39 protein-coding genes and 1 pseudogene are annotated in these 48171 nt (G+C 54.1%); 33 read left to right on the top strand and 7 right to left on the bottom strand.

What is annotated here, in order from left to right; all coding sequences use genetic code 11:
* A partial coding sequence (locus tag ACESLM_RS17010) for a COG1361 family protein (RefSeq protein ID WP_372632778.1) occupies positions 1-1768 on the bottom strand: 1768 nt, incomplete at its 3' end.
* 311 nt (positions 1769-2079) lie between these two features.
* Here ACESLM_RS17010 and ACESLM_RS17005 point away from each other — a divergent pair.
* Together ACESLM_RS17005 and ACESLM_RS17000 are read left to right on the top strand one after the other, a co-directional pair.
* A complete protein-coding gene (locus tag ACESLM_RS17005) occupies positions 2080-2709 on the top strand; it encodes a flavin reductase family protein (protein WP_372632777.1) in 630 nt (209 codons plus the stop codon).
* A 131-nt stretch (positions 2710-2840) separates the two neighbouring features.
* The gene (locus ACESLM_RS17000; protein WP_372632776.1) at positions 2841-3632 is read left to right on the top strand and encodes a sugar phosphate isomerase/epimerase family protein; all 792 of its coding nucleotides are present in this window, start codon (positions 2841-2843) and stop codon (positions 3630-3632) included.
* A 48-nt stretch (positions 3633-3680) separates the two neighbouring features.
* On the opposite strand, the pseudogene ACESLM_RS16995 reads toward ACESLM_RS17000, so the two are convergent.
* Positions 3681-4865 (bottom strand): annotated as a pseudogene (locus ACESLM_RS16995) (preprotein translocase subunit SecA); the annotation flags it as partial.
* Between the two features lie 389 nt (positions 4866-5254).
* On the opposite strand from ACESLM_RS16995, the gene ACESLM_RS16990 reads away from it, so the two are divergent.
* Together ACESLM_RS16990 and ACESLM_RS16985 are read left to right on the top strand one after the other, a co-directional pair.
* Positions 5255-5731: a GNAT family N-acetyltransferase gene (locus tag ACESLM_RS16990; RefSeq protein ID WP_372632775.1), complete on the top strand. Its 477-nt coding sequence runs from the start codon at positions 5255-5257 to the stop codon at positions 5729-5731.
* A gap of 17 nt (positions 5732-5748) precedes the next feature.
* On the top strand, positions 5749-6825 hold the full coding sequence (locus ACESLM_RS16985) for a CHAP domain-containing protein (RefSeq protein ID WP_372632774.1): 1077 nt from the start codon (positions 5749-5751) through the stop codon (positions 6823-6825).
* 328 nt (positions 6826-7153) lie between these two features.
* Here the strand turns inward: ACESLM_RS16985 and ACESLM_RS16980 are convergent, their stop codons facing one another.
* Positions 7154-7222, bottom strand: coding sequence for a putative holin-like toxin (locus ACESLM_RS16980; RefSeq protein ID WP_246061932.1), 69 nt, complete (start codon positions 7220-7222; stop codon positions 7154-7156).
* Positions 7223-7769: 547 nt separating this feature from the next.
* On the opposite strand from ACESLM_RS16980, the gene mle reads away from it, so the two are divergent.
* Positions 7770-8615, top strand: coding sequence for an alpha/beta fold macrolide esterase (mle, locus tag ACESLM_RS16975; RefSeq protein WP_372632773.1), 846 nt, complete (start codon positions 7770-7772; stop codon positions 8613-8615).
* A 171-nt stretch (positions 8616-8786) separates the two neighbouring features.
* Here the strand turns inward: mle and ACESLM_RS16970 are convergent, their stop codons facing one another.
* A complete protein-coding gene (locus ACESLM_RS16970) occupies positions 8787-10868 on the bottom strand; it encodes a serine hydrolase domain-containing protein (protein ID WP_372632772.1) in 2082 nt (693 codons plus the stop codon).
* A gap of 270 nt (positions 10869-11138) precedes the next feature.
* Between ACESLM_RS16970 and ACESLM_RS16965 the strand changes: the two genes are divergently transcribed.
* The 24 genes from ACESLM_RS16965 (at position 11139) to erm (ending at position 39805) form a co-directional block, all read left to right on the top strand.
* Positions 11139-11975 (top strand): amino acid ABC transporter substrate-binding protein, encoded by an 837-nt coding sequence (locus ACESLM_RS16965; protein ID WP_372632771.1) that lies wholly within the window; start codon positions 11139-11141, stop codon positions 11973-11975.
* A gap of 29 nt (positions 11976-12004) precedes the next feature.
* Entirely contained in the window at positions 12005-12673 is a 669-nt protein-coding gene (locus ACESLM_RS16960; protein ID WP_372632770.1) for an amino acid ABC transporter permease, read from the top strand.
* 13 nt (positions 12674-12686) lie between these two features.
* Positions 12687-13442: an amino acid ABC transporter ATP-binding protein gene (locus ACESLM_RS16955; RefSeq protein ID WP_372632769.1), complete on the top strand. Its 756-nt coding sequence runs from the start codon at positions 12687-12689 to the stop codon at positions 13440-13442.
* A 452-nt stretch (positions 13443-13894) separates the two neighbouring features.
* Positions 13895-15520 (top strand): sensor histidine kinase, encoded by a 1626-nt coding sequence (locus ACESLM_RS16950; protein ID WP_372632768.1) that lies wholly within the window; start codon positions 13895-13897, stop codon positions 15518-15520.
* 13 nt (positions 15521-15533) lie between these two features.
* Positions 15534-17156 (top strand): response regulator, encoded by a 1623-nt coding sequence (locus ACESLM_RS16945; RefSeq protein ID WP_372632767.1) that lies wholly within the window; start codon positions 15534-15536, stop codon positions 17154-17156.
* Positions 17157-17367: 211 nt separating this feature from the next.
* Positions 17368-18276: an ABC transporter permease gene (locus ACESLM_RS16940; protein ID WP_372632766.1), complete on the top strand. Its 909-nt coding sequence runs from the start codon at positions 17368-17370 to the stop codon at positions 18274-18276.
* A 16-nt stretch (positions 18277-18292) separates the two neighbouring features.
* The gene (locus tag ACESLM_RS16935; protein ID WP_372632765.1) at positions 18293-19198 is read left to right on the top strand and encodes a carbohydrate ABC transporter permease; all 906 of its coding nucleotides are present in this window, start codon (positions 18293-18295) and stop codon (positions 19196-19198) included.
* Positions 19199-19266: 68 nt separating this feature from the next.
* The gene (locus ACESLM_RS16930) at positions 19267-21048 is read left to right on the top strand and encodes a type 2 periplasmic-binding domain-containing protein (RefSeq protein WP_372632764.1); all 1782 of its coding nucleotides are present in this window, start codon (positions 19267-19269) and stop codon (positions 21046-21048) included.
* Between the two features lie 20 nt (positions 21049-21068).
* A complete protein-coding gene (locus tag ACESLM_RS16925) occupies positions 21069-22667 on the top strand; it encodes a hypothetical protein (protein ID WP_372632763.1) in 1599 nt (532 codons plus the stop codon).
* Between the two features lie 1430 nt (positions 22668-24097).
* The gene (locus ACESLM_RS16920) at positions 24098-25858 is read left to right on the top strand and encodes a type 1 glutamine amidotransferase family protein (RefSeq protein ID WP_372632762.1); all 1761 of its coding nucleotides are present in this window, start codon (positions 24098-24100) and stop codon (positions 25856-25858) included.
* Between the two features lie 120 nt (positions 25859-25978).
* Complete coding sequence (locus ACESLM_RS16915) at positions 25979-26503, top strand: ribonuclease domain-containing protein (protein ID WP_372632761.1); 525 nt, start codon at positions 25979-25981, stop codon at positions 26501-26503.
* Positions 26500-26763, top strand: coding sequence for a barstar family protein (locus tag ACESLM_RS16910; protein WP_372632760.1), 264 nt, complete (start codon positions 26500-26502; stop codon positions 26761-26763). Before ACESLM_RS16915 ends, ACESLM_RS16910 begins: the two co-directional genes overlap by 4 nt.
* Positions 26764-27050: 287 nt before the next feature.
* Positions 27051-27203, top strand: coding sequence for a DUF1540 domain-containing protein (locus ACESLM_RS16905; RefSeq protein ID WP_094050876.1), 153 nt, complete (start codon positions 27051-27053; stop codon positions 27201-27203).
* 224 nt (positions 27204-27427) lie between these two features.
* On the top strand, positions 27428-27931 hold the full coding sequence (locus ACESLM_RS16900) for a CYTH domain-containing protein (protein WP_372632759.1): 504 nt from the start codon (positions 27428-27430) through the stop codon (positions 27929-27931).
* A gap of 206 nt (positions 27932-28137) precedes the next feature.
* Entirely contained in the window at positions 28138-29844 is a 1707-nt protein-coding gene (locus tag ACESLM_RS16895) for a sensor histidine kinase (protein WP_372632758.1), read from the top strand.
* The gene (locus tag ACESLM_RS16890) at positions 29841-31499 is read left to right on the top strand and encodes a response regulator transcription factor (protein WP_372632757.1); all 1659 of its coding nucleotides are present in this window, start codon (positions 29841-29843) and stop codon (positions 31497-31499) included. Before ACESLM_RS16895 ends, ACESLM_RS16890 begins: the two co-directional genes overlap by 4 nt.
* Positions 31500-31772: 273 nt before the next feature.
* Positions 31773-33107, top strand: coding sequence for an ABC transporter substrate-binding protein (locus ACESLM_RS16885; protein WP_372632756.1), 1335 nt, complete (start codon positions 31773-31775; stop codon positions 33105-33107).
* Between the two features lie 71 nt (positions 33108-33178).
* A complete protein-coding gene (locus ACESLM_RS16880; protein WP_372632755.1) occupies positions 33179-34051 on the top strand; it encodes a carbohydrate ABC transporter permease in 873 nt (290 codons plus the stop codon).
* Between the two features lie 10 nt (positions 34052-34061).
* Positions 34062-34889: a carbohydrate ABC transporter permease gene (locus ACESLM_RS16875; RefSeq protein WP_372632754.1), complete on the top strand. Its 828-nt coding sequence runs from the start codon at positions 34062-34064 to the stop codon at positions 34887-34889.
* The gene (locus ACESLM_RS16870) at positions 34890-35849 is read left to right on the top strand and encodes a phosphoglycerate dehydrogenase (protein ID WP_372632753.1); all 960 of its coding nucleotides are present in this window, start codon (positions 34890-34892) and stop codon (positions 35847-35849) included.
* A gap of 13 nt (positions 35850-35862) precedes the next feature.
* Positions 35863-36774 carry a ribokinase gene (rbsK, locus tag ACESLM_RS16865; protein ID WP_372632752.1) on the top strand — a complete coding sequence of 304 codons (912 nt, stop codon included), beginning with the start codon at positions 35863-35865 and terminating at the stop codon, positions 36772-36774.
* A 21-nt stretch (positions 36775-36795) separates the two neighbouring features.
* Positions 36796-37689, top strand: coding sequence for a dihydrodipicolinate synthase family protein (locus tag ACESLM_RS16860; protein WP_372632751.1), 894 nt, complete (start codon positions 36796-36798; stop codon positions 37687-37689).
* Between the two features lie 159 nt (positions 37690-37848).
* On the top strand, positions 37849-38508 hold the full coding sequence (locus ACESLM_RS16855) for a DUF4386 domain-containing protein (protein WP_372632750.1): 660 nt from the start codon (positions 37849-37851) through the stop codon (positions 38506-38508).
* Between the two features lie 460 nt (positions 38509-38968).
* Positions 38969-39805, top strand: a complete 837-nt coding sequence (erm, locus tag ACESLM_RS16850) for a 23S ribosomal RNA methyltransferase Erm (RefSeq protein ID WP_372632749.1) — start codon at positions 38969-38971, stop codon at positions 39803-39805.
* A gap of 83 nt (positions 39806-39888) precedes the next feature.
* Here erm and ACESLM_RS16845 read toward each other — a convergent pair whose 3' ends face one another.
* A complete protein-coding gene (locus ACESLM_RS16845) occupies positions 39889-41109 on the bottom strand; it encodes an MFS transporter (RefSeq protein WP_372632748.1) in 1221 nt (406 codons plus the stop codon).
* Positions 41110-41692: 583 nt separating this feature from the next.
* Between ACESLM_RS16845 and ACESLM_RS16840 the strand changes: the two genes are divergently transcribed.
* The 4 genes from ACESLM_RS16840 (at position 41693) to ACESLM_RS16825 (ending at position 46900) form a co-directional block, all read left to right on the top strand.
* A complete protein-coding gene (locus ACESLM_RS16840; protein WP_372632747.1) occupies positions 41693-42865 on the top strand; it encodes a winged helix-turn-helix domain-containing protein in 1173 nt (390 codons plus the stop codon).
* A 20-nt stretch (positions 42866-42885) separates the two neighbouring features.
* Positions 42886-43728 carry an ROK family protein gene (locus tag ACESLM_RS16835; protein ID WP_372632746.1) on the top strand — a complete coding sequence of 281 codons (843 nt, stop codon included), beginning with the start codon at positions 42886-42888 and terminating at the stop codon, positions 43726-43728.
* Between the two features lie 324 nt (positions 43729-44052).
* A complete protein-coding gene (locus ACESLM_RS16830) occupies positions 44053-46644 on the top strand; it encodes an S-layer homology domain-containing protein (RefSeq protein ID WP_372632745.1) in 2592 nt (863 codons plus the stop codon).
* Positions 46645-46684: 40 nt separating this feature from the next.
* Positions 46685-46900, top strand: coding sequence for a hypothetical protein (locus ACESLM_RS16825; protein ID WP_372632744.1), 216 nt, complete (start codon positions 46685-46687; stop codon positions 46898-46900).
* Between the two features lie 46 nt (positions 46901-46946).
* Here the strand turns inward: ACESLM_RS16825 and ACESLM_RS16820 are convergent, their stop codons facing one another.
* Complete coding sequence (locus tag ACESLM_RS16820; RefSeq protein ID WP_094050900.1) at positions 46947-47729, bottom strand: TerC family protein; 783 nt, start codon at positions 47727-47729, stop codon at positions 46947-46949.
* Between the two features lie 155 nt (positions 47730-47884).
* Positions 47885-48171 (bottom strand): hypothetical protein (locus ACESLM_RS16815; protein WP_372632743.1); only part of this gene is annotated, 287 nt, incomplete at its 5' end.

Here is a 48171-nt window from a genome sequence, read left to right as displayed (position 1 = left end):
TCTTGCGAACGACGAAGTTCGGAGCCGCAAGCACTGTCAGGATGGCCTCGGCGGACACGGGGCCAGTTTGATCCGATACCGCGATTGCAGTGTTCAGAAGCTGCGTATTCGCGGTTGTTCCGGGAGGAACGACGAAAATGACCGAGAATGTTCGCGATTCGTCGGATGGCAGGAAGGGAATGACCTGATCGAACTGCAGTGCGGAATCCGTCACCCGGACGTTTGTTAGCGGCGCGTTGGAGAGGTTGGTTACCGTGAGGGTGTAGACCACGGTCTCGCCCGGCGCGGCGATCGCGGGGGCGACGGTCTTATCGATCGCGATTTCGTAGTCGGGAGGCCTAACAGGCGTCACGACGACGTTGGACGGGATGTCGCCGACATTAATCTCCCCGCCCGGTATGCTTTGGTATTCGAAGACGACCTCGGCTTGGTTCGAGATGAGCCCATTCTCCGGGAGCGATACGACGAGCGCCTGATAGGTCACGACGATCGACTCGTCCGGAGCCAGCGTTCCAAGGGAGATTCCGGCGACCGGATCTCCCGGCACGCTCTCTCCGTTCACTGTAATGCTGCCCGGAACGAATACCGTGTCGTTGGGCAGTCCGTCGAGAAGGAACATGGCGTTCGCTGACGTCGTGCCGCTATTCGAGATGACGACCGTATACGTCAGGATCTGCCCGATCTCAGCGACCTCGGCGTCGACGCTTTTCGTAACATCGATCAGCGGAGCGTTGATGTCGATGTATATCCCCACCACGAGTACCGCGTAGCCATCGTTGGTCGTACGGAGCTGGAATGCGGCCGAAGTCTGGTTGTTCGTCAGTGTATGGGAGATATCCACGTTCGTGATGTCCCAGCTCTGCCGTCCTCCCACGATCTGCGTGCCGGGATCGCCGTTGATCTGATTGCGGTCGCCGAACGTGCCGGTCGTGTCCAGGTTCCCGCTGTCGTCGTTAATCTGCGAAGCGAAGAAGTTGTTCAGGAAGTTGTTCGGTCCGGAGAGATTGACCAGGCTGGCTTCCGAAGGGCCGAACAGCACTTGATCGCCGACCTTGTTGGCGTCCCCGTCCTGGGCGCACAGCGCCATCCGGCCGCTGACCGGACCTTCGATCGGCGTCGCAAAGCCGGACAACATCGTCGTCACCGAAGGATCGCTGCCGAAGGCGATTTCGACAATGCCCACGTTGAGGCTCAGATTCCTGAACGGCAGGCTCGGATTTTCATAGACGACGCACAGCGTCCAGCCCGCATTGTTCGCCGTGCTGTTGCCGTTGTCGATATTACCGACTACGCCCCCTACCTTATAGGCGCCCGCGCCAGCCGCCCGTACCAGCGCGGTGACGTCGGCGGATCTTAAGTAGTTATCGGTCGCATTGCGATGGGAAATCTGGGCGGTGGCGGGATCAGGCGCGATGCTGAAGGTCGTCCCTGCCGGCGTTGTCATCCACACCGATTTATCGATGAAGGCGAAATAATTGTTCGTCCCGCCGGTAACGTTATATGTTCCCGCCCAAACGAGCTCCGCGTACAGCACCCTGCTGCCAGCAGGCAACCTCAGGAACGCGGTGGCGCTATCCAGGTTGAAGTCAGACGTTGTTCCGGGGGGGTAGCTGCCGAACTGCATGGACGTGTCCACCGTCGTGAACGCTCCGATATAATCGCGTGTTCCGGGTACGCCGTCCGTGCTTGAACGGCTCAAGCCCAAGGTATTTCCGGTAAACGTGATCGCTCCGGTGTCATTGCCGGTAAATCGCAGGATGAATGGCATCCCGTCTCCTCCGTTCCGCGTCGGGTCATCCATCCAGTATATGATCCGAAGAAGAGGGGGTTCCCGGAAAGGAGAACGCGCGGAGAAGATTTAATGGGCTGTGTCGCTCTGAGGGCTGTGACAGGTTGCCAAGGGGGCAGGCTGTTGCGGCCCTCTTTAGGCTAAACAGATTGCAAACAAGACGGTTTACTGAAACTGTCCGTTCGGTCTTTCGATTTCTTGCTGTCTCATTCCAAATCCGCATAGTCGCCTGCCGACTAGTGGTATAGTAGGTGCACATTGACCCCACGGAAGGAGTTGTAAGCGAGAAAATGCATGTCGAAATCGAACCAAAAATCTTGTACTTTGGCACTTCGGTTGTGCTTATCAGCACTATGAACGAGGACGGCACCCCGAATTTGGCTCCGATGTCTTCGGCCTGGTGGCTGAATCGTTCTTGCATGCTTGGGCTAAGCAGCAAATCGCAGACCGTCTTGAACCTGATCAGAGAGGGCGAATGCGTGCTGAACTTGCCGTCCGTCGACTTGATTCCAGCAATCGAAAGTCTCACTTTATTGACAGGCCGCAATCCGGTCCCGGAATCCAAGGCAGCCAGAGGCTATCGATTCGAAGCGGATAAGTTCGGCATCTCCCAATTGACCCCGTTGCCGTCGCGGGATGTCAGGGCGCCTCGCGTGCAGCAATGTCCGGTTCACTTAGAGGCAAAGCTCGTAAAGGTACACTCATTCGAAGAGCCGAGTTCCTTAGTCGCGTTGGAGGTCCATATTGAGAAAATTCACGTGGATCAGGCTTTAACGATGGGCGATCATCCTAATTATATTGACCCGTCCAAATGGAATCCGATGATCATGAATTTCTGTGAATATTTTGGTTTAAGCGATCAGCTTTCCGAGTCGCGATTGGCTCCGGTATTTGGCAACAGCTTGTTAAAATCGCAATAGAAAGACCGAAGCCCACCCTCGGCCGCGAAACCTTGGGGTGGGTTTTTACCCGTGCTGTACAGGACCGGATCGCATGGTGGCCATGCAGAATTTAAAGCTATAATGGAAAAAAACAAGAAAGGCAGATGCCTATGATTACGATTTATGATTGGTTCGGCTATGAATTGCAGAATCAGGAGCGGTATCGGTTAATAAAAGAGGCTGGATTTGATGGCGTCTTGTTGTGGTGGAGCGATGGCTTTGGTCGTGACTGCTTTGGCCGGGGCGATTACCGTAACGGGCCGCAAATTGCGCGGGAGGCGGGTCTTTTTATAGAAAATATCCACGCGCCAATCGAAAACGAAAACAGCCTCTGGCTTGACAATCTGGACGGAGAAGCCGTAACCGATTGCTACCTGCAATGTGTGGCAGATTGCGCCGAATTTGAGATTCCGGCAATGGTCGTGCATCTGCCCAACGAAAACCATCCATGTAACGCATTAGGTCTGGATAGAATGAAGACAATCGCTGAAAAAGCGGAACAACTTGGCGTCAATGTCGCGTTGGAGAATTTGTGGAACTTTTCCAACTTGACTTATGTGCTGGAGCAAGTGGACTCCCTGCGCATCGGATTCTGCTATGACAGCGGGCATCACTACCGCCATTATCCGGACACTGACTTATTATCCATGTATGGTTCTCGGCTGATGGCCCTGCATTTGCATGATAATAACGGCAGCTATGCCCAACACGGGTTACCTCTTGACGGTACGATCGACTGGTCTACAACCATGAAGCAAATTGCGGCAACGGACTATTCAGGCGCGATTGCTATAGAGGCCATGAATTGGGATTATAGGGATTTATCGGCTAAAGACTTTCTACATAAAGCGTTTGAACAAGCACAGAGGCTGGAAACATTAAAACTTCGTCGCGTAACCTAGAATCAACTTCCGAAGAAAGCTGGTACTCGCGTTCCACATACACCGCACCTACCGCCAACGATGCGTTCTAAAAAGCCAGTCGAGGACAGGCTTGGCGACAGGCTTGAGGACAAGCGTGATAGCGCCGATAAAGTCGGGACCCATGGCGCCGGGTGCTAGAAGGGACTTTTGCGAATATTGATCGTTTATGATATACGTCCACGTCGAGGAAGGACTTTTCAAGCCTAACCGTTCCCACTCGGAAGGATCGTTCGAATGACCGAGCCTTGCCAGCATGATCGAGGTTTCTTTTTCTATTTTCGCTGGAATTTCTTCGAACGCCTGGATAATTCGCGTATGAAACTCGTCGATCGGGTTGAGGTTCGCAAGGCCTTCCAAATGGATGCCTTCGCGAATATACGAAACATAAGCGAGATGCTCGGACCAAAACTTGTCCATATAAAACAATCTGACGCGCTGTTCCGAGGGACTCATTGGCGTTTCGCCGGTCAAAATAGCGAGGCGATCTTGATACAGGATACGCCTTTGCTCCTCCACCATATCCGAATAAAGGTTCAACTCCTGACGGATGTGAAAGTTCTGGCCCATGATCACGTGTTGAATGTGGCCGATTTTGTTGCGCAGCAGCGCTTCGTCGAGCGGCTCGTCCTGTTTGAGTTTCTTGTAGGAGGAGGGGATCGCTTTGTCGATGCCGAACCGCAAAATCAAATCGTCCTCCAAGCTTACGAAAAATACGGAAGCTCCCGGATCGCCTTGACGACCAGAACGCCCACGCAGTTGGTTGTCGATTCGAATGCTTTCGTTCGCGAGCGTGCCTATGACATACAGGCCGCCAAGCTTCACGACAACTTCCGCCTGCTTCGCGTCTCCGCCGCCAAGCCGTATATCCACGCCGCGCCCGGCCATGTTCGTGGACACGGTTACGGCGCCGATCTCTCCTGCTTTGGCAATGATTTCGGCTTCTTCCGAATCGTTTTTCGCGTTAAGCACATGACAATTGACGCCGATTAGACGAAGGCGCTCCGCCAAAATGCCCGACTCTTCGACGCTCGACGTGCCGATCAAAATCGGCCTTCCAGTCGCATGGACGGACGCGATTTCGGCGACCAGGGCATTCAGCTTCGCTTCCTTGTGGGTATAAATTCTGTGAGAGTGATCGATTCGGATACAAGGACGATTGGGCGGGATTTGAACCACCTGCAGCGAATAAATAGCCTCGAATTCAATCGCCGAAGTTTGACAGCAACGTTCATGGGCACCCGATCCTCTCTTCGCTACCGATAAATATGGATAGGTATACGCTTGTTGCTTATGGAAGTTTCAGGATCTTTTTGAGATGCTGAAGTCCGCGCTCTCTTTCAAGAATTTGCGCGGGCTTTTTTGTTAGGGCATTCGGTATCCTGCCAGGGGCGATTTTCTCGCTTTGCAGGCTTGCCGCAAAAATAAAACCGACACAATGATGTGCCGGTTAGTCAGTCATATCCAAAAGGAGAACCCTAAAAAAGTCATGGATACATACTAGCTTATAAAAAAAATCAACATAAGTCTATTTCTTTTTGGGCGTAGGCTATATGTTATATAAGCGACCGCGGCGCAAACGATCCATGAAGGGAGAATCCTGAATGATTACGCTCAGAAAAATCACTCTGGAAAACCGACGCGCTATATTTAACCTGGAGGTTTCCGAGGATCAACGGCGTTTTGTTGCGTCCAATCTGTCAAGCGTAGCTTCGTGTTATGTTCTGGCTGCCAATGGGGGACATCCGTTTCCGTTTGCTATCTATGCGGATGAGCTGCCGGTTGGTTTTGTTATGTTGGCTTATGGAATTACCGGATACGATGAACCGTCAATGGCGGTTGACAATTACTGCATCATGCGACTGATGCTCGATAAGCAACACCAGAACCGGGGCTACGGCCGGAAAGCCATGCACAAGATTCTTGAATTTATCCGTACCTTTCCCGCAGGGCCGGCTCAGTATTGCTGGATCCCTTATAAACCCGATAACGTTGCCGCCAAAAAGCTCTACGAAGGCTTCGGCTTCCGTGACAACGGCGAAATCTTCAATGACGAGTCTATAATCGTGTTAAGGCTCTGAGCGAGGGGGAGAAAAGGGTGAATGGTGAGAGAATGAGTACGAGACTTGATAGCGTTCGTTTCGTTGTTCAGGATATGATAATGTCCATTCCTAGCGAGATTCGAAAACAAGAGTCATGCGTTCAGCTGTACGGGGTGTCTGCCTTTGCTGCGATGCTCGCTATGAAACGCGGGTTGAATCAGGAACTGGCGGCGATTGCGGGGCTGCTTCACAACTATTACTTGTATAAGGCCGGCATTGACGATTTTCCCGGTATCAACAGTTCCGAGGCCGTGAGGCCGCTGTTAAGGGATATGAATATCTTGTCCCAAGAAGAGCAGACGACAATCTTGCGGGCGATCTTCTATCAGAAGGATAGAAGCAGAATTCATGGTGCGTATGAGGAGATCGTCAAGGATGCCTGCCTATTGCAGGGTTTCTTTCAAAATATGGGGCGCAGTTCTGCACCGCAGGATTCCGCCAGACTGCGAAAGGTGCTTCATGAATTGGCGATTTCAGTAGATTTGCCGGGAGAAGAATATAGCCCTGGTGGCGTAGAGGATCGTCAAGACATGGATAGACGCAGTAAGCTGGCTGATATTGCGGAAACGTTGGCGGGACTGAACATAGCTGGGGTGCCAGGGGATCGACGATACCGGGAAATCTGCAAATATTGGCCCGGCACGGCCGTATATCAAGAATTGCAAAACGGTTGGTGCGCCGCTTTTGTATATCATTGTTGTTGGCAAGCCGGATTTCAGTTGCCGATTCGATACCCGAACGGTGTATACAGGTTAGCTGGTGTGGGCGCTTGGTTAGAGTGGGCTCAACTGTCTGAAACGGGTTTTCTGTATCACGATGAACACGACGGGTTTGCTCCGCAGCGCGGGGATATCGTGATTTATGACAAGCTGCTTTCGAACGATCCGCATGACCATATTGGGATTGTTTTAGCTTGCGATGAGAAACAAATAACAGTCGCTGAGGGGAACAGGGATAATCGGAATTATTCAAGCGTTGTGAATAGAGATCGGGGGCGCTGTATCCTCGGATACATCCGAATCGACAACAACTACACTTTTCATTTTAGCGGCGAGTATAGTCCGATTCTGTAACTGCTGGGGACGTCAATAAGCCTGAAAATCCATAGAACTCAACCAACATTCCCAATGCGCAATTCAGATAGCTTTCAAGGGATACTGAGAACTGTTCCGATTGAACTTCCTATAACTGAGGGAGTTTCTACTTTCTTTGTAGTTACTTGCGTTCAGGCATAGTGAAGTCGGTACTTGGCAATTGTTTTATTTGGTGTGCATATGTTATAATGGCATCAGAAAGACCGAGTGCTGCGAACACTCGGCCTATACAATTGGCTTGGATGGGATGTCCCTTCAAGTTCAGCGACAAAAGCCCACCTTTGGCGAGTAACCTTGGGGTGGGTTTTTACTTTCTCTTGTAGTTATTCGCGATGTAAGTTAGAAGAGCAATGACAAAAGTTGAAAAAGCGATCATGATGAGAATTGCGTCTTTCGTTTCCATGGCTTCACCTCCTACAAAGTTTCCGAAGGAAACTTACTTCGAAAGCATATGCTCGAAGGGAAACCATGCCCACCCAAGGTATTCAATTGTACAAATTCATCTTACCTTATACATGAAATGAGATCAAATGTTCCTGTTAAAGCTATGAGAACGCCGTGTTCGATACGGGGCATCATTCGGAAGTTGACTCAAAAACTCGCCGTATGTTAGGATTGCTTTAATTAAAAGGGACGGAGGGGTTACGTGTGTTAAACTAATTCTTCGATATTTTGCGCACAGGGAATGGAATAGCGTTTTAAGGCTATTTTGTGTGCATTGTAATCGAAGAATGGTTTGCCTTCACGGTAACCCGGTTTAGAATGAACCCCCTTATTATTTATCCGATGCCGGACTGCCAGTTCGTCACAGGGTAATGATCTTAGCGCGTTCATTCTCAAATTCAATTTCGATTACTTCATGCACAGGCCGATAGCCTGTGTTTTTTATGTTATATATTTTATATATACTTGGAGGAATGTACATGAACGAACGATTAATAAAAGCGGATGGAATCGAAATTTGTACCGACAGCTTCGGACAGCAAGCCAATCCGGCTATTTTGCTGATTATGGGCGCCCAGTCATCAATGATTTGGTGGGAGGAGAAATTCTGCCAGCGTCTGTCGGAAGAGGGGCATTTCGTCATTCGTTACGACAACCGTGACGTCGGACGTTCGACAACCTACGAACCCGGTCAACCCGGGTATACTTTCGAAGACATGGCGGATGACGCCATCCGGGTATTGGATGCGTATAAGATCGAGCAAGCGCATATCGCGGGCATGTCCATGGGCGGCATGTTGACTCAAATGATCGCTTTGAGGCATCCAGAGAGAGTTCTAACCGTTACCCTGCTAGCAACGTCTAACTTCGCTCCGCATCTCCCTCCAATGGAGGAAAAGGTCATGAATTTTTTCTCGAATATGGGGGCAATAGATTGGACCGACGAACGATCGGTAGTCGAGTTTGCGATCGGCAGATCAAGAGTTCTCGTAGGTTCGAAACATGCCTTGGACGAGAACAAAGTTAGCTTGCTGACTAAACGAGAATGGGCAAGAAGTAAAAATATCGCCAGCATGAACAATCACGGATTGCTGACAGGTGGAGAATCCTATCTGACAAGGACGGGCGAAATCAGCGCGCCTGCTCTGATCATACACGGCACGGAAGATCCCATTATTCCTTACGAGCACGGGGAAAATCTGACTAACGAGATTCTGGACTCAGTATTGCTGACCCTGGAAGGTACGGGGCATGAGCTTCATTGCGATGACTGGGACATCGTTATTGAGGCGATTGCAAAGCACACTTCGAGGAAACGCGTATAGCAGGATGTAAGCTGGAATACGGAACGCGGCGAACGATCAACACCGATTTATGGTCGAGCAAAGGATAAAAATATAACGCCCTTCCGCTTCCTGTCGGGAAACGAAAGGGCGTTCCTCGTTACGCGCCGCATGCAAAGACATCGAGGGAGCAGGGGAGCTATCCGTCCAATGCTACTTGGTTAAACGGATGTCAAACTTCGTTCCGGCATCGCCGGCGAACACGATGATGCCGTTCTCGGGCAGCACGGTCGTATGGTCCGGACTGACGACGCCGAAATCCACGCAAATCCCGTTCTCGTCGTATACGGCATAAGAGCCCTTGGACGAAGGGGTTACCTTCATCGTTTTACCAGCGGCGCCTTCCGGGATCGAGAACCATTTGGCGTACCCGTTGTCCAGTATCGTGAGCGAGGAGCTGCCGCCCGAATAGATCGGCTTCAAGGCCTCTTCACCGACGAACAGACTGCCTCCGAGCTTCAAATATTCGATGCCGTTTTCCTCGAAAAAGTTGAATTCGTTGGCATCCCTTCCGCCCATAGCCGGGAGGTACAGGTCGGCAGCTGCCGTATTCGGTCCCGTTATTTTTTTATCCAGTACGTACCCCGGAGCTTCTTCGATCAACTGAATCTGCACCGACGAGGCCAGCAAATAAGAGAGCGACGTATATTTCTCGTTGATCGGATAATAACGTTTGTCGTCGCGCTTCGTCCAAGCCGCCAACGTCTCCTCGGATACGGAGTTGGGATCGAGCTTCTCGGCGGAATACTGCGACAACGCCAATTGGCCGAGTCCCGGGAGAGAGGCGTATTGACGGGTCCATAGGTAGGTACGTCCGTTGCTTTCCTTCACCAAGTCGATCCTTACGCTTCCGTCCGCGCTCCTGAACGAGCCGTCTGCCGCATAGGCGTAAATCTCGGCCGGGTAAACCGGCATCTGAGGAAGGGAGATCGACATTTCTCCGTCCTCGGAGATGTCTACCTTGATCAATTGATTGGTAGAGCCATAGATTCCCGAGAACTCCAGCCATTCCGAAGGCATATCGGTTTTGAAGGGTTTGCCGTACGACTTATCCGCTATGAACTCGCCGATCTCGCCCTTTTCCTTCAGGGCATTGAGCAGGATTTGGCTCGCCAGAAGCTGGTTCGTCGTGCTGGAGCCGCCGGACGAAAGTACGGCCGCCGCCATGTTCTTCCCGGGAAGAACGACCAGCGCCGCGTGATACAGAATGGTGTCTCCGCCCTTGGCCAGAGCCTGAATGCCGTAATTCCCGAACGGGAACAGATCTACGCTGTCCCAACCTAGTCCGTAGTTGACCGAGTTATCGGCATCCTGGGGCCAGAATCCTCGTGCATACTCTGCTTGCGCCGTCTCTTCCGCCGATTCGGACGACAGGATACCTTCAACCTGCCCCGTGAAAATTTGCGAGAATCGCACGAGATCCTCCGCCGTAGAGTAGATTCCTCCCGTTCCGATGACGTTCACCGTCTCATTCGGCAGCTGGTTGGCGAAGTGGGGAAGATAGAGTCCCGCCATCGCCGACACGCTCGGATGATCCAGCGGCGTCTTCGTATTCTTCATATTCAGCGGTTCCGTAAAATGACGATGGATGTAGGACGTGAAATCCGTGCCGCCGACTTTCTCTACCAAAATTTCCGCTAGAGTAAAGCAATCGTTGCAATAGACCGAATAAGCCCCCGGATCGGCTTTTAACTTCTGTCCGGCCAACTGTTCCAGCAGCGTATCGTGCGCGTATGTATCGTTATCCTCGAGTAAAAAAGCGTTTGCCAGCGACGATCCGTTAAATCCGGCGGAATGGTTCAGCAGCATGCGCGGCGTAATGTTCTTGTACCGCTTGTCTTCCATTTTGAATTCCGGAACGTACTGCGTGACGGGCGCATCCAGATCGACCTTGCCTTCGTCCGCGAGCTTCATCACGGCCGCCGAAGTGAACGCTTTGCTCACCGAACCGATGCCGTACATCGTATCCGCCGAGAGCGGCTTCTTGCCTTCCTGGTCATTGATGCCGGACTGTCCGGAGACGACGATCCGGCCTTGATCGATCAGCGCGTACTGCACGCTTGTCGTGCCGTATTGCCCCGTCAGGAGTTCAGCCGCATCGGATGCTGCTTTCTGCGTAGCTTCGTAAGTCGTCGGGTTTTCTTCGCTTGCGGAGGCTGCCCAGGCGCCCCCGGGAGCCAGCATGGCAAGGACCAACGTCAGGGATAAAAAACGAAACGGTTTTCTGCTTTTCATAATTACCTCCTCGGATACGTTGTATAAATATAGTACGAATAATCGTATCCGAGGTTCCGCAACTGCTAGAATCGGCCGCGCGGCACAACGAGAAGAGGACGCATCATCTCGTAATCTTCGTGTTCCAGAATATGGCGATTCCAGGTATACAGGCCGGTGTAGGTGACGAATCTTCGAATGATTGCAGCCGTGCAATAAGATTGCCTCGTTTAGCGCATACTTTAATCAATTCAACTGCCGGTTTTTTCACGGAAAGGAGATTTTTTTGCGGTGAGAAGAACGTATCCGTTAGTCTGCTTGCTCGCGTTGATCGCTCTATTGCTGGGGGCATCATGCGGCATCAAGCCGGATTCCGCGTCCCCGGCGCCCGCCGATTCGGCCGCGCCTTCAAGTCCCTCCACACAAGGCGTTCTCGGAGCGATCAAGGCGAGCGGCAAGCTGAAGATCGGCACGGAAGGTACCTATGCGCCTTTCACTTACCACGACAAAGACGGACGCTTAGTCGGGTTCGACGTGGAGATCGCGCGAGCGCTCTGCGAACGTCTCGGAGTCGAGGCCGAATTTATCGAGACGCCGTGGGACGGTATTTTTGCCGGACTGGATTCCAAGAGATTCGACGCGGTGTTTAACGAAGTCGCCATTCGGGACGACCGCAAGGAAAAATACGACTTTTCCGATCCGTACATCGTCTCCAAAGCGGTGCTCCTCGTTCATGAGGACAACAAGGAGATCAAGAAGCTGACCGATCTGAAAGGAAAGAAGTCCGCCCAATCGCTGACGAGCAATCTGAAGGACATCGCCCAGGCGAACGGCGCCGAGATCGTAGGCACGGAAGGCTTTAATCAGGCGGTCGATCTGCTGCTGTCGAAGCGGGCGGACGCGACCATTAACGACAACTTGTCTTTCCTCGATCTGAAGAAGCAAAGGCCGGACGTGAAAATTAAAGCGGTAGACGAGACGGACGAAGCTTCCTCCAGCGCCGCGTTGTTCCGGAAAGGCAACGACGACTTGGTCCAAGCGGTGAATGAAGCGCTCGCCGCGATCAAGAGCGACGGAACCTACATGGCGATCTCCGAGAAATACTTCGGGGCGGACGTATCCAAATAAAAAAGGCGTTATAAAGGGTGTCGGGAACGATGGACGATCGTCAGATTCAGATTATCAAGGATACCTTCTGGCCCCTGTTGGAAGCAGGGGTTATTTTCACCCTCCCGCTCACTCTGATTACTTTCGCGCTGGGCTTGATTATCGCCGTAATCACGGCGCTAGTCCGGCTGTCCGACTGGATGGTCCCCAAGTTTATCGCAAGCTTCTACGTGTGGGTCATCCGGGGAACGCCCCTTCTGGTCCAACTGTTTATTATTTTTTATGGCTTGCCCAGTGCGGGCATCATTCTCAGTCCGTATGTATCCGCCGTTATCGGGCTGTCGCTCAGCGTGGGCGCCTACGGTTCGGAAATCGCGCGAGCGGCGGTATTGTCGATTCAAAGGGGACAGTGGGAGGCGGCATATTCGCTTGGCATGTCGCGCACGCAAGCCTTAAGGCGAATTATTCTTCCGCAAGCGGCGCGCGTGTCCGTGCCTCCGTTCGGGAACTCCTTTATCGCTCTGGTGAAGGACACGTCGCTCGTATCCGTCATTACTTTCTCGGAGATGTTCCGCAAGTCGCAGGAGTATGTCGCTTTGTACTACGAGCCGTTAATCTTGTACAGCGAAGCGGCGGTCATTTACTTGGCGTTCAGCTCCGTTCTGTCGGTGCTGCAGCATCGTCTGGAGAAGCGGCTGGAACGCTTCTCCGCCGTATAGAGGAGGCGACGCGATGATCGAAATTCGCGGATTGCATAAGTCTTTCGGTTCTCACGAGGTGTTGAAGGGAATCGACGTCAGTCTCCCGAAGGGCAAGGTGCTCGTGATCATCGGTCCTTCCGGCTCCGGCAAGTCGACTCTGCTGCGCTGCTTCAATCTGCTGGAGGTGCCCGACCGGGGTTCGATTAAACTGGGAGATCACGCCTTCGAGTTTCGCGAGGGCGCCCGAATATCGGGGAAGGACATTATAGCGCTGCGCAAAGCGACGGGAATGGTATTTCAGTCTCTGAATTTATTTCCGCATATGACCGCTCTTGAAAATGTGATCGAAGCGCAAGTGACCGTGCAGAAGAGGAGCAAAAGCGAGGCCAGAGCGCGGGCGAAGGCGCAACTGGAGAAGGTGGGGCTGGCGGACAAAGCCGATTCCTACCCGCATAAGCTGTCCGGAGGACAACAGCAGCGGGTGGCCATCGCGCGCGCCATGGCGGTCGACCCGCAGGTGCTGCTGTTCGACGAGCCGACCTCGGCGCTCGACCCCGAATTGGTCGGAGAAGTGCTGAAGGTGATGAAGCAGCTGGCCGCCGAAGGGATGACGATGGCCATCGTCACGCACGAAATGAAATTCGCCGCGGATGTGGCCGATCACGTTCTTCTCATGGACGACGGGCGGATCATCGAGCAAGGATCCCCTCAAGAGGTGCTTCATCATCCGAAGACTCCGCGAGCCGTGCAATTTCTCAATCGTCTGCACGGAAAGTCGGAGGAATGAGTCGCTGCGACCGGGCCGCTTGTAAGGCAGTCTTGACATACGAGGAAGGGCTCGTTCCCGGTTGAGCCTCAGGGAGCGCTATCGGCCAGACGTGGATGATCTTGCATATTCTCTATCAAAGTCGTTATGAGGGCTCATCGATCTTCATCTTCGCTGCCCGGACTTCCGCTTTCCATGTCCGCTGAGCTGTAGCCGCGTCTTTGCGAATCTTTTCTCTTTCCGTGGCAGACAGTTAGGACTATGATAAAACAGCAAGCATGCTGATCGAAAGGATGGAACCGCCGAGGGGTTCCGCTAAGGCCGATAGGATGATATTCAAATATTGGCGCAGAGTTCGACTTTTACACAAATTAATCGTGATCGTCATCCTTTTTCTGATTTTTCCGGTTCTGGTCTTCGGATATTATTTGTTTTCCACGAGTTTGCCCCTGGCCCAAAAAGAAAGCCGAGAAATGCTAGAAAAGGTTGCCTACCAGCTGAATGAGAACATCGAATACCGGGTGATCGGCTACCAGAACATTCTGATGCAGATCGCGCTTGATCCTAGAATAACGACAGCCCTGATCCAGCCGTATCATTCTCTCCAAGAAGAAATCGTGGCGATCCAGCAGATCAATTCGGTCGTCAACCGGATCGGGGCGTATTTTCCGATGAGGAAAATCCAATTCTATAAAAACAATTCCAACCTGCATGAGGACGGCGGAACGATCTTAAATCTGGACAAGGCGGAGTCGGAGATCTGGTATCCCGCGATGGAAAAAGGCGGTCGGCAGTTTTACTGGCACTTCCAGAAACGGGGGGAGAGCGGTCAGCCTACTCTGCATTTGAGCATATGGCTTGTGGATTATTTGACCAACGAAAAATTCGGCATTATTCACATGGAAGTGACGAACCGGGCGCTGTTCGATCAGTTGTCCAATCCGTTGGAGTTCAAGAAAGGCTGGATTACGGTCGCTGATGCGCAGGGGAACCTCTTAACCGATTTCATGGACCGGCAGGCGGGCGATACGATTGGGCAAGTTCTGGAATGGAATCGGGTCTATGAAGAGCTGAGAGGTTGGTATCCGACGAAGGTCAACGGAAAGCAGAGCATGGTCGTATACGAAACGAACCGACTCGGGTGGAAGATTATAACGGTCGTCAGCCAGGAGGAGCTGTGGCAGAAGCTGCGATCGATCCAAAATGCGGCGCTGGCCGTCAGCATCGTGTTCGTCTTGTTGACGTTCTCCGTGCTTACCAGCTTCGGCCTTAAAGTGTCCAACCGTCTTAATTCTCTGATCCGAAGAATGAAAAGGGTGCGGGACGGAGACATGGGACTTACCGTCAAAGTATACGGAAACGATGAATTGGCCGACGTCGAAGAAGAGTTTAACAACATGTCCAGCCGATTGGAGAGGTCGCTTCAGGACATCTCCGAAGCCAGGAGCGCAGCCGAGATCGAGAAGCTGAAGCTGCTGCAGGCGCAAATCAATCCTCACTTTCTGTATAACACGCTGGCGCTTGTTAAAAGCATGGCCATGGACGTCGGCTCTTCCGAAATTAGCGGTACGGTGGATGCTTTGGCCACGTTCTATCGCTTGGCGCTTAACCGGGGAATTGATCTTCTGCCGTTGCGGGATGAGTTGGAGCACGTTCGCGCCTACTTGGATATTCACGAATCGAGATTCCCGGGCAGATTAACGACTCGTTTCGATGTCGAGGAAGAGGCCCTGTCCTGCGAAATCGTCAAAATTACGCTGCAGCCCCTCGTAGAGAACGCATGTTTGCACGCGTTTGTTCATACTGGGGGCCGAGGCAAGCTGACCATCGAAGCGAGATTGCGCGATCAAATGCTTTGCATTACAATCACGGATAACGGTTGCGGGATGACGCCAAAAAAATTGCAGGAGCTGATGATGAACGCCAACGAAGCGGAGCAACGCGCGGGATTCGGGATCTACAACGTAAGCGAACGGTTGAAGAGGCACTACGGCGAATCGTTCGAGTTCGGCATCCGCAGCGCTCCCGGAGAAGGCACTTCGATTCAATTGCGAATTTTTCAGCCGGGCGCCCTTCAAGCTTCACCGGGTGATTCCTAAGGAGGTAGCTGACATGGATTTTAAAGTGTTTGTCGTAGACGACGAGGAACGCCAGCGGAACGCGATCATTAGACATGTGGATTGGAAGCGGTATCACATGCGCGTCACCGGACAAGCGGAGGATGCGGGTTCGGCGATCGAGCTGGCCGGGCAGGACGTTCCCGACCTGCTCGTCACGGATATACGAATGCACGGAGTCAGCGGGCTCGAGCTGTCCGCCAGGATGAGAGAGCTAAACCCCCGGCTGCGCGTCATCGTCGTTACCGGCTACGAAGAGTTCGATTACGCCAAGTCGGCGCTTGACATTGGCGTCGATGCGTTCCTGGTCAAGCCAATCAGGTTTGAAGAATTGTCGGCGATTCTGGAGCGGATCTGCGAAGCGGAGAGGCAGGAATTGTCGAAGATGAGAGAGGATATACGGATTAAGGAGCAGCTCGACGCCTTCAAGCCGATCGCGCGCGAACAGTTGCTTCAAGAAGCGATGCACGGGCTGATTATCGGGGAAGAGGCGATCCGGGCACGGGCCGATGCGCTCGGGATGTTCTCGCGGAAGGGCCTGCGGCGAGTGTTCGTCGTCGTGATCGAGCCGGACACGGACGCTTCCGGCTCGAGAGAGGAGCGGGTTTCTCAAGTCGGACAAGCGTTCGGGGAGACGGCTTCGCTTCAGTGCGGTCCCTTTTTGGAGGAGAGGATGACGACGCAGCGCGGCAATATCGTTCTTCTTCTGCAGCAGCAGGAAGAGTCTGATTTCGAGCGCGAGACGGAGCTCCTCCTTGACTGCCTCGGCCGCGAAGCCGCCCGGATCGAGGGCTGCAAAATCAGCCTTGGAGCCGGCCCGATCGTCGATACGTTGAGCCAATTGAGCAAAAGCTTCCTGTTGGCGCAAAGAGCGGTTAATCGGAGGCTTCTCGGCAACGACGAGCGAACCTTCAGTTGGCGCGATCTGCAAGAGACCGGGCAGAGCCCCGACAAGAGCGCGGAAGAGCTGATCGGCGATTTCTTCGAAGTGTTCGCGGCTGGAGACAGCCAGAGCAGCCTGAGCCTGCTAGGGGAGATCGTACGCAGAATTGCCGGCAACCTGCAGATCGACGAGACCCAGCTCAGAAGCTTATGTCTCCAACTGACCAGCGGCGCCAACCGCATCGCGGCGGAGATCGGCGACGTCGGTCGCCGGATCGGTCCGGAGAAGAAGCTGTGGGAGCAGATTCTGGCCTGCAGGGAAGAGCCGGAGCTTCTGCAGGAGACGGTGCGAATCATCACCGGCTTGTGCGATTTCATTGCGGACAAGAAAAAAAGTCCCTCTCAGATCGTCGTCCAGAATGCGCTGGATTATATGCATAAGCATTATTCGGAGAACCTGTCCTTGCGCTCGGTGGCCGAGTCGGTCTTCCTGAGTCCCAATTACTTGGGAGCGCTGTTCCGGTCCGAGCTGGGCGTGTCCTTCACCGACCAGCTCATTCAAATCCGGGTGAACAAAGCCAAGGAATTGCTGCGCCAGCCGCAGCTGAAGCTATATGAGGTGGCGGAGAACGTCGGCTACCAAAACATCGGTTATTTTACGAATCTGTTCAAGCGTATGACGGGATGGAGTCCCAAAGAGTATAGAACGTACCTGGGAATCTCCCAGCAAGATTAACTCATCGGAGCGGCGGGCGCAGAAGGCCCGCCGCTTCTTTTCTTTTGGGACAAGTCCGAGTGAATAAAGCGTCATAGCGTAATTTATCGTGCATTGCGATTATTGTAAGCGCTTCTATCGTTGCCTATAATGAGACTCACGCGCGGAATAGACACAGCATCATGACCGGTCGGCAAGACTTATTCAGCTGAAGAAAGGGGAATCTCCGCAAGTGACTTCACTCCATGCTATCGCAAGGAAAGGCTTGCTGCCGCTCTACGCCTTTGTTTTGCCGGGCATTGCGCTTATCGTGCTATTCAACTACATTCCGATGCTTGGGCTGCAGATCGCTTTCAAGGACTACAGCTTTCGCGACGGGATCTGGGGAAGCTCCTGGATAGGCTGGCAAAACTTCGAAGAGTTCGCGGCCAGCACGGATTTCTGGAGAGCGACGGGAAATACCTTCTTGTTAACGCTGCTCCGGCTGCTCTTCGTTTTCCCGACGACGATCCTAGTTGCGTTGCTTATCAATGAAGTCCGAGCAATGCGATTCAAGCGCTTCGTTCAGTCGTTCAGCTATTTGCCGCACTTTATTTCATGGATCGTCGTTATCGGTTTTCTCGATGCGTTCCTGTCGATTGACGGCGGCGGGGCCAACTCGCTGCTAAGAGCCTTCGGCGTCGAACCGATCGCCTTTATGGGATCGGAAGGGTGGTTCCGTCCGATCTTCGTTCTAAGCAGTATGTGGAAGGAAATCGGATGGGGGACGATTTTATATTTGGCGGCGATCGCCGGCATTAATCCGGTGCTTTATGAAGCCGCTGTCATGGACGGGGCCGGCCGCTTCGCCCAGATGCGCTATATTACGCTTCCGAGCCTGGTTCCTATCATCTCGATTGTTCTCATTCTAACGGTTCCGAGTTTGTTGAGCGTCGGTATCGACCAGATTTATGCGATGATCAATCCGGCCAACATCGGCGTAGCCGAAGTCATCGACACCTATGTGCTGAGAATCGGGATCGGGCAGGCCCAATATTCCCAAACGACGGCCATCGGACTAGTGATGAGCGTGATCTCGACCATCTTGCTTCTGCTCAGCAACGCGATATCCAAACGGATCGGGGGCGAAGGGATATGGTAGGAAAGCGGGTGAGCGAATGGGACGGCTAACGCTGGCGGATCGCACTTTTAACGTATTCAACGGATTGTTTCTAAGCTTCTTTGCATTTCTGTGCGCCTACCCTTTGTGGTACATTCTGATTCTTTCGTTGAACGAAGGAAGAGACGCGAGCTTGGGCGGGATTTACTGGCTGCCGAGAGCGGTTACGCTAGATAACTTTCGGGTCATCCTGTCCGACGATACGATTATCAACGCGTTCTGGATCACGGTGGCGCGTACGGCAATCGGGACGATCGGCTCGCTGCTGGTCACGTCGATGGTCGCTTACGCCTTGTCCAGGAAGGAATTGCCCGGACGAAAGCTCCTATTGCTTTTATTCTTGTTCATTATGCTGTTCAACGGCGGATTGATCCCTTATTATTTGCAGCTAATGAATTTAGGCCTGATCAACAGCTTTTGGGTTTACGTCGTTCCGGGGATGTTCAGCATCTGGAATATGTTCGTCATGAAGACGTCTTTTCAGAACAACATTCCCGAAAGCGTGGTAGAATCGGCTAAACTGGACGGGGCAGGCTATACTAGAATTTATTTTCACATCGTACTTCCGTTTTCCGTACCCTTATTCGCGGCTCTCGGTTTATTTACCGCCGTCGGACAGTGGAACGATTGGTTTACGGGAGCCTTCTTTGTGAACGATCTGTCCCTGCAGCCGCTTCCCACTTACTTGCAGCGAATTATGAGCACCATTGAAGCGAGCAATATGATCAGCGCCAGCCAATTGGCCAATGCGAATTCAACCAGCATGTACAATCCGGATGCGATCACCTCCAAGTCTGTCCGCATGGCTACCACCGTCATAACGATATTGCCGATCCTATTCGTCTACCCTTTCGTACAGCGATTTTTCGTCAAGGGCGTGCTGATCGGCTCGGTCAAGGAGTAGCGCCGGCAGGCGTGCAATTCGAAACTTTTCATAGTTGATCCAACGATCACATAAGGGGGAAATTCAGTATGGGAATCAAGTTTAAGAAGAGCGCGATAACGACATTGTCATTGGTCTTGACGGCATCTCTGGTTGCGGCCTGCAGCGGAAAAGACGGTGTATCCCCTTCAGCAAGCGAGGGCGGGAAGGAGAGCGCGGCGGCTCAGCAGCCGAAATATTCTTTATACGCGCCAGCTCTAACGACGCCTGTCAATCTGGAAGGGCAGATCACTCAGGAGGTCATGAAGAGATCGGGGATTACTTGGGATAAAGTGGAGATCGGCAATGGGGGAGACCTGACTCAGCAAATCAACCTGAAGCTGGTGGCCAGCGAATTCCCGGATGCGATTATTCTGCCCTCCGACAGCCTGATTTGGTCGAGACTGATAGACGAAGACAAGCTGCTTCCGTTGGACGAATACTTCGAGAATGAAGCCGAATATCCGAATCTGGCCAAGATCGACGACCGGATCATCGATAACTGGCGGGCGGCGGACGGTCATATTTACTTCGTGCCATCGGCGTACGAGCAGGTGGTAGACGAACCTTCCGCTTGGCAGGGCAATGCCCAGGGGCTGTGGGTTCAGAATACGCTGCTGGAGAAAGTCGGCATGACCTTTGAAGACTTGCAGACGCTCGAAGGCTTTGAGAGCTATCTAAACGCGATCAAGGGGATGAAAGACGAACAAGGACGAGACGTCATTCCCTTGTCGCTCGGCGGCGAGAATTTTGCGGGCCTCGAGGTGGTACTGTCGATGTTCGGCGTCAGCAGCTCCGGCAATGGCTGGAATGAGCAGGACGACGGCACGGTCATTCAGGATTACAAGCTTCCCGGATTCAAACAAGCGTTCCAATGGCTGAATCGTATGAACTTGAACGTCCTATTGGATAAGGAAACGGCCTTCCAGAAGAAGGATCTGTTCCTGGAGAAAGTGAATAATGTGCGGTTTGGCGCCATGCTCTCCGGAGGATGGGACAATCCGAACCTGACGCTGCTTAGAAACAACAAGATTCCGGAAGCGATCTCGTACAAGGAGCTTGAAGCCCAGGGCTTCCCGGCCGGCTGGTTTTTCCCCACGAAGCTTCCGGCCCTGCCCGGCGTCAAACCGGCTCAATATGCGAACTTTAACCCGTTCGGCAACAACGGAGCGGGAATCAGCGCGAACGCGAAGGATCCGGATCGGCTGATGAAAGGGATCGATTGGATGCATACGGAGGAAGCCTTTATCCTGATGGAGTACGGAATGGAAGAGATGGGCGCTTATCGTATGGAGAACGGCGCCGTCGTCGTCAACGAAGAAGTGTTCAGAGGCCCTCAATTCTGGGGAGGGGACGCAGGCGGCATGGCCAACGTCACGGAGCACGGATTCTGGTGGTGGAAAAATTTCGCAAGCGTCGGCAACACGCATATCAAGACGATGGAATCGCCATGGCCCGCTTACAACGCCATGCTCTATCAGGCGGAGGAGCTGAACCACGAGCAAGGAACGTTCGGTCTGATCCCTAAGGCCAACCGGATTAAGCCGATTATCGGAGGCAAGGTGGAGAAGTATACGCCGGTGCAAGCCGATATCCGTTTGCAGTACTATGCGAAGATGCTTGTGGCCAAAAACGAGCAGGACTTCGAAACGGCTTACAACCAGTTCCTGAACGAGATGAAGGTTCGCGGCCACGACGAAGAGACGAACGAGGAGTTCAACGAGCAATTCAAGGCTTATAGCGATACGCCGGCGGGCAAGATCGAAATTTCGGTCAAACGCACTTTGCCTCGCAATGTATACAACGATAAGCCGATGATCGTCGGTGAATAACAGAAGTGGAGCGTGAAATCTTGAATTCAACGTCAACGGTCGCACCGAATCATGTCAATATCATCAATTTTATTCGCGGCGTAGAGCCGAGAGAGCCGATCGACCTGCTCGAGCCGGTGAGGGAGCAGTTGGCGCTGGTACAGAAGCATGGCTTGCGGGCGACGTGGTTGCTTCAATACGACGCGTTGATTCAACCGGCCTTTACCGATCTGCTTCATCGAGAAGCGAATGCTTCCCAGGAGATCGGCGTATGGTTTGAGGTCGTTCAGCCTTTGGCGGAGAAGGCCGGCATTCCGTGGAGAGGCCGATTCGCCTGGGATTGGCACGCCCATATCGCCTTCTCCGTCGGCTATACGCCGCGGGAGAGAGAACGGATGGCGGATGTGCTGATGGAGGACTTCCGGCAAGTGTTCGGTCATTACCCGCAATCGGTCGGCTCCTGGTTCCTGGACGCGCATTTGCTCGGATATTTGTGGGACAAATACCAGATTGTCGCTTCCTGCAACTGCAAGGATCAGTGGGGAACGGACGGCTATACGCTATGGGGAGGCTACTATAATCAAGCCTACTACCCCAGTCGGAAGAACGGCTTCATGCCCGCTCAGACGGCGGAAGGCCAAATCCCGGTTCCCGTGTTCCGCATGCTGGGCAGCGATCCGATCTACCAATACGACGCCAAGCTCGGCGGAAACGGACAGAGCGTCATTACGCTAGAGCCGGTCTATTCGGGCGAGGAAGGCGGAGGCGGCATACCGAAGTGGGTCAGATGGTTTTTCGACGTCAATTTCCGCTCCGAGCAAGTGTCCTTCGGCTACGCTCAGGTCGGACAAGAAAACTCGTTCGGTTGGGCGCTGATGAAGGACGGCTTAATCGACCAGGTGGAATTGCTCGCCGCCAAGCAGGCGGAGGGGGCGCTGACCGTCCAGACGTTGGCGGAGTCGGGCAGATGGTTCAGGCGGCAGTATCCGGTCACGCCGGCCGCATCCATCTGCGCACTCTCGGATTGGCGGGACGAAGGGCGTCAATCCGTATGGTACAATAACCGGTTTTATCGAATGAATCTGTTGAATAACGGTGGTGAGCTCTCGATTCGAGACATTCATCTATTCGACGAGAACTATGAAGAGAGGTACTTGCAGGACGTATGTCCGGACCGGAACAGCCATTACGACACGCTCCCGGTCGTGGACAGCGCCCGTTGGAGCGACGAGCGCGTATCCGCCGGCATTCGTCCGGTCGCGTTCGACAATGAAGGGAGAGAGCTGCCGATCGCAGTGAGAGCTATCGACACGGACGAATCGACGGACGGCGAGCTCGCGCTGCGCCTTCATCTGGCAGACGAGCATACGCTTCATATTCGCTGCTCGGAGCAGGGCGTGAGCTTTGCCGCCGACTGGCTGGATTGGGGACTCCGTCTCCTCTGGGGCGATACTCCCGAACTGCCGGAGGTGAAACTGGAGCAGGAGGGCATCGCGTACGCGTTCAATGGCCATTTGTACCGGATCGGAACAGAGGGGGCGCGGCCGCCGGTTCTCTTGACCGAAGGGAAGCGAGGCGTCGGAAACGGGATCGAGTTTCGCGCCGCTGGCAGTGAACTGAAGTTGAGATTGAGCAGATGATACAATAATAGGACACGAGACACCGGAACGTGCGAGCGAGCCGGCTGTCTCGTTGTTCGCTTTGGTCGTCCATGTCCGTCGCGCGGATACTGAAAGGAGTGTTAACGTGAGCTTGTTCGAAGGCTTGAAAAGAGAGTTCTCCGATCCTTCACCGGAATACAGGCCGCAGCCGTTCTGGTTCCTGAATCACGATTACAAGAAAGAAGAGCTGGAGTGGCAGCTCGAGGAGATGAAACGGCAAGGCATCGGCGGAGTCGTGCTCCATTCGAGGCACGGCAAGAGCGCGGAGTATATGTCGCGAGAATACTTGGATATGCTGGCCTTCTGCACGGAGGAGTGCAAGAAGCGGGACATGGTCGTATGGCTGTACGATGAAGACAATTGGCCAAGCGGCACCTTCGGCGGAAAGCTGACGAGGCGGCATCCGGAGTATCGGATGCGCTATTTGCGTCTGGAGGAGAGGCGGCACGAGGGCGCAGAGACGGTACAGCTCGATTTTCGGGACGAGGAGAATAACGAGCTGATCGCTATTCTCGCTTACCGCGTGCTTCGGGAGGAAGGCGAGCGAGTCGTTCTGGCGAAGGAGCCGTACGAGATTACGCACTTGCGGTCGCAGGGCTGGGCGCCCCCTCAGTCCGGGAAGTATGTGATCTTGGCTTGCTGGGAATGCGAGATTGCCGAGAAGGTCACCTTCGGAGCGGGATACTATCTGGATACGATGAACCCCGAGGCGGTGCAAGCCTTCGTTAATGTCGGTTACGAGCCGTTTCTTGAACTGCGGGAGCATTTCGGCCGCACGATACGGGGCGTCTTCACCGACGAGCCGGGCTTGATGATTCATGACGGCTTCTTCGGCACGGAAGCCATCCGGACTTCCGTCCGAACGTTGAACGATAACTTGCCGGGATACGTTCTGGGCTGGACGCGGGATATGCTCTCCAGGTTCGAAGCGGAAGAAGGGTATTCGCTTCGTCCGTTGTTAGGCGCTCTTCTCTACGAGCTTGACGATAGCAGCCATACCGTGCGGGAGCATTACTACGGCGCATTGACGCGATGGTACGTCGACGCTTATCACGGCACGCTGAGCCGATGGTGCGAGACGCGGGGGCTGGCCTACATCGGCCATACGTTGGAGGAGCCGCTTTGGGGACAGGCGCGCTCTCAAGGGAACCAGACGAGGGTGCTGCAGCAATTCCACTATCCGGGCGTGGATTACTTAACAAAGGGGATAGGGACGAAAGAGAATCCTTACCGAATCCTGTCCGTGAAATGCGCTTCTTCCGTCGCTCGTCTGGAGGGCAAGCGGCGAGTGGTGTGCGAGGCGTTCGTTCGAAGGGTACCGCAAAACCGATTTCCCGCAAACCGAGTTCTACCATGCTCCGCATTGGGATCATTATCGAAGCTTCGCCGACTATACCGGCCGACTGTGCATGCTCGGCAGCCTGGGCGAATCCGTATCGAAAATCCTGCTGTTGTCGCCGATCCACACCGTATACCAGGAGATGTTCCGGGACGGAAAGGCCTTCAAGAGCCTGCATGCGGACGAATTGTTCTCCTTCCTCTCGGACAGGTTGATTCGCAACCAGCTGGATTTCGAATATGTTGACGAATGTCAGATCGAAGACGGAACGGCGTCGGAGACGGGACTGACTTTCCCGAACTGCGAGGGCGAATATCCGGTTGTGATTATACCGGCTATGAAAGTCATGGGGCTGGATACGGCACGGAAGCTGAAGGCCTTCGTCCGATCGGGAGGGCTGCTGATCGCCCTGGAGGAGCTTCCCGTTCACAGTACGTTCGTCGCGAACGATCCCGAGCTGGCGAAGGAGATCGATTCCTTGTTTCCGAACACCGTCAGCGAGGGAGGCTGGCATTCGTACGGAGACGGTCGAACGCTCTTTATGACATCCGAGCAGCTTAGCGGCGACGATGCTGCGGGATTATGCGAGGAGCTGCGCCGTAGACTCGACGACGGGGATCCGGGCAAGCCGTGGATCGTACCCCCGTCAAGCGCGGAGCAGGTGGTGATTACGGGCAAGCGGATGGCAGACCGGCTGTTTACGTGGATTTTGAATTGGTCGGCCCTCCCCGTTCGGATTCAATATCGTTCGCCATCCGGAGATGGGCTGCAGGAATGGGAGCTGGAAACGGGGGGGATTCGCCCTCTGAGCGAACAAGAGCTGCTGCAATTCGAGCTGGCTCCGGGGCAATTGCGAATCGTGGCTCAGACATTCGAGGAAGCGTCGCAAGAGCCGGCTTCCGAATATCGGGTGAGCCGCGTGCGAACGATCGAGCTTTCCCCGGAGTGGAGCTTCGAGCCGGAGGACGCCAACGCGCTGATATTGGATTGCTGGGAGGTGACGATGAACGACCGTCAGGCCAGAATGCCGGTCCGAATGCCCGGTCAGGTCAACGCCTTCCGGAAGACGATTCAAGTCCGGGACGAATGGATCGAAGCGCAGGCGGGAATAGATCGTGGGCAGACAGAGCCAGGCGAACGCAAGCGCGGCGTCTATTTGGTGCTTGACGACCTGAAGCAAGAGATCCAATCGCATATCGGATTTCTGTCGCGCCGCCGCAGCGTGGAGATATTCGTGAACGGGGAGCGGCTTCCCGCGCTTGAGCCGGCGCAATGGCAGGATCGGTTCTATCAATGGGCGGAGATTTCCGCTCTGCTCCGAGGCGGCGACAATACGATTGAAATATTAATCTTCTCTCTGCTTGAACCGATGCCCAACTTTGCCTTTCCCGCTTTCCTGACGGGCGACTTCTCGGTGACGGACGATGGAGCGCTGACGGGCCCGGTCGCTCGTCTTTCGGGCTACTGGACGGATGGCGGATATCCTTACCTGTCGGGGAAGGGAGTGTATAGCCAAACCTTCGAATGGCAGCCGGAGCCTGCGGCGGAAGAAAGCGGCGGCCAGGAGATCTCCGTTGAACTGGAGATTGAAGAAGTCCGGGAGACGGCTCGGCTCAGGGTGAACGGCCAGGACGCCGGCGTCCGACTATGGCCTCCGTACCATTGGGACGTGACGCCATGGATGGTTCCCGGCACGAACCGAATCGAGCTTCAGGTCGCCAACACCTTGGATAATATATATGGCAAGAGAGTGATTCCCTCGGGTATCGGAGGACAAGCCCGACTGACGGTAAGATCAACGTCTCTTGGGGTTCTACAGCAAAAGCAATAGTCCTCGCAGCGGACTCGCGATAGTTTTATCTTTCCGTCGATGAAAGTTACGTCTATGATAGAAACAGAGATCTGGTCGGATTTCTGAAAATAGCTCGAGGGGCATAGACAAGGAGAAAAGATGAGCGAACGAATTAAGAAAGCGTGGAGGCGACTTGCGGTTCCGATGCTGGCCGCGATCGTGGCGGCGATCACGGTGCTGCTGGCGGGCTGCGGGCAGATCAGCGTCGATTCGCCGCAAGGAATCGCGTCTCATTCGGCAGAGGCTCCCGGGGCGCAAGACATTTCCCGGCAAGCTCCGCTCACCGGTTTTAAGGAAGTCGCCGATTACATCCGAAGTCATGGAACGCTTCCGGACAATTTTATAACGAAGAAGGAAGCGGAACAGCTGGGGTGGATACCCTCCGAGGGCAACCTGGGCAAGGTGGCGCCGGGCAAGAGCATCGGAGGCGATCGCTTCGGCAATCGGGAGGGGCTGCTGCCCAAGGTGAAAAACCGGATCTGGTACGAAGCGGATATCAACTATGAAGGCGGACCGAGAGGCGCGGATCGGATCGTATTCTCGAGTGACGGATTGATCTATATGACGACCGATCATTATCGGTCGTTTACCGATATTACGGAAGGAGGCCCGCCGCCGGGATGAGCACAGTGATAGAACTGAGACAGTCTGAGGCGGATCGACATGAAGATGTGCACGAATGGTTAAAGCGGGAGTTGGAGCTGCCCGAGACCTACGGCCGCAACCTGGACGCGTTATGGGATTGCGTAACCGGATACCTGCCGCGGCCAGTCGAGATCCGATGGGTGGCCGACTCCGAAGAGGGAGGGCGCTACTCCGCCATTCTGGACGTGTTTCAGGAGGCCGCTGAGGAGTACGACGACGTTCACTTCGAGTATGTCTGAGGAACCGCAATGTCGGCCGCGTCCGGGATTCGTGATGTCGGACGACATCGGATGCGAATGACGAGCGGGCGCTCCGCGCGGGAGGCGGCGCGTCTTCCGGCGCAGACTCTAGTTGCCTCTTAAGCTCCGTTTTGTTAATATTGGGATATATAATGGCTTAAACGCAAAATAACCCTACTCTCTACGGTTAGAGATTAGGGGCGAATTCGTTTCGGACAAGCGTCACCTTGTTCGAAATCGGCTTCGATGCGCACGGTCGTTTAACTTAAACAAGGAGGTGAATCTCCATGGCTAAAGACGTGCTTTGCGAAGTGAATTCCTGCCGGTTCTGGGCAGAACAGAATCGCTGCAACGCCGCTTCGATCAAGATCGTAAGCAACAGCGTCAAAGAAGCGGATCGCTCTGCGGAAACGGATTGCGTCACCTTCGAAGTGAAATAATCGTTGTTCATCCTGCTTTAAGGCGAGAGGGCTTTGCCGAGCTCTCTTGCCTTTTTATTTTAACAATAATGATAATTATTATCAAGCTTTTTATCTAACTGCCTGATTCCCGATTCGGAGGCTCTTTCAGGGAACGCGTTAAGGGATGTGCTATAATGGAAGGAAGAAGCGGCGCGAACATTCGGAACGGATTACGTATCTTGCAGCAATGGAGGCACTTGCAGATGGCCAAGGAAATCGAAAGAAAGTTTCTGATGACGGAGTTCCCCGACGCCCTCGTAAGAGAGGGCGAGCTTGTCCTGATCAAGGAGCAGCGAATCGAGCAAACCTATCTCGCGATGGACGACACCCAGGAGCTGAGAGTCCGGAAGATCAAAGACTTGGCTTCGGGAGAGCACGAGTTTACGCATACGTTCAAGAGGGGCAACGGCCTCGTGCGCGAGGAGATCGAATATTCGATCTCGGAAAGCCTATACGAGCAGCTCATTCGGGCTTCGGGAGCGATTCCGTTGACGAAGGTAAGAACGACGGCCGATTGGAGCGGCACGACCGTCGAGATCGATACGTACGACCAAGTCGAGCTTAGAGTGCTGGAGGTCGAATTCGAATCGGAGGAAGAGGCCGAGAGCTTCCGGGCGCCGGGCTGGTTCGGTCCCGATATCAGCTCGACGAAGCAGTACAGCAACAAGACGGTATGGAGAAATCTCCAGGCAGGAATCGCGAAATAATAAAAGAACGCGCAAAGCCGTCCGCGGTCGGATAGGGAGCAAGTCGAGGAGGTTCGGATCGGACGTGCTGAAGGGGTCTAACCCTTCATGATATCCCCCCCACCTCGTTGCCGCGACGTTATATGAGCAAAATCCGGTGTTCCTTGATAGGGACACCGGATTTTGCTTTAATTAGATTCATCTCGATGCTGCGGAGGCAAGAATCTATGAAAATCACAACGTTCGGCAAAGTGACCGTGCTGATTTTGTGTTTGCTGATTCCCATCATTCTGCTATACGGGTACTCCAATCAGGTAAGCATAGACGCGGTGCGGGATACAATCGAAGATCAGAACCGCAGCCGACTCGGATTTTCCGTCAATCAGATGGACATGATGGTCGATCAACTCGTGAAGCATTCCGTGACTGCCAGCCGGGACTACAGCATTCGAGAATATTTGGAGGGCAGGGGCAGGGACGATCCTGGCATGCAACTGCAACGGCAATCACGGATCGTCGACATGATGAACATGCAGACGACGACGAGCGCGTGGAGCAACCAAATTATTTTTTACTTGCGGGATTCGAGAGAAGTTGTTTCTACGGATTATTCCGCCAAGTACAACGAGGAAGTCATCAGCAACCGTCGATTGGGCGAATGGTCGCACGAAAATGCTTTGACTTTCGGGATTAAGGAAAACTTGTTCACGCGAATGCAGGAAACCGACCATGCTAACTTGTTGGTGGAAGTCCGTTTCAACGACGTCAATCTAAAAAACATGCTTGTGTCGCTGAAGCAGCAGGAAGCCCGCGAGCCGTTCCTCTATTTCCCAGGCGAAGAGCCGATTATGGGCTTTGACGGTGATTTTGCCACTGTGAAGCAAACGGCGGCGGAGCTGGAAGGACAAATCCTGCAGAGCGAAGGCAGCTTTAATGTTACGTTAAATGGCAACGGAAAATATATCGTCCATTATGTGCGATCCGCTTCTCTCGGCTGGTATTTGGTGGATGTGGTTCCGCTGGAAAGCTATTTTTCGCCGATCCATAAGAGCCGCAACCTGTTTTATTCGTCCGTTGTCCTACTGATGGCGTTAAGCGTGCTGGCTGCATTGTTGCTCTACCGCAACGTCCAGCGGCCGATTAGCTTGTTGCTGCGAGGGGTCAGGCACATGAAGGACGGTGAGTTTTCGTACCGCTTGACGAAGAAGCCGAGCAACGAGTTCGACTTTTTGTTCACCAGTTTTAACGAAATGGCCCAGCAAATTCAGGAATTGATCGACAAGGTGTACAAGGAGACGCTGCGTTCTAAGGAAGCGACGCTGAAGCAGCTTCAATCGCAGATCAATCCGCATTTTCTATACAATTGCCTCTTTTACATCAAAAGCATGGCCAATCTGGGGGATAAGCAGGCCGTCGTCGACATGGCGCTGAATCTGGGAGAATACTACCGCTACACGACCCGGCAGGAAAGCACGATGACCACGCTGGGCGAGGAGCTTAAGTTGATCGAAAACTATTTGAATATTCAATCGGCGCGCCTTCAGCGTTTTCAGTTTGAAATTGAGGTTCCCGAGCCGATGCGGGCTTTGGAAATTCCGCGGCTGTTGCTTCAGCCTCTGGTCGAGAACGCGGTCATTCACGGTGTAGAGAGCAGCGTTCGCTCCGGCATCATTCTGGTGAGCGGCGATCAAGCTAACGGAGTCAACCGCATCGTCGTGGACGACAACGGACCCGAGATCGAGGATGAGAAGCTGGTCAAGCTGCAATCGGATATGAGCGCACCGATGGACGAGCATATAGGCACCGGTCTGTGGAACATTCATCAACGGCTGATTTATATGTACGGCGGCAAGTCGGGGCTGGTGCTCGGCAAGTCTCCGTTAGGAGGATTTCGGGTAGAACTGATCTGGGAGGACAGGGGGAAGGAAACGTGAGTGAGCAGGACGGGTATCAACTGTTGGTGGTGGACGACGAAGCGAGCGTAGTCGACAGTCTGGCGGAAACTCTTCCTTGGGCGGACATCGGGGTCGTAAAAGTGTTCAAAGCCTATTCGGGCACCGAAGCTTTGGAAATCTTGAATACCAATTCGGTGGACGTAATGATTTCCGATATTCGTATGCCAGGTATGGATGGGCTGGAATTGCTTGCGTTGGTCAGACGAAGCTGGAAGAAAATTAAAATCATCCTGCTGTCCGGTCATGCGGAGTTCTCCTATGCGCGGGAAGCGATGGCTCATGAAACCTTCGACTATTTGCTTAAGCCTGCCAGCGACAGAGAAATTGTGGCTAAAGTTGAGCTTGCTGTGGCGGCTTTGCGGCAGGAGCGAAGCGAATACCGCATGTACGAGCGGGTCGCGAAGGCTTTCCAGGAAAGCTTACCGAAGCTGCGGGGCGAGCTGCTTAACGAGCTGCTTCAGGGCTTTAAGCATTATCCCGAACGGTTGGAGCTGCGTATGGATTCGTTGAAAATTGACGTCAAGCTCGGCCAACCATTCTCGATTATGCTGGTAAGGGCGGAAGACGAGCTGCTAGAAATGGATTTCTACAGCCTGTCCCTTATGGAGTACGCGATCGGCAATATGGCCGAGGAATGGTTCGAGGATTTGTTTCGTCTCTGGTCCTGCAAGAGCGTGCACGGATACTTGGCTTTCGTCGTAACTGCGACTCCTCAGGCGGCCCAGGATTTAGCGCCCGAGCAGCTTGAGCAGGAACTCCGGCATAGGGCGTCTCAACTGCAATTGAGCGTCGATCATTACTTGCGGGGCTCGGTATCCGTGCTTGTCAGCAAGTGGGGAGAATATCCCCGGGATGTGAAGCGCCTGTACGACGATCTGCTGGTGGCTCTTCGTCGACAAATCGGGAATCAAACCGGATTGTTCGTGCAGGTGTCGGACGATATCGAGCAGCAGACGGTGCATTCCTTGCAGCGGCTGTATGAGCCGCCGCTCCTGCTCCATCTGCTGGAATCCGGCAACTGGGAACTGGCGGAGGAGAAGTTGACGAACATTTGGAGCGAGCTTAATCAGAAATGGGCGAATTCGCCGGAGCATCTGACGGAAGTTTTCTTCTTCGTATACGCTTCTTTCGTCTCGTTCGCGCATAAGAACGGCAAAGAGCTTGCCGTCATGGTCGGTCCCTCGCTGTCCGACGTTGCCGGGGCGCTGCCGAGCCGCTCGATCACCTCTCTGAAAAGTTGGATTTTCGACGCCTTTGCGATGCTTCGCCAGAACATGGAGAACGAAGCGAGCGACGATCGGGAGATCGCCGTGCAGAAAATCAAAAGCTACGTACAAAAGCATCTCGTAGAGGACGTATCGCTGCAGACGCTGGCGGATCATATGTTTATGCACCCGGTTCATGTGTCTCGAATCTTCAAACTGCAGACCGGCGAAAACCTGAGCGATTATGTGCTGCGGCTCAAGATGGAGCTGGCGTCGTCGCTGCTTGCAAACCCGGCGATGAAAAGCTATGAGATTTCCTCACGGCTGGGCTATCAGAATCCGAACTATTTCAACAAAGTGTTCAAAAAATATTACTCGCTAACTCCGCAAGAATACCGACAGAAGCTGGAATCGAGGAGTGGAGATTGATCAGGCGCGCCCGTGACGGGCGCTTTTTGAGTTGTGTGAGGCTCAGGCTATTCGCAGCCATAAAGAGGGTTTGTTTCGATTGTTTTTCCGGGATTAGCGGCGACATGGTTTTGGCGGCGCTGGTTTTCGGGATGGGGCGAGTCAATAATCGTGTTAAATTTGTATCGTCAGGATTAAATAGTTGCCATGTTATACGATTTGCAATCGTTTTATGATGAATTAGTAGCCGGAAACAAAGCCGGCTCGCAGAGAACTCAACCTGGAGGGTCGACAATGAATAAAATGTGGTTGAAGAAGACGGTGGCGGTGGCGGTGCTTTCTGCACTTCTGGCCGGCTGCAGCAATGGAAACGCGGGCAGCGATGCAGGGGCGTCCGGCACGTCGTCGCCGAGCGGCGGGAAGAGCAAGCTTACGTTCTGGATGAAAAAGCAGCTGTTCGAGGACCAAAATAATTTGATCGTGGAACGCGCGAAGCAGTTCGGCGAAGAAAACAATGTGGATGTTGCCGTCGAGATTATCGCTTATGAGGATTTCTATCCGAAATGGAGCGCAGCGATCGAGTCGAAAAACGTGCCGGACGTCTCCTTCTTCGGCTACCAAGAAATCGGCCAATTTAAGGGCCAAGGCGTCCTGGAGGACGTTAGAGGCCTCCTCGCCGATTTAGAAAGCAAGAACGGAGAAATTCAGCCTAACCTCAAGAAAGCGATCACCTTTAGCGATGGTCAGTACGGTATCCCTTTCTGGACGGAGGCGCAAGTTCTTTACTACCGGAAGGACCTGCTGGAAGCGGCGGGTTTCGACGGTCCTCCGAAAACCTGGGATGAATTCAGAACGATGTCCAAGGCGCTGACCGATCCCGGCAAAGGCTTGTACGGAGCGGGGATCGGTTATGGCAAAGGAAATTCGGATGCGGAATTCCTTACTCGCGGGATTATCTGGTCCTACGGCGGCTCGGTGGATACGGAGGACGGCAAAACCGTCATCGCCGATTCTCCGGAGACGGTCCAAGCGGCTTCGTTCATTCGCGACATTTTCCTGACCGACAAGAGCACGCCTCCAAGCGCGATCGGATGGGATGACAGCGGTAACAATAAAGCATATTTAAGCGGACAGGCCGCCATGATCTTCAATGTGGGAAGCGTACTGGCAACGATCAAGAAGGATAATCCGGAGCTATACGAGAAAACGGGCATCGCGCCTTATCCGGCAGGTCCGAAAGGTACTTTCATTCCCGGCATCAGCAATAACCTCGGCATTTTCAAAGACTCCAAGAATAAAGAGTTGGCCGAGCGGTTTATCGAGTATATTCTTGAGCCCGACTGGTACAAGACTTGGGTGGAAAAGGGCGCTCCGTTGACCGGGCCTATCTACACCGATCTTACCAATGAAACGGTATGGCAGGACGAGAGGAATAAAGCGTTTGTTGAATCGGTCAAGGGCTTCAATTTCCTCGGCTATCCTGGAGAATATAATCCTAAGGCGGGTGAAGTGTTCAATTTGCGGGTCGTCAACGATTCGTTCCAGAAGCTGCTGCTTGAAACCAGCTACACACCGGAGGCAGCCGTCAAAGATTTACAGGCGAAGGTACAGGACATCTACAACAAATAATTCACAACAGGAAAGAGGCGAAGGGGTGCCGGTCAGGTCATCCCTTTACTCTTAAGCAAGGGGGATAGGGTTTGAAAATAAGGATGGATAACAAGCTGGCGTATCTACTGATGAGCCCCGTGCTGATCTATCTGCTGGCCGTCATGTTGTTGCCTTTTGGATGGGCGCTATATCTCAGCTTCACGGACAAAAAAGTAGGTATGGCCGCAAACTTTGTTGGCTTCGGCAATTATATCGAGCTTTTCAAAGATGAGATGTTTTGGAAAGCCGTTAAAAACACCGTTATTTTCACAGTAGCCGCCGTATTTTTAAAAACTGTATTCGGGATGATTATGGCCCTCGTATTAAACGAGAAAATTATTTTCCGCAATGTATTTAGGGTTTTACTGTTCCTACCCTGGACGATTCCGACAATCGTGTCCGTATTTACTTGGCAGTGGATCTACTCTGACGTCGGCGGAGTATTGAATTACTTGTTGCTGAAAATCAACGCAATCGGCCGTCCGCTCGGCTGGCTGGCCCAGCCCGATCTGGCCATGCTGTCCGTAATCGTCGTAAACGTATGGAGAGGCATTCCGTTCATGGGAATTGCGATTCTCGCCGGCCTGCAGTCGATCTCCAAGGAAATGTACGAAGCGGCGATGCTGGATGGAGCCGGGGCGATAAAACGATTCTTCTATATGACGCTTCCTTCGGTGAAGGAAGTGACTGTGATTGCTGCGGTTATGACCACGATCTGGACACTGAACGATTTCGAGATCATCTGGTTGCTGACGCGCGGCGGACCGGATAACGGCACACAAGTCCTATCCACGCTAAGTTACACGATCGGATTTTTGAATATGAATCTAGGGAAAGCGATTGCCATCGCCATTATGACGATGCCTCCATTGATCATGCTGATCAACTATGTGACCAAACGTTCGCTTCCTTCAGGAGACTAGGTGATAAGCTATGGAAAATAAATCGATAAACAGACAGATTCTCGTATACGTCACTTTGGCTGTAATGCTGCTGTTCGCGCTGTTTCCGCTGTACTGGATGGTGAATACGTCATTCAAGTCGCAAAGCGAGATTTATAATCTGACGCCTAACTTCTGGCCGAAGGGGTTCACCTGGGCCGGCTACGAGAAACTGTTCGAGAAGGGATTTCTGGGGAACGTCAGGAACAGCTTGATCGTTTCGCTAATCGTCTCTTTGTTCTCGATCGCGGTCAGTATGCTTGCCGCTTATGCGCTCTCCAAGCTGAAGTTCCGCGGACGCAAACTGATTTCCAGAGGTATTTTGTACGCTTACCTGATGCCCAGATCGGTGCTTTTCATCCCTTTGTACATGCTAGTTTCGTCAATTGGAATAAGCAATTCCATCTGGGGATTAATGTTGATCTACCCGACTATCACGATTCCTTATGCAACCTGGATGCTAATCTCCTATTTCAAAACGATTCCGGATGAAATTGAGGAAGCGGCGATGATCGACGGATGCAGTCGGGTCCGAACGCTGAGCAGCATTATTCTTCCTCTAGCAGCGCCGGGGCTTGCAGCAACCTTTATTTTCGCCTTTACGCTCTGTTGGAGCGAATACCTGTACGCTCTCGTCGTCATCACGAAGAGCACGGACAAGACGATTACCCTCGGTTTGGCCGATATGATCGTTGGCGACGTTTTCGCTTGGGGACCGCTCATGGGCGGTTCGATTATCGCTTCTATTCCGGTTATTATTATGTACCTTTTCACATCTAAATATATGGTTAGCGGCATGACCGTTGGAGGAGTTAAATAAATGACAGCCAAAAAAGTATTGGTGACCGCGACGAATTATTCCGTGCTCTGCTCGGAGGCCAAACGATTGTTGGAGGAGGCGGGCTGCGAGATTGTCGAGAACAAGCTGGGACGCCCTCATACATTCGAGGAGCTGGCTCCGCTTGTCGGCGATATCGACGGCGTCGTGGCCGGAGTGGATACGTGGGACGAGGCTGTTTTCAAGCTGGCGCCTAAACTGAAAGCCATCGCGCGCTTCGGCGTGGGCGTGGACAATATTGATCTGGAAAAAGCGAAGGAATACGGGATCCGGGTGACTAACGTTCCGGCGGGCAACGCGAATGCTGTCGCCGAATTAACGGTAGGGTTGATTCTGTCGCTCATCCGCAATATTCCCGCCCTCCAAGAGTCCGCCAAGCGGGCTTACTGGGATCGCCGGGTGGGGGTAGAGATGGAGGGCAGAACCGTCGGCCTGCTCGGGTTCGGCAATATTGCACAGATGGTAGCGAAAAAGCTGCAAGGTTTCGACGTAAATCTGGTCGCTTACGACAAGTATCCTAATCCCGCGAAGGCTGAGGCGCTGGGCGTTCGGCTGGTCTCTGCGGAGAAAGTGCTGCGGGAGAGCGACGTTGTCAGCATGCATCTTCCTAGTTTGAAAGAAACCTATCGCATGATGAGCGACGACGAGTTCAGTATGATGAAGCCGACCGCCTATTTCGTTAATACGGCGCGAGGTGCCTTGGTGGACGAAGCGGCGCTCCGACGGTCGCTGGAGTCGAAGCGCATTGCTGGCGCCGCAATCGACGTTTACGAGCAGGAGCCGGTGACGGCCGACAATCCGCTGCTAAAGCTGGATAACCTGCTCGCCACGCCGCATACGGCAGCTGAAACGGTAGAGACGTATCGGCGCGTCGGTCTGGCAACGGCGCAAGCTTTACTGGACGCGTTCGCGGGCAGAGAGCCTGCGAATCTGCTCCGGTAAGCGGGGTGCAGCTATGCTGAAGGTGGCCGTAGTAGGAAGTTTGAACATGGATCTTGTCGTCAACGTAGAGAAATTACCCAAAGAAGGGGAGACGTTGCTCGGAAGCGGATTGTCGGAGGTCCCAGGTGGCAAAGGCGCCAATCAGGCGGCCGCTATCGGTAAACTGGGGATTCCCGTATCGATGATCGGCAAAGTCGGAACGGATGCGAGCGGCTCCGTTCTGATCGAAGCTTTGCGTTCGGCTGGAGTAGATGTTTCATCCGTTATGGTTTCGCAAAGTCCGACGGGAATGGCGCTGATCACCGTCGATCAAGCCGCCAGCAATCATATCGTCGTGATACCCGGCGCTAATGGAGACCTTACTCCATCCGACATTGAACGCCAGCGGGCGGTCATCGAGCAATCCGACATCGTGGTGCTTCAACTGGAAATCCCGGTTGAGACGGTGGCATATACGTTAAAAATGGCCAAGAGCCTCGGAAAGAAGACGGTATTGAATCCGGCTCCGGCTCGCGAGCTGGATTCCGCGATATTAAGCTACGTCGATTGCCTCATTCCCAACGAGCACGAACTGCGGGCGATTGCAGGGGTGGGGCGGCTGGACGAAGCGGCGATCCGGGAAGCGGGACGCTTGTTCATGGACCGGGGCGTCCGTCATTTGATCGTCACGTTGGGGGATAAAGGCTGCTGCCACACGGACGGGGATTTTGTCCGGTTCCACGAAGCTTTCCGAGTGGAGGCGGCGGATACGACCGCGGCTGGGGACAGTTTCGTCGGAGGATTCGCGGCCGGCTATTCGGAATGGCGCGATGTCGACAGAGCGATCCGCTTTGCCATGCAGACCGCCGCGATTGCCGTAACGAGACATGGAGCGCAAAGCTCACTTCCGACTCGCGACGAAGTATTGGCTTTTGGGAAATCCTAACATTCAGGGGGAATTCGAAAGATGAAACGATTATACGGCGTGACCACCGCGATGGTAACTCCTTTTGATCAAGACGGCAAAGTGAATCTGCAGAAGGTCGCGCAACTGACAGAGTTTCTAATTTCCAAGGGCGTTCACTGTCTCTTCCCACTCGGAACGACCGGTGAAATGGTTCGGTTGAGTTTAGCCGAACGCAAAGCGATAGCGGAAACGGTCGTTGGGACGGCGGCGAGTCGGGTGACCGTGTACATCCATGCTGGAGCGGTTACGCTCGAAGATACGATCGCGCTTGCAAAGCATGCCCATGCGATCGGAGCAGACGGGATCGGAGTCGTTACTCCGATATTTCTGGGAGCCAATGACGGCGAATTGGAGCAGTACTACGTTACGGTCGCGTCGAACATTCCGCAAGATTTCCCGATGTACTTATACAATATCCCCCAATGCGCGGCGAACGATCTGAAGACCGAGGTAGCACAAAAAGTCGCGGACCGCTGCGCCAATGTAGTCGGCGTGAAATACAGCTATCCGGATATGCTCAGAACGAACGAGTATCTGGCGATCAACGAGGGGAGGTTTTCCGTCATGCAGGGCGCGGACAGATTGTTGCTTCCGGCTTTGGCGATGGGCTGTGACGGCGTCATCTCCGGCGTGTCCTGCGTCTATCCCGAACCGTTCGTCGCGGTGTACGATGCCTATCGGGAGAAAAATCTGAATAAAGCGCGGGAGCTACAGCGAATTGCGATCCGCTACTGCGAGGTGCTGAAGAGTGGCAGTAACATGTCCTATTTCAAAGAAGCGCTTAAGATGAGAGGGATAGACGTCGGATTCATGAGGGCGCCACAGTTAGACTTGCCGGCCGAGGAGGTGCGGAATCTGCAACGGAAACTTAGCGAGCTTCCGCAATTCGGCTAATCCAAAAGTTACGACTTATTGCACGGAAAAGACGGTGGAGGTTCGTAACGGCGAGTTTTTCCAAGTCGATACTTTAGTAGCTACAAGATCAGGCCTTTCCTCGGCTACAATGCGGATGATCGAATGCGGCTCCGTCCGCAAATTGCCGGGAGGGAAACCATGAAGACGTATAGAAAATCGGTGGCCGTAGCGGGCGCATTGTTTTTGGCGGCTACGGCTGCGTACATGTCGGGAAATGCTCTCATCGAATCCGTTGTAGGCACTTCCGATTATCTCGCGCATGCGGCTGACAACCGGGATCGAGTCATCCTGGGGGTGCTGCTAGAGTTCCTGAATTCCGCCGCCGTCGTCGGGATCGCCATCGCTTTGTTCCCGATTCTGAAGCGTTGCAATGAGAAAATCGCTCTGGGATACGTAGCGTTCCGCGCGATCGAAGCCGTACTGCTCATCGTCGGCGCGATCGGACCGCTGCTGCTGGTTGCGTTAAGCCGGGAATATGCCGCATCGGACGTACCAGGCGACCTGCAAGCGATCGGAACGCTCATTAAGGAAGGCAGCTCGTACGCATTCCAACTGGGTATGCTGGCACTTGGCGTATACAGCCTAGCGTTCTGCTATTTGCTGTACCGGTTCAGGCTCGTCCCGCGGGCGCTGTCCGCCTTGGGTTTCATTGGCTATGTCGCCTTGTCGGCCAGCGCGGTAGCGGAGTTGATGGGGCATGACGGCATGCTGCTGTATATCCCGGGAGCCTTGTTCGAGATTGCCCTGCCTCTGTGGCTGATCGTTAAGGGAGTCAAGCTGCCGGAGAGCGCACGGTAGCGGGTGGATAGGGGACACGGAGGTCGGTTAGAGGGGGGGATCTGTCATTGTAATGGAATAAATACTATGCTACAATAGCTTCAATTCGAGGAACGGAGGGTTGTCCTACAATGGGTGTTATTAATTTTGTCAGATTGCGTTTTGTCGCTTTGTGCCACTAACTAAATAGTGAACAAAGGCTCTGCCTGCGTGCGGAGCAAAACGGAATCGGACTGCCCATTTCAGGATAATCCAGCTGCATAGGTGGATCATGCGGGGACAGCGCGTCTGTCTCTTTTTTGCGTGCTCAAGAAGAGGCGTTTATTCGTCTATGCAATTGAAATCCGTCCAACTATTTTCCTTGTCGTTTCGAGGATATGGTTTATTCGAATGGGCGCAATAGCTCTTCCCTGGTACCGTAGTTCCGCCGCAGGCATACGCCTGCGGTTTTTTGTCATTCAACCTAGGGAGGAACCTATCTATGCGCAGACATAACAAGAAGCATCGGACGATAAGAAAATGCAAATCGGGCCCCAATTTTACGGGGCAGCATCTGCTGCACAATCCGAAAACGATCCAACGGCTTATCGAGGCGGCGTGCCTTCAGCCGACCGACACCGTTCTGGAGATCGGCGCCGGCCGGGGAGTTCTCACCTTCCCGGTTGCCGAAATAGCCGGCAAAGTGTTGGCGGTGGAAATAGACGCGGATTTCGCCAGCGCCTTGCGCGCCAAAGCGAAGCCGTATCCCCAAATCACGGTTATCCAAGGCGACATCAGGGAAGTGCGGCTGCCCGCCAGGCCGTTTTCCGTAGTGGCTAACATTCCGTTTTCCATCACGACGGCCATTCTTGAAAAGCTGCTGGGCAGCGAAGGAAGAGCCTTTCAAAGAGGCGCCTTCATTTTGGAGCATGGAGCGGCACGAAGGTTCACGCAACCCGTTACGTTGGACCCGCGTCTGTTGATGTGGAGAATGAATTTTGGTTTCGAAATGGGAACGGCAGTGCCCCGGACGCATTTCGCTCCGCCTCCGCGCGTCGATGCGGCGATCGTGCGAATTGCACGCAGACCTTGTCCGTTAATATCCGCTGCAGAGGGGAAGAGATTCATCGCATTCGCGGCATACGCTTTAAGCGAACCGAGGCGGACGGCGTCGGATGCGTTTAAGGGGATTTTTACTCCGGTTCAGTTAAGTACGGCGTGCAAGAGCGCAAAGGTAGCTCTCGAGCAGGCGGTTGCTTCGTTATCACTGGACCAGTGGGCGTCGCTCTATCATGCGATGCTCCGGCATGCGGCGCCTTACCGTTGGCCGAAAGGTTAGATCCATCCGTGCGGGGATAAAAGAGCGCCGATCGAATCGGAAGATACGATCGGCGCTTTTGCTAGGGCAGAACAGTTGCGGAATTACGGTTGGGTAGCGGGATCGGCAATCTGCAGCTTCTTGAAGCCGGCCAGCAGCAGAACGCCGGTTAGCACCGTGACGACGCCCGACCAGAAAAACCAAGACTGAATGCCGTATTTATCGACGATAGGTCCGGCGAGCAGCAATCCGATCGGAGAGGCGAGCAGCATGACGCTGGTCACGAGCGAGATGACGCGTCCCAGCATTTCCGGCGCGTAAGCTTTCTGAATCATCGCCATATAAGGACCGTTGAAGAACGGAGAAGCCGCTCCCATCAGGAACGAAAGAACGGTGAAGACGAAGAACGCGCCGGGCCCGATGACCCCGCTCGCCAGGCAGGTGAGTCCGATAACGATCAAGCTCCAGCAAATATACGTAATATCCTTCCACTTGGAAGCCAAGACGGCCAGCAACAAGCCGCCGAGGATCATTCCGACGCTGAATACCGCTTCGATCAGGCTGGCGCTGTATCCGCCGCGGCCGAAGTGGGACAGCGTCATGAACGGAAATAGCGTGGCCAGAGGCATGAATACGATGCTGAATACCGCGGTAGCCGCGGTAATGATGACGATCGGACGCGCTTGAACGAAAGTCTGCCATCCGAGCTTGAACTCGTTAAGAAAATGAGGAGCTTCCTGAGCCGCCGGCTTCGGCTGACGGATGGGGATGAACAGAAGCATCAGGTTGGCGATCAGCGCTCCGACGACGTCCAGGAACAATACGACGCCCAGAGAGGTGGCCGAGTACACGGCGATGCCGAGCGCGGGGCCGACGACCGTCGAGACCGAGAAGACCATCTGGTGCCAACCCGCCACCCGGGTGAGTTGGTCTTCGGGAGCAAGCAGCGGGATGGCCGCCTGCAAGGCGGGAGCATGGAAAGCGGAAGCGACGGAACGGATCAGCAAAATCAAATAGACGAATCCCAGACTGGGGTCGCCGAAATAGTAGTACAAGCCAAGGACGAGGCTGAACAAGGCGATCGAGCTGTCGGCCGCGATCATCGTGATTTTGCGGTTCCAGCGGTCCAGCCACACGCCGATGAAAGGCCCGAGAATCGCTTGCGGCAGAAAACCGACCAATCCGGCCATCGTCAGCACGACCGCCGATTGCGTCGTAGCCGTCAAATGCCAGATGATCGAGAATTGCACCATGGAGCTCGTCAATATAGAGAAGATCTGTCCCGAGAACAGAATAGCAAACGTTTTTTTCCAATTGGCAGACATTAAAAAAATCATCCCTTCGTTTATAGATCATGCCATCAATGAAACACAAATAACCCTCCGCCGTCTTCGAGAAAAAACGGCCGAGCTTGCCCGATTCATTTTGGCACTACCGTAAACGCATGGAATGAGTCAATTATGCCACCTCCAAAAAATCTATTGCCAGTGTATCAAGACCGGCGGAACATTGCAACAGACAGAAAGACTAGGGTGTCTCGGCAAGAGTTGGGGGGAGAGAGCGCCAAGGCCAAAAAAGTTATGATGAACGTGACCACCCCCAATTTGTCATTCGTAGGTTACAATGGTGGTGTCGAACCTACCTTTGCAGAGCTACAAACAAAAAGGAGATGGTCACTTATTACAGAAAAAAGGAGATTTGTCGGATTTGTTAGAATAAGTGAATGATCATCGTCGGCTCAGCGCGGTCGTCGTCATCCTATTCGTCGAGGTGGAAACTGGGACAACGTCTATCGCATCTACGAGTCGAAAACGAGCTTCTACATCTACATAAGCGGTTTGGGAGACTGGCAGGGAATAAGCTGCGCAAACGCTAGTCGCCAACCAATAATCTCCGCGAGGTGCGAAAATGACCGCAATATCGATGACCAAGTCGCAGGCGAGAAGGTTTTTGCTGTTCTATCACGGGTTGAGCGGGCCTTTTCGGTTTCGCGGCAAAGAAGGCGTACTCTCGTACATCAAGCGCGTCGGATGCATCCAGTTCGACCCGCTCAACGTCGTCGGCCCCAATCCGGAGCTGGTTCTGCGCTCCAAAGTCGAGGATTTCGAGCCCGCGATGCTGTCCGAGCTGCTTTATCAGGATCGCAAGCTCGTCGACTACTGGGACAAGTGCATGTCGATTCTGCCCGTCAAGGACTGGCCGTATTTCTCGCGGCTTCGCGAGCATCACGGGGCTTGGTGCCGGGCGAACGAAGACGTCGCGGAGCGGGTCCGGACCGAGATAGAGAGCAGAGGGGCGCTCTGCTCCGGCGATCTGGACGACAACGAGAAAGTCGACTGGGCATGGGGACCGACGAGATTGTCCCGCGCCGCGCTGGAAGCCATGTACCATGCAGGCAGGCTCGGCGTTCACCATAAGTCGCATACCCGCAAGTACTACGACCTGGCGGAGCGTCTGATTCCGCGCGAGCTTCTCTCGGCGCCCGATCCGTTCGAGACGGACGGGGGCTATTACGCCTGGTTCGTGCTGAGGCGAATCGGCAGCGTCGGGCTGCTGTGGAACAGGCCGAGCGACGCGTGGATCGGCATTCGCGGGCTGAAGAGCCGGGAGAGAAACGAAGCGTTTGCCTTGCTGTCGGAAGAGAGGAAGATCGTCCCCGTCCAAGTGGAAGGGGTGCAGCATCCGCTATACGTGCGCAGCGAAGACGTGCCCCTTCTGGAGGAGGCGCTGTCCGACGATCGCCCGAACGAACGGACCAGCGTCCTTGCTCCGTTGGACAACGTCATGTGGGACAGAAATCTGATCCGGGAGCTCTTCGGTTTCGACTACCGTTGGGAAGTATACAAGCCTGCGGCGGAGAGACAGTACGGCTACTACGTGCTGCCCGTCGTCTATGGGGAACGGATCGTCGCTCGTTTCGATCCGGTCAAGCATCGCAAGAACGCGCCGCTCTCCTTCCATAATTGGTGGTGGGAAGACGGCATAGACACGGAAGACGAACGGATGAAGGCGAGCATCGAGCGCGGCCTTGAGCGGTTCGCCGGTCAGCTCGGCACGCATTACCGGGCAGCGGAACGATAAAGAAGCGGGGAGAAAAAAAGATGAATCGCTATGTAGGCGTGGAGATCGACGGGGACAGTATCTATTTGATGGCCGACACTCCGTACGGGGTGCTGGAGAACGAAACTCCGACCGGCCGGGAGTGTACGCTGGAACAGCTTGCGCAGGCGGTCGGGACTTTCGTCGGCAAGCTTCCGTACAAGCCGAGCGGAATCGGCATGGGGATGCCGGGGCTGGTTGCGGGCAACGATAAAGTGGAGCTGAGCCATGTCGTTCCGGCGCTGACCGGCGCGATGGCCGAAGCGTTCACCGCGGCCGCGGGGGCACCCGTCGCCTTCGTCAATGACGTCAAAGCGGCGGCGATGGCCGAAGCCGCGCGGTATTCCGATCGAGATACGGTGATCGTCGTTCTCGTCGACGCTTTTATCGCGGCGGGCATCGTAGTCAAGGGCGAACTGCTGTGCGGGGCGAAAGGATGGGGCGGCGAGCTAGGCTACATGATCGTATCGACGGACGGCGAGCCGCAATTGCTGGATTCGCTGGCGAGCGGCTACGCCATCTTGAATCGCGCGGGCCTGGACGATACCGCTTTGCGGCAGCGGCTCTTATCCGGAGACGAACGGGTTGCCGGATGGGTCCGCGAGGCCGGGACTTACTTCGGGTATGCGTTAACGAATCTGGTGCATTTGTACAATCCGGACGTGATCGTCGTCGGCGGAAGAACTCCGACTTACGAAGGGTATATGGAAGCGGCGAAAGCCGCGCTGCGGGAGCGCGCGCTGCCGGAATTGCTCGCTTGCTGCACGATCGCGTCTCCCGCCGTTGCGAAGCGGGTCATCGCTTACGGCGCAAGAGAGTGGATTCGCAAGCTAGAGGTGAACTGAGCGTAAATGGCTGCGGCCGCTCGCCGGGATCGCATCGTCAGCGGGCGCAAGGCACGAACAATAAAGGCACGTCTCTCCTGGGCCCGCTTGCAGCGCAGAGAGAGACATGCCTTTGCGGATTTTGACCGTTGACCGCGTGCCTTAGGTCGCTTAGGCCGAGCCTTTTTCCTTGTCTTTCTTACCGGACAAGAGCCAGCCGCATACGGCGGAGACTCCAATCGCGCGTTAGCTGAGACACTTTGTATTCTAGAAGAAAATGTCTATTGGCATCCAGAAAAATGATATAATCCGAGAGAGGCTGTATAGATTGGAAGGGGTGCCTATATGGCGTGGAAAAGGTTTGTTGCCGTACTGCTTGTGTTTGGGCTGATTACCGTACCGCTTGGAGCGCTTAAAGTTTATGCTGCTTCTCCGACAATTACGGGACTTAATACTTTTCCTGTGAAGCCGTATACGGAAGGGGAGTTTTTTAATCTTACAGTTGTGTTCGACCAGAACGTGCAAGTTGTCGGCGGTACGCCAAGCTTGAAGCTGGATGTCGGAGGGACGGAGCGGGAGGCGCTGTATTCCGGCGGATCCGGCCAGTATGTCGGCTTTATTTATACGGTTCAACCGGGAGACAATGATGCGGACGGCATTGATGTAGTCGGTCCGATTCAATTAAACGGCGCGACGATCCGCAACGTTTCGGGCGAAGACGCCGTTCTTGGAAGCGGTTTTGGGGCAGGCGGCGCTTCCGTGCTGCATACGTCGGTGCTCATAGACACAACCGCGCCGACCATCGAATCGGTTACTATGCCGGCAAACGCGGTGTATGAGCCTGGGGACGAGCTGCTGTTTACTGTAGATTTTTCAGAAAATATCGTTGTCAATGTAGGCGGGGGTAAACCTTACTTGCCGCTTGACATCGGTGGCACTCAGGTTCGGGCGGAGGAGTTTTACACGAACGGTCTTGACCTGGTTGTCTTCCGCTATACCATAGAACCCGGACTTGAGGCTACCGGAATTACAGTTGGCGACGAAATCAAGTTTTATGGAGGCTCGATTGCGGACATTGGGGCGCGGAATCCGATTAATCGTACGCTTCCCGCAGCAATGGATCGATCTCTGGAAGGAATTGTGATTCAGCCGTCTAACGTCACGCCCGTGCTGCCGGTCAAACAGCAAATTCCTGCCCCAGCCGTCTACCATGAGGGAGAGTTTATCGATTTTACAATTGAATATCACGAGCCTGTTGTCGTGACGGGATTTCCGTTTATTCCGCTAACTGTAGGAACGGAGTCCCGACAGGCGAATTTCCTGCAAGCTTCCGGCAATCAGGCGACGTTCCGGTATACGGTGCAAAACGGGGACGAGGATGTGAATGGCATCGTTGCCGGCAGCGCGATCAATCTGAACGGCGGACAGATCGATAACGGCTCGGGTACGCCGCTGTCCACCGCCGTGTATAAGCTTGCGCTTGCGGACGTGCAAGTAGATGCGACGATTCCGCAAGTGACGAGAGTATCGATTCCGGCTAATCGCAATTATACGACAGGGGAGAGCTTTGATTTCAGGCTAGACTTCACCGAGAAAGTGAAGGTGGTTGACCAGCCTCGGCTGACGTTGCGGACGGGCAGCAACGGTTCCGTTACACAGGCGGTCTATGCTGAATATGTGTCCGGAAGCGGCACGGAAAAACTCATTTTCCGCTATACGGTGCAAAGCTCAGATCTGGATACGGACGGAATTGAGATCGGAGATTTAGATCGTGCAATTGGTTCAGTTGTCGATCTGGGCGGCAATCCGAGCAACCCGACAGTTGCTGCTCCAACGAGCTATTTTCTGGTTATTTTGAACGCTCCGACGCCGACGATTACTTCGGTCGATGTGCCGAGCGCAGGCACGTATGCGTCGGGGACGACGATCTATTTTACCGTGCATTTCTCGGAGGCAGTCACTGTGCAGACCGCTTACCCGCGAGTGCCGATCACGATCGGAAGCTCCCCTCAGTACGCTCTTTATTATAGCGGCGTTGGGACGGACGCCATGACCTTCCAGTATCTGATCAAACCGACGGATTCTGATACGGACGGCATTGCGTTGGGCAGCGCTCTATACGACAATAACGGTAAGCTGATTAGTTTGAACGGCTATGGCGTTCAGGCAAACTTGACGTTTAACAACGTTGGCGACACCAGCGGCGTTCTCATAGGCGCGCAGCCTGAGCCATCGCCAACCCCAACACCAAGCCCAACGCCGAGCCCCTCTCCGGAGCCGACTTCAAGTCCAACGTCGAGCCCATCGCCAAGTCCGTCACCGGAGCCGTCGCCAAGCCCATCGCCGGAACCTCCCATCAAGCCTGCCGCTTGTGCGTTCGAGGACATTAATGGCAGTTGGGCGAAAGAGGAAATTTGCGAAGCGGTTGCGCTCGATATTTTGGAGGGACTGTCGACGACTCGGTTTGCGCCGACCGGAACGATCACTCGGGGAGAATTGGCGCAAGTTCTCGTTCATTTCCTATCTCTGATAGGAGAGAAGGAGAAGAATAGCGACTCGGCTATATTGCGCTATAAGGATGAATCCGACTTCTCGGCATCGGAGACACAAGCGATTGCTGTTGCAACTGCACAAGGATGGTTGCGAGGATACGCAGACGGTTCCTTCAGGCCGATGGCTTCGATCACGCGTTCCGAGCTGCTGGTTATGCTGGGGCGGATCGCCGGCTGGAAGACGGAATCGGACAAGCCGTTCACCTTATTCGGAGACGACTCTGAGATTCCGGTCTGGGCGAGGTTCGCCGTGTATCGGGCGCAGCAAGAAGGCATTCTTGTCGGCAAGCCGAACGAGTTGTTTTCTCCTCAGGTTGCAGCGACGCGCTCGGAGACTGCTGCGTTGTTCGTCAGGCTGTATCATTATTTGAAGAATCGAGCGTGACAGGCTTAACTGCCTCGAAATCCGCCTAAGGCCAGAAGCCTTGGGCGGATTTCGTTTAACCTGCCAGCTTGCGGACGGAGACGAGCAGACGGCTGAGCGGGTTCGCCGGGCCGGTACGTGTTTCGGCTATACGCCGGCTAATCCGGTGCATTTGTACAACCCCGACGTGATGGTGATCGGAGGCGCGATAACCACCTATGTCGGCTACATGGAAGCGGCGAAAGCCGCGCTTCAAGCGCATGCGCTGCCGGAATGAAGAAAGGGCCGGGCGCCGCTGGCTGCAGTGCCCGGCCCACGCAAAGTCACGCCGCTCGAACGGATTCGTTATCTTTGTTTTTCCTGCCGGACAGGAGCCAACCGCTCAGGGCGATAATCAGCAGCACGGCGTAGAAGGTCAGCTTCCATCCGGTCGATTCCGCGAACGAGTGCGGAATGACGTGCAGAGACGGATGCGCGAGCGTATGAACGGCCAGCTTGACGCCGACCCATCCGACGATGACGAACGCGGCGATCTCAAGAGACGGCCGGCTTTCGAGCAACTTCACGAACAGATTCGCGGCGAAACGCATGATCAGCAGCCCGATGAAGCCGCCCAGGAAGATAACGATGAAGTGTCCGCCGTCCATTCCCCCGATTCTCGGCAAAGTCGTCGCCGGCAGCGCGACGGCCAGCGCGACAGCCGCCAGAATCGAGTCGATCGCGAAGGCGATGTCCGCCACCTCAACCTTGAACACCGTCGCCCAGAATCCCGACTGCTTTTTCTCCTTTTTCTCCTCGGCGCTTTGTTCGCCTTTCTTCACGAGTACTTTGCGGAAAATGTGGTTCAGCGCGATGAACAGGAGATAGAGCGCACCGAGCGCCTGCACCTGCCATACGTCCACCAAGAACGAAATGGCGAACAGAGAAGCGAACCGGAACACGAACGCGCCTGCCAAACCGTAAAATAGAGCTTTTTTCCGCTGCTGCTCCGGCAAATGCTTCACCATAATGGCGAGCACGAGCGCATTGTCGGCTGCCAGCAGCCCCTCGAGAGCGATCAGTACGAGCAGCACCCATCCATACTCCAACAGCAATCCGATATCCATGCGAAGTCCCCCTAGCGCAAAGTAAGATGAGCCTACCGTCTATTCTTCCCAAGAACGCGAAGAGACCTTCGCCTTGTTGGACAAAGGTCTCGCTAACAGCACCGTTAAGGCAATGCCAACAAAGCCGGAGAGCCGCGGCTCTCGTATTGACGACTTTATTGTACAGCTACTCCCCTTTGGAGTCGGACTATTCGGTTGCGGCAAGTCTCATTTAGAAAAATAATACGTGCGGGCGCATCCGAGGTTTCAATCGGGATTAAACGTTTTTCGGCGAATCGGCTTTGGTGGAAGCGCGCCTTAACATCGATTATCTGACGCAGCAGCTTGGTTGGCGTAGGAGACAGCCCCGCTTTTTGCATGATTTCCGCGCTTCGGCGAGATGTCGGCCTGTTTTTGCTCCGAATTCTCCATTGTTGACCTCTGACGGTCTCCTTATAATATG

The organism is Cohnella sp., assembly GCF_041641335.1.
In the GTDB taxonomy this organism is placed as follows: Bacteria; Bacillota; Bacilli; order Paenibacillales; family Paenibacillaceae; genus Cohnella.
The sequence above is the reverse complement of the archived record's forward strand: the minus strand, read 5'-3'. Positions and strand labels throughout refer to the sequence as shown.

Bases quoted from the DNA above. Each gene is read 5' to 3' on its own strand.
- ACESLM_RS17005 (WP_372632777.1), top strand. From the start codon at position 2,080: ATGCATGTCGAAATCGAACCAAAAATCTTGTACTTTGGCACTTCGGTT.
- ACESLM_RS17000 (WP_372632776.1), top strand. From the start codon at position 2,841: ATGATTACGATTTATGATTGGTTCGGCTATGAATTGCAGAATCAGGAG.
- ACESLM_RS16990 (WP_372632775.1), top strand. From the start codon at position 5,255: ATGATTACGCTCAGAAAAATCACTCTGGAAAACCGACGCGCTATATTT.
- mle (WP_372632773.1), top strand. From the start codon at position 7,770: ATGAACGAACGATTAATAAAAGCGGATGGAATCGAAATTTGTACCGAC.
- ACESLM_RS16970 (WP_372632772.1), bottom strand. From the start codon at position 10,868: ATGAAAAGCAGAAAACCGTTTCGTTTTTTATCCCTGACGTTGGTCCTT.
- ACESLM_RS16960 (WP_372632770.1), top strand. From the start codon at position 12,005: ATGGACGATCGTCAGATTCAGATTATCAAGGATACCTTCTGGCCCCTG.
- ACESLM_RS16955 (WP_372632769.1), top strand. From the start codon at position 12,687: ATGATCGAAATTCGCGGATTGCATAAGTCTTTCGGTTCTCACGAGGTG.
- ACESLM_RS16950 (WP_372632768.1), top strand. From the start codon at position 13,895: ATGCTAGAAAAGGTTGCCTACCAGCTGAATGAGAACATCGAATACCGG.
- ACESLM_RS16945 (WP_372632767.1), top strand. From the start codon at position 15,534: ATGGATTTTAAAGTGTTTGTCGTAGACGACGAGGAACGCCAGCGGAAC.
- ACESLM_RS16935 (WP_372632765.1), top strand. From the start codon at position 18,293: ATGGGACGGCTAACGCTGGCGGATCGCACTTTTAACGTATTCAACGGA.
- ACESLM_RS16930 (WP_372632764.1), top strand. From the start codon at position 19,267: ATGGGAATCAAGTTTAAGAAGAGCGCGATAACGACATTGTCATTGGTC.
- ACESLM_RS16920 (WP_372632762.1), top strand. From the start codon at position 24,098: ATGCTCGGCAGCCTGGGCGAATCCGTATCGAAAATCCTGCTGTTGTCG.
- ACESLM_RS16915 (WP_372632761.1), top strand. From the start codon at position 25,979: ATGAGCGAACGAATTAAGAAAGCGTGGAGGCGACTTGCGGTTCCGATG.
- ACESLM_RS16910 (WP_372632760.1), top strand. From the start codon at position 26,500: ATGAGCACAGTGATAGAACTGAGACAGTCTGAGGCGGATCGACATGAA.
- ACESLM_RS16905 (WP_094050876.1), top strand. From the start codon at position 27,051: ATGGCTAAAGACGTGCTTTGCGAAGTGAATTCCTGCCGGTTCTGGGCA.
- ACESLM_RS16900 (WP_372632759.1), top strand. From the start codon at position 27,428: ATGGCCAAGGAAATCGAAAGAAAGTTTCTGATGACGGAGTTCCCCGAC.
- ACESLM_RS16895 (WP_372632758.1), top strand. From the start codon at position 28,138: ATGAAAATCACAACGTTCGGCAAAGTGACCGTGCTGATTTTGTGTTTG.
- ACESLM_RS16885 (WP_372632756.1), top strand. From the start codon at position 31,773: ATGAATAAAATGTGGTTGAAGAAGACGGTGGCGGTGGCGGTGCTTTCT.
- ACESLM_RS16875 (WP_372632754.1), top strand. From the start codon at position 34,062: ATGGAAAATAAATCGATAAACAGACAGATTCTCGTATACGTCACTTTG.
- ACESLM_RS16870 (WP_372632753.1), top strand. From the start codon at position 34,890: ATGACAGCCAAAAAAGTATTGGTGACCGCGACGAATTATTCCGTGCTC.
- rbsK (WP_372632752.1), top strand. From the start codon at position 35,863: ATGCTGAAGGTGGCCGTAGTAGGAAGTTTGAACATGGATCTTGTCGTC.
- ACESLM_RS16860 (WP_372632751.1), top strand. From the start codon at position 36,796: ATGAAACGATTATACGGCGTGACCACCGCGATGGTAACTCCTTTTGAT.
- ACESLM_RS16855 (WP_372632750.1), top strand. From the start codon at position 37,849: ATGAAGACGTATAGAAAATCGGTGGCCGTAGCGGGCGCATTGTTTTTG.
- erm (WP_372632749.1), top strand. From the start codon at position 38,969: ATGCGCAGACATAACAAGAAGCATCGGACGATAAGAAAATGCAAATCG.
- ACESLM_RS16845 (WP_372632748.1), bottom strand. From the start codon at position 41,109: ATGTCTGCCAATTGGAAAAAAACGTTTGCTATTCTGTTCTCGGGACAG.
- ACESLM_RS16840 (WP_372632747.1), top strand. From the start codon at position 41,693: ATGACCGCAATATCGATGACCAAGTCGCAGGCGAGAAGGTTTTTGCTG.
- ACESLM_RS16835 (WP_372632746.1), top strand. From the start codon at position 42,886: ATGAATCGCTATGTAGGCGTGGAGATCGACGGGGACAGTATCTATTTG.
- ACESLM_RS16830 (WP_372632745.1), top strand. From the start codon at position 44,053: ATGGCGTGGAAAAGGTTTGTTGCCGTACTGCTTGTGTTTGGGCTGATT.
- ACESLM_RS16820 (WP_094050900.1), bottom strand. From the start codon at position 47,729: ATGGATATCGGATTGCTGTTGGAGTATGGATGGGTGCTGCTCGTACTG.